General features: G+C 67.8%; 53 protein-coding genes and 1 pseudogene (1 of these 54 running past the window's edge). 33 read left to right on the top strand and 21 right to left on the bottom strand.

Translation table 11 applies throughout. From position 1 onward, the window contains the following. Both LWH48_RS10755 and LWH48_RS10760 read left to right on the top strand, forming a co-directional pair. Positions 1–748 (top strand): annotated as a pseudogene (locus LWH48_RS10755) (M48 family metallopeptidase); the annotation flags it as partial. Positions 749–811: 63 nt separating this feature from the next. After that, positions 812–1,468 (top strand): hypothetical protein, encoded by a 657-nt coding sequence (locus LWH48_RS10760; protein WP_232912561.1) that lies wholly within the window; start codon positions 812–814, stop codon positions 1,466–1,468. Between the two features lie 127 nt (positions 1,469–1,595). Here the strand turns inward: LWH48_RS10760 and LWH48_RS10765 are convergent, their stop codons facing one another. Further along, positions 1,596–1,802, bottom strand: a complete 207-nt coding sequence (locus tag LWH48_RS10765; RefSeq protein WP_023005630.1) for a cold-shock protein — start codon at positions 1,800–1,802, stop codon at positions 1,596–1,598. Between the two features lie 263 nt (positions 1,803–2,065). On the opposite strand from LWH48_RS10765, the gene LWH48_RS10770 reads away from it, so the two are divergent. Together LWH48_RS10770 and LWH48_RS10775 are read left to right on the top strand one after the other, a co-directional pair. Beyond that, complete coding sequence (locus LWH48_RS10770; protein ID WP_161431482.1) at positions 2,066–2,482, top strand: NINE protein; 417 nt, start codon at positions 2,066–2,068, stop codon at positions 2,480–2,482. A 6-nt stretch (positions 2,483–2,488) separates the two neighbouring features. Next, positions 2,489–3,133: a LysE family translocator gene (locus tag LWH48_RS10775; RefSeq protein ID WP_232912562.1), complete on the top strand. Its 645-nt coding sequence runs from the start codon at positions 2,489–2,491 to the stop codon at positions 3,131–3,133. Between the two features lie 111 nt (positions 3,134–3,244). Here LWH48_RS10775 and LWH48_RS10780 read toward each other — a convergent pair whose 3' ends face one another. Beyond that, positions 3,245–5,191, bottom strand: coding sequence for a transglycosylase SLT domain-containing protein (locus LWH48_RS10780; RefSeq protein WP_232912563.1), 1,947 nt, complete (start codon positions 5,189–5,191; stop codon positions 3,245–3,247). A gap of 161 nt (positions 5,192–5,352) precedes the next feature. Between LWH48_RS10780 and LWH48_RS10785 the strand changes: the two genes are divergently transcribed. From LWH48_RS10785 to sixA, 8 genes are all read left to right on the top strand, one after another. Further along, positions 5,353–5,697 carry a YkvA family protein gene (locus LWH48_RS10785; protein ID WP_232912564.1) on the top strand — a complete coding sequence of 115 codons (345 nt, stop codon included), beginning with the start codon at positions 5,353–5,355 and terminating at the stop codon, positions 5,695–5,697. 40 nt (positions 5,698–5,737) lie between these two features. Further along, the gene (locus tag LWH48_RS10790; protein ID WP_232912565.1) at positions 5,738–6,226 is read left to right on the top strand and encodes a PaaI family thioesterase; all 489 of its coding nucleotides are present in this window, start codon (positions 5,738–5,740) and stop codon (positions 6,224–6,226) included. Beyond that, entirely contained in the window at positions 6,219–6,689 is a 471-nt protein-coding gene (locus LWH48_RS10795; RefSeq protein WP_232912566.1) for a PaaI family thioesterase, read from the top strand. Before LWH48_RS10790 ends, LWH48_RS10795 begins: the two co-directional genes overlap by 8 nt. Before the next feature lie 106 nt (positions 6,690–6,795). After that, positions 6,796–8,703, top strand: coding sequence for a molecular chaperone HtpG (gene htpG / locus LWH48_RS10800; protein WP_232912567.1), 1,908 nt, complete (start codon positions 6,796–6,798; stop codon positions 8,701–8,703). A gap of 234 nt (positions 8,704–8,937) precedes the next feature. Beyond that, complete coding sequence (locus tag LWH48_RS10805) at positions 8,938–10,509, top strand: Re/Si-specific NAD(P)(+) transhydrogenase subunit alpha (protein WP_232912568.1); 1,572 nt, start codon at positions 8,938–8,940, stop codon at positions 10,507–10,509. Positions 10,510–10,525: 16 nt separating this feature from the next. Next, the gene (locus LWH48_RS10810) at positions 10,526–11,968 is read left to right on the top strand and encodes an NAD(P)(+) transhydrogenase (Re/Si-specific) subunit beta (protein WP_232912569.1); all 1,443 of its coding nucleotides are present in this window, start codon (positions 10,526–10,528) and stop codon (positions 11,966–11,968) included. Between the two features lie 128 nt (positions 11,969–12,096). Continuing rightward, a complete protein-coding gene (locus tag LWH48_RS10815) occupies positions 12,097–13,176 on the top strand; it encodes an NAD(P)H-dependent glycerol-3-phosphate dehydrogenase (protein WP_232912570.1) in 1,080 nt (359 codons plus the stop codon). Further along, positions 13,169–13,645, top strand: coding sequence for a phosphohistidine phosphatase SixA (sixA, locus tag LWH48_RS10820; RefSeq protein WP_232912571.1), 477 nt, complete (start codon positions 13,169–13,171; stop codon positions 13,643–13,645). Before LWH48_RS10815 ends, sixA begins: the two co-directional genes overlap by 8 nt. Positions 13,646–13,797: 152 nt before the next feature. Here the strand turns inward: sixA and LWH48_RS10825 are convergent, their stop codons facing one another. After that, positions 13,798–14,745, bottom strand: coding sequence for an AEC family transporter (locus LWH48_RS10825; protein WP_161431493.1), 948 nt, complete (start codon positions 14,743–14,745; stop codon positions 13,798–13,800). A gap of 208 nt (positions 14,746–14,953) precedes the next feature. On the opposite strand from LWH48_RS10825, the gene LWH48_RS10830 reads away from it, so the two are divergent. From LWH48_RS10830 to LWH48_RS10840, 3 genes are read left to right on the top strand one after another with little or no spacing between them, the layout of a single operon-like run. Beyond that, a complete protein-coding gene (locus tag LWH48_RS10830; protein WP_232912572.1) occupies positions 14,954–15,766 on the top strand; it encodes an alpha/beta fold hydrolase in 813 nt (270 codons plus the stop codon). Further along, positions 15,763–16,659, top strand: coding sequence for an alpha/beta fold hydrolase (locus LWH48_RS10835; RefSeq protein WP_232912573.1), 897 nt, complete (start codon positions 15,763–15,765; stop codon positions 16,657–16,659). Before LWH48_RS10830 ends, LWH48_RS10835 begins: the two co-directional genes overlap by 4 nt. Further along, entirely contained in the window at positions 16,656–17,729 is a 1,074-nt protein-coding gene (locus LWH48_RS10840; RefSeq protein WP_161431496.1) for a patatin-like phospholipase family protein, read from the top strand. Before LWH48_RS10835 ends, LWH48_RS10840 begins: the two co-directional genes overlap by 4 nt. Positions 17,730–17,736: 7 nt before the next feature. On the opposite strand, the gene LWH48_RS10845 is transcribed toward LWH48_RS10840, so the two are convergent. Continuing rightward, on the bottom strand, positions 17,737–18,294 hold the full coding sequence (locus LWH48_RS10845) for a Smr/MutS family protein (RefSeq protein WP_232912574.1): 558 nt from the start codon (positions 18,292–18,294) through the stop codon (positions 17,737–17,739). Between the two features lie 126 nt (positions 18,295–18,420). On the opposite strand from LWH48_RS10845, the gene prmB reads away from it, so the two are divergent. The 5 genes from prmB to phaC all read left to right on the top strand — a co-directional run bounded on the left by prmB (position 18,421) and on the right by phaC (position 23,546). Beyond that, positions 18,421–19,374: a 50S ribosomal protein L3 N(5)-glutamine methyltransferase gene (gene prmB, locus LWH48_RS10850; protein ID WP_232912575.1), complete on the top strand. Its 954-nt coding sequence runs from the start codon at positions 18,421–18,423 to the stop codon at positions 19,372–19,374. A gap of 31 nt (positions 19,375–19,405) precedes the next feature. Continuing rightward, a complete protein-coding gene (aroC, locus tag LWH48_RS10855; RefSeq protein WP_232912576.1) occupies positions 19,406–20,491 on the top strand; it encodes a chorismate synthase in 1,086 nt (361 codons plus the stop codon). Positions 20,492–20,549: 58 nt separating this feature from the next. Then, positions 20,550–21,020, top strand: a complete 471-nt coding sequence (locus tag LWH48_RS10860; protein ID WP_232912577.1) for a hypothetical protein — start codon at positions 20,550–20,552, stop codon at positions 21,018–21,020. Between the two features lie 130 nt (positions 21,021–21,150). After that, positions 21,151–21,567 carry a phasin family protein gene (locus LWH48_RS10865; RefSeq protein ID WP_161431501.1) on the top strand — a complete coding sequence of 139 codons (417 nt, stop codon included), beginning with the start codon at positions 21,151–21,153 and terminating at the stop codon, positions 21,565–21,567. Positions 21,568–21,707: 140 nt separating this feature from the next. After that, the gene (gene phaC / locus LWH48_RS10870) at positions 21,708–23,546 is read left to right on the top strand and encodes a class I poly(R)-hydroxyalkanoic acid synthase (protein WP_232912578.1); all 1,839 of its coding nucleotides are present in this window, start codon (positions 21,708–21,710) and stop codon (positions 23,544–23,546) included. A 171-nt stretch (positions 23,547–23,717) separates the two neighbouring features. On the opposite strand, the gene lnt is transcribed toward phaC, so the two are convergent. The 5 genes from lnt to miaB form a co-directional block, all read right to left on the bottom strand. Beyond that, the gene (gene lnt, locus LWH48_RS10875) at positions 23,718–25,184 is read right to left on the bottom strand and encodes an apolipoprotein N-acyltransferase (protein WP_232912579.1); all 1,467 of its coding nucleotides are present in this window, start codon (positions 25,182–25,184) and stop codon (positions 23,718–23,720) included. A gap of 23 nt (positions 25,185–25,207) precedes the next feature. Beyond that, positions 25,208–26,089, bottom strand: coding sequence for an HlyC/CorC family transporter (locus LWH48_RS10880; protein ID WP_161431504.1), 882 nt, complete (start codon positions 26,087–26,089; stop codon positions 25,208–25,210). Beyond that, positions 26,086–26,574, bottom strand: coding sequence for an rRNA maturation RNase YbeY (ybeY, locus tag LWH48_RS10885; protein WP_232912580.1), 489 nt, complete (start codon positions 26,572–26,574; stop codon positions 26,086–26,088). Before ybeY ends, LWH48_RS10880 begins: the two co-directional genes overlap by 4 nt. Beyond that, a complete protein-coding gene (locus LWH48_RS10890) occupies positions 26,571–27,692 on the bottom strand; it encodes a PhoH family protein (protein ID WP_232912581.1) in 1,122 nt (373 codons plus the stop codon). The genes ybeY and LWH48_RS10890 overlap by 4 nt, the downstream gene beginning before the upstream one ends. Before the next feature lie 164 nt (positions 27,693–27,856). Next, the gene (gene miaB, locus LWH48_RS10895) at positions 27,857–29,200 is read right to left on the bottom strand and encodes a tRNA (N6-isopentenyl adenosine(37)-C2)-methylthiotransferase MiaB (protein ID WP_232912582.1); all 1,344 of its coding nucleotides are present in this window, start codon (positions 29,198–29,200) and stop codon (positions 27,857–27,859) included. A 435-nt stretch (positions 29,201–29,635) separates the two neighbouring features. On the opposite strand from miaB, the gene LWH48_RS10900 reads away from it, so the two are divergent. After that, positions 29,636–30,274: a TIGR04211 family SH3 domain-containing protein gene (locus LWH48_RS10900; RefSeq protein ID WP_161431508.1), complete on the top strand. Its 639-nt coding sequence runs from the start codon at positions 29,636–29,638 to the stop codon at positions 30,272–30,274. A gap of 22 nt (positions 30,275–30,296) precedes the next feature. Continuing rightward, positions 30,297–30,938, top strand: a complete 642-nt coding sequence (locus tag LWH48_RS10905; protein WP_232912583.1) for a thiopurine S-methyltransferase — start codon at positions 30,297–30,299, stop codon at positions 30,936–30,938. Positions 30,939–30,941: 3 nt separating this feature from the next. Here the strand turns inward: LWH48_RS10905 and LWH48_RS10910 are convergent, their stop codons facing one another. Further along, positions 30,942–31,532, bottom strand: coding sequence for a YajG family lipoprotein (locus LWH48_RS10910; protein ID WP_161431510.1), 591 nt, complete (start codon positions 31,530–31,532; stop codon positions 30,942–30,944). Between the two features lie 115 nt (positions 31,533–31,647). Here LWH48_RS10910 and LWH48_RS10915 point away from each other — a divergent pair, with 115 nt between their 5' ends. Next, positions 31,648–32,076: a GNAT family N-acetyltransferase gene (locus LWH48_RS10915; RefSeq protein WP_232912584.1), complete on the top strand. Its 429-nt coding sequence runs from the start codon at positions 31,648–31,650 to the stop codon at positions 32,074–32,076. Positions 32,077–32,149: 73 nt separating this feature from the next. On the opposite strand, the gene msrQ is transcribed toward LWH48_RS10915, so the two are convergent. The 6 genes from msrQ to cysP all read right to left on the bottom strand — a co-directional run bounded on the left by msrQ (position 32,150) and on the right by cysP (position 37,742). Beyond that, entirely contained in the window at positions 32,150–32,770 is a 621-nt protein-coding gene (msrQ, locus tag LWH48_RS10920) for a protein-methionine-sulfoxide reductase heme-binding subunit MsrQ (RefSeq protein WP_232912585.1), read from the bottom strand. Then, complete coding sequence (gene msrP / locus LWH48_RS10925) at positions 32,770–33,786, bottom strand: protein-methionine-sulfoxide reductase catalytic subunit MsrP (protein ID WP_232912586.1); 1,017 nt, start codon at positions 33,784–33,786, stop codon at positions 32,770–32,772. Before msrP ends, msrQ begins: the two co-directional genes overlap by 1 nt. Positions 33,787–33,944: 158 nt before the next feature. After that, the gene (locus LWH48_RS10930) at positions 33,945–35,036 is read right to left on the bottom strand and encodes a sulfate/molybdate ABC transporter ATP-binding protein (RefSeq protein WP_232912587.1); all 1,092 of its coding nucleotides are present in this window, start codon (positions 35,034–35,036) and stop codon (positions 33,945–33,947) included. Further along, entirely contained in the window at positions 35,033–35,860 is an 828-nt protein-coding gene (gene cysW, locus LWH48_RS10935) for a sulfate ABC transporter permease subunit CysW (RefSeq protein ID WP_232912588.1), read from the bottom strand. The genes LWH48_RS10930 and cysW overlap by 4 nt, the downstream gene beginning before the upstream one ends. After that, complete coding sequence (cysT, locus tag LWH48_RS10940) at positions 35,860–36,714, bottom strand: sulfate ABC transporter permease subunit CysT (RefSeq protein WP_232912589.1); 855 nt, start codon at positions 36,712–36,714, stop codon at positions 35,860–35,862. Before cysT ends, cysW begins: the two co-directional genes overlap by 1 nt. Before the next feature lie 17 nt (positions 36,715–36,731). Then, positions 36,732–37,742 carry a thiosulfate ABC transporter substrate-binding protein CysP gene (gene cysP / locus LWH48_RS10945; RefSeq protein WP_232912590.1) on the bottom strand — a complete coding sequence of 337 codons (1,011 nt, stop codon included), beginning with the start codon at positions 37,740–37,742 and terminating at the stop codon, positions 36,732–36,734. A gap of 184 nt (positions 37,743–37,926) precedes the next feature. Between cysP and rpe the strand changes: the two genes are divergently transcribed. Further along, complete coding sequence (gene rpe, locus LWH48_RS10950; RefSeq protein WP_161431518.1) at positions 37,927–38,628, top strand: ribulose-phosphate 3-epimerase; 702 nt, start codon at positions 37,927–37,929, stop codon at positions 38,626–38,628. Between the two features lie 4 nt (positions 38,629–38,632). Next, positions 38,633–38,959, top strand: coding sequence for a GIY-YIG nuclease family protein (locus LWH48_RS10955; protein WP_332875622.1), 327 nt, complete (start codon positions 38,633–38,635; stop codon positions 38,957–38,959). A gap of 116 nt (positions 38,960–39,075) precedes the next feature. Here the strand turns inward: LWH48_RS10955 and LWH48_RS10960 are convergent, their stop codons facing one another. Next, entirely contained in the window at positions 39,076–40,374 is a 1,299-nt protein-coding gene (locus LWH48_RS10960; protein ID WP_232912591.1) for an NAD(P)/FAD-dependent oxidoreductase, read from the bottom strand. Between the two features lie 123 nt (positions 40,375–40,497). Here LWH48_RS10960 and LWH48_RS10965 point away from each other — a divergent pair, with 123 nt between their 5' ends. From LWH48_RS10965 to trpC, 5 genes are all read left to right on the top strand, one after another. Then, complete coding sequence (locus tag LWH48_RS10965; RefSeq protein ID WP_232912592.1) at positions 40,498–41,163, top strand: phosphoglycolate phosphatase; 666 nt, start codon at positions 40,498–40,500, stop codon at positions 41,161–41,163. A gap of 253 nt (positions 41,164–41,416) precedes the next feature. Beyond that, positions 41,417–42,913, top strand: coding sequence for an anthranilate synthase component I (gene trpE, locus LWH48_RS10970; protein WP_232912608.1), 1,497 nt, complete (start codon positions 41,417–41,419; stop codon positions 42,911–42,913). 22 nt (positions 42,914–42,935) lie between these two features. Further along, positions 42,936–43,544, top strand: a complete 609-nt coding sequence (locus LWH48_RS10975) for an anthranilate synthase component II (RefSeq protein ID WP_232912593.1) — start codon at positions 42,936–42,938, stop codon at positions 43,542–43,544. Positions 43,545–43,560: 16 nt separating this feature from the next. Continuing rightward, positions 43,561–44,580, top strand: coding sequence for an anthranilate phosphoribosyltransferase (gene trpD / locus LWH48_RS10980; RefSeq protein WP_232912594.1), 1,020 nt, complete (start codon positions 43,561–43,563; stop codon positions 44,578–44,580). Positions 44,581–44,620: 40 nt separating this feature from the next. Then, the gene (gene trpC / locus LWH48_RS10985; protein WP_232912595.1) at positions 44,621–45,424 is read left to right on the top strand and encodes an indole-3-glycerol phosphate synthase TrpC; all 804 of its coding nucleotides are present in this window, start codon (positions 44,621–44,623) and stop codon (positions 45,422–45,424) included. Positions 45,425–45,603: 179 nt separating this feature from the next. Here trpC and LWH48_RS10990 read toward each other — a convergent pair whose 3' ends face one another. Both LWH48_RS10990 and ydiJ read right to left on the bottom strand, forming a co-directional pair. Further along, positions 45,604–47,403, bottom strand: coding sequence for a cation:proton antiporter (locus tag LWH48_RS10990; protein ID WP_232912596.1), 1,800 nt, complete (start codon positions 47,401–47,403; stop codon positions 45,604–45,606). 173 nt (positions 47,404–47,576) lie between these two features. Further along, complete coding sequence (gene ydiJ, locus LWH48_RS10995; protein WP_232912597.1) at positions 47,577–50,708, bottom strand: D-2-hydroxyglutarate dehydrogenase YdiJ; 3,132 nt, start codon at positions 50,706–50,708, stop codon at positions 47,577–47,579. 180 nt (positions 50,709–50,888) lie between these two features. Here ydiJ and serS point away from each other — a divergent pair, with 180 nt between their 5' ends. Together serS and LWH48_RS11005 are read left to right on the top strand one after the other, a co-directional pair. After that, complete coding sequence (gene serS, locus LWH48_RS11000) at positions 50,889–52,166, top strand: serine--tRNA ligase (protein WP_232912598.1); 1,278 nt, start codon at positions 50,889–50,891, stop codon at positions 52,164–52,166. Positions 52,167–52,297: 131 nt separating this feature from the next. Continuing rightward, positions 52,298–53,401 (top strand): AI-2E family transporter, encoded by a 1,104-nt coding sequence (locus LWH48_RS11005; RefSeq protein ID WP_232912599.1) that lies wholly within the window; start codon positions 52,298–52,300, stop codon positions 53,399–53,401. 82 nt (positions 53,402–53,483) lie between these two features. On the opposite strand, the gene trxA is transcribed toward LWH48_RS11005, so the two are convergent. Continuing rightward, the gene (gene trxA / locus LWH48_RS11010; protein WP_161431525.1) at positions 53,484–53,807 is read right to left on the bottom strand and encodes a thioredoxin; all 324 of its coding nucleotides are present in this window, start codon (positions 53,805–53,807) and stop codon (positions 53,484–53,486) included. A gap of 243 nt (positions 53,808–54,050) precedes the next feature. On the opposite strand from trxA, the gene cysB reads away from it, so the two are divergent. Beyond that, the gene (gene cysB, locus LWH48_RS11015) at positions 54,051–55,022 is read left to right on the top strand and encodes an HTH-type transcriptional regulator CysB (protein ID WP_232912600.1); all 972 of its coding nucleotides are present in this window, start codon (positions 54,051–54,053) and stop codon (positions 55,020–55,022) included. A gap of 61 nt (positions 55,023–55,083) precedes the next feature. On the opposite strand, the gene LWH48_RS11020 is transcribed toward cysB, so the two are convergent. After that, positions 55,084–55,592 carry the 3' portion of a phosphoadenosine phosphosulfate reductase domain-containing protein gene (locus LWH48_RS11020; protein WP_232912601.1) on the bottom strand. It continues 112 nt past the right edge of the window, so the window shows 509 of its 621 coding nt (coding positions 113–621); its start codon lies off the right edge, out of view; its stop codon occupies positions 55,084–55,086.

The raw sequence follows: 55,592 nt of genomic DNA on the forward strand, positions 1-55,592 counted from the left end.
GGCCAGCGCCCGCCGGCGCCTGGCCGGGCTCGATGCGCGGCTGATCGAGGCGGCCCACGAGCCCTTCGCGGCCAGGGCGCTGGTCTATGCCATCCTGATGGGAGTCGACCCGGCCAGCCGCAACGCCCAGCGAGAGGTGCTCGAGCGCCAGGCGCTGCCCGAGGTGCTGGCCGAGCTGGAGGCCCTGACCGAGCTGCTGGCGGGCCTGTCGCCCGGCGACCGGCTGCCGCTGATCGAGCTGGCGCTTCCCGCACTGCGTGCCTTGAGCCCCGCCCAGGGGGCACGCTTTCGTGCCTGCCTGGATGGGCTGATGGCCGCCGAGGAGGCGCCGGGTGCCCTGCAGTGGGCGCTTCACCGGCTGGTCAGGTCGGGGCTCGACGGTGAGCGCCGCGCCCACCGTGACCGGCGCCTGGCCGACCTGCCCGGTCCGCTCTCCCGCCTGCTCTCGACCCTGGCCGTGGCGGGGCAGCCCGAGCGGGATGCGGCACAGGCAGCGCTGGAGCGGATCGCCTCGGTGCTGGGCGTGTCGCTGGACCTGGTCGTCGAGCCGGCCACTCCCCGCGAGCTGGACTGGGCGCTGGAGCGCCTGGCGCGGCTGCGCAACGAGGAGCGGGCACCGCTGCTTGCCGCCATGGTCTGCTGCGTGGAACAGGATGGGCGGGTCGAGCCCCGGGAGGCCGAACTGCTGCGAGCGGTGGCCTGGACCCTGGGGGTCCCGCTGCCGCTGGGCGCACTCGATGAGGCATAAGTCGGCTTGCGAGGGATGGGCCGCTCTGCTGCAATGAGCCCTTTTCGTGACGGAGACGCTTGGATGATGACTACATTCTGGAAGCCGACCCTGCTGGCCACGCTGCTGGCCCTGGGGCTGGCCGGCTGCGGCAACGGCGATGAATCGGCCGGCGGTGGCGATGCGTCACAGTCGGCGGAACAGGTGCCGGAGGAGCAGGCGGCGGAGGAGCAGGCGCCGGCCGTCGCGGAGTCGGATGACTCGAGTGCGGATGGGCAGGCCGCGGAAGAGGCGCCTCCCGCCGATGTCGACTCCCTGGGAGAGTCCCCCGAGGACGCCCTGGAGGAAGAGGGCGCCCTGCCCGGCGAGGCCACTCGCGAGGATGTCGATGCCATCATCGAGGAGACCGAGCGGCGCTTCGAGGAGGCCCAGCAGCGCATCGACGAGCAGTTCGAGCAGGCCGAGCAGGAAACTTCGGTGCCCGAACCCATGGAGGGCGATGACTTCGAGAGCAGCATCGACATCGACTCTTCCCTCGGTGAGGATCCGCTGGCCGGTGAGGGTGCGGGCGAATCGGATATCGACGCCATCATCGAGGAGCAGGAGCGTCGCTTCGAGGAGGCCCAGCGTGAGCTGGAGCAGCAGTTCGAGGAGATGGAGCGGGAAGTGCCGGAATTCGAGGACTTCGACGTCGAACCCATGGAGGGGGATGCGACCGCCGATGAGGCCGTCGCAGAGTAACGCCCCGCCGGCCCGGGCCTCGCACGCCGAGGGTTCGTCTCAGGATGTCGTCACCAGAAGCAAGAAGGCCCACCGTCTGGTGGGCCTTGCTCGTTGGTTCGGCGGCGCCGTTCCGTCGAGTTGACGCTCAGTCGGCGGGCCGGATGTTGGAGGCCTGAAGGCCCTTCTTGCCCTGGGTCACCTCGAAGGTGACCTTCTGGCCATCCTGCAGGGACTTGAAGCCTTCAGCCTGAATCTCGGAGAAGTGCGCGAACAGGTCATCGCCGCCGTCGTCCGGGGAGATGAAGCCGTAGCCCTTGGTGTCGTTGAACCACTTGACAGTGCCAGTTGCCATTTGTCGATTTCCTTAACATACGGATGGTGTTGCCGGCGCCAGCGCGTCGATCGCGCCATTGCCGCGGTGCCTGGCAGGCGAGAAGGCAGCGTTCACTGCCCCCATTTTCGCCGACCAGTGCATCGATCGCGGTGCCTCGGCCAGACTTGCGCACGCTGCGTGTCGCAGGGAGACTATGCCGAGCCCGCAAGGTCACTCTAGTTGGAAAGCCCGGGGGCGTCCAGCGCGCCCGGGCGACTGTTTCCACCACCCTCGAGATCGCCATGACTGCAACCCCACTCGCCTCGCGTGACACCCACAGCATGCTGCTCGGCTACCTGCTGTGGCTGTTCGGCTTCCTCGGTGCCCACCGCTTCTACTACGGCAAGCCGGTGACCGGCACCATCTGGTTCTTTACCCTCGGCCTGCTGGGGATCGGCTGGCTGATCGACCTCTTCCTGATTCCGTCCATGGATCGCCAGGCGGACCTGCGCTTCACCTCGGGGCCGATCAACTACTCACTGGCCTGGCTGTTGCTGACTTTCCTCGGGGTGTTCGGCCTGCACCGCTTCTATCAGGGCAAGTGGTTGACCGGGATCCTCTATCTGCTGACCTTCGGTCTGCTGGGACTGGGCGTGCTCTACGATTTCTGGACCCTCAACGACCAGATCTCGATGCGCCACGCACGCCGCGCGGGATAGGGCAGCATGCTGGTCGATGCCCAGTTCTGGCCCTTCCTGGTGGCCATCACTCTGCTCTCGGTCACCCCGGGGGTCGATACCCTGCTGGTGATCCGCAACACCGCCCGGGGCGGGGTGCGAGATGGGGTGCTGACCAGCCTGGCGATCTGCTGCGGGCTCTTCGTGCATGCTGCCGTCTCGGCCCTGGGCATCTCGCTGATCCTGCTGCAGTCGGCCTGGGCCTTCGGGTTGCTCAAGCTGGCCGGCGCCGCCTACCTGATCTGGTTGGGGGTTCAGGCCCTGTTGGCGGCCCGCCGCGGCCGGGGCCTGCCGGTGGCCGGGGTGAGCAGCAAGCGTCGTGCGGTGCCCGCCTGGAAGCCCCTGCGCGAGGGGCTGCTCTCCAACGTGCTCAACCCCAAGACCGTGGTCTTCTACATGGCCTTCCTGCCGCAGTTCATCGCGCCCGGGGATCCGGCGCTGGCCAAGTCGCTGTTTCTGGCCGGGGTGCACTTCGTGATCGCCAATATCTGGCAGGTGGGGGTGGCGCTGATGGTGGGCGGGGCTGGGCGGCTGCTGGCCAGCCCCGCCTTCGCGCGCTGGCTCAACGGGCTGACCGGCGCGGTGCTGATTGCCTTCGGCGTCAGGCTGGCGCTCGAGCGCTCCCCCGGCTGACGCCGGGAGCTGGAAGAACGCCTGCTCCGCAGGCTTTAGCTTGAAGCTGGAAGAAAAACCTCGCCCCCAAAACGGCCAAGTCAAGCTGCCTTCCAGCTTCCAGCTTCCAGCTCAGTTCCTGGCCAGCAACGAGTCGTCGTAGCGCACTGTCTTCTCCGCGGGAGTGAGCATCGAGACCCCCTCGCTGTTGCCGCCGTTGGCCAGGCTCTCGAAGATCGCTCGATAGGTGAGCACCGCCTGCACGTAGTTGCGTGTCTCGCGGAAGGGGATGCTCTCCACGAAGAGGTCGAACTCCCGGGGGGCGCCCTCCGCGAGCCAGCGGTCCACCCGGCCGGGGCCGGCGTTGTAGGCCGCCGTGGCGGCCAGGCGGTTGCCGCTATAGCGCTCGAGCATGTCGCGAATATAGGTGCTGCCCAGGCGGATGTTGGTCTGCGGGTCGAGCACGCCGTAGGCGCCGGGGTCGGCGATGCCCAGCTGACGGGCCAGCTGGGTGGCGGTGCCGGGCATGACCTGCATCAGCCCGCGGGCGCCGGCCGGGGATACTGCCTCGGGGTTGTAGGCGCTCTCGCGACGGGCGATACCCATCAGCAGGTAGGGGTCGACCCCCGTCCTGCGGCCCCATTCCATGAAGTGCTCGCGATAGGCCTCGGGAAAGCGCCATTCGAGGGCGTCCCACAGCTGGCCGGCGATGGTGGTCTGCACCAGCTTGGCGTGCCACCCGCGGCGCTGGGCGTAGTCGCCCAGGGCGCGGGCATCCCGTGGACCGGCCCGCCGCACGGCCGCATACCACTCGCTGGCTGCCAGCCCCGGCTCGTCGATCCGCAGCAGGGCCTCGGTGCGCCTTACCACGGGCAAGCGGGACACCTGTTCGCGGTAGGCGGCGTCGAAGGTATTGCGCTCCATGTTGAGGGCGTAGGGACGGCCCAGCCTGTCGGCGGCAGAGAAACCGTAGAAGCTGCGTCCCGCGGCGGCGGCCGCATAGGCACGCCCGGCGCTGGCCTCGTCGCCGAGCTGTTCGTAGGCGCGCCCCAGCCAGTACTGCCAGCGTTCGTCGCGACGCGTCTCCTCCGGCATGCGCTGGACCCAGTCGATGACGCCTCGCCAGTCACGATCGGCCAGGGCGGTGCGTACCCGCAGCTCGAGCAGTTCAGGATCTGGCAGGTCGGGGAGAGCGGCGTCGACCCAGGCGCGATTGGCGTCTATCTCGCGCACCAGTGAATAGAAGATCAGATCGCGCTGGATCGCCTGGCGGTGCTCGACCGTGAGCTGCAGCCGCGGGGCGATCTGGCGCCAGGCCCTCAGTGCCTCCTCGGTATCGGCGCGCACATAGCCATGCATGGCGGCGACGAAGAACGGGCCGCTGCCGCGGCAGTCGGGGCCGAGGCACTCCGGAAGTCGGGTGATCGCGGAATAATCGCTTTGGACGCGGGCCACGGCGTCCTGGGCGGACTGCCAGCGGCTGCCCAGCTGGCGCCCCAGATAGCTCGCCAGGCCACTCTCGCCGGCCTGCCAGGCGAGCATCTGACGCTCCCAGACCTGCTGTTCGCCGATCTCGCCGCGGCTGCGCAGGGTGTCGAAGAGGCTGTCGCAGGCCTCGGGCTGGGAGCGGCCGACGCGCCACAGCTCGCGGCCTCCCTCGGCGGCCGTGGCGGGGTCGCGGCCGAGCAGGGCGGTGTAGTAGTGGCAGCGCCGGGCGGTGCCTTCAGGCTCCCCGTCGGCGACTTCCAGCAGGTAGGCGTGGCGTTCGGCCAGGCCATACTTGTCGATGGCCTGGCCGCGCATCCAGTCGGCGAGGGGGGAGTCGTCGTGGTCGGCGATGAATGCCAGTACCCGCTGCGGCTCGACATCCGGCAGGCGGTCACGCAGGCGGTGATATGCCACGTAGCCGGCCAGCTCATGGTCGCAAATGGCTGTCTCGTCGACCTTGTGCCAGTCGCCGGCCCGGGCCGCCTGCAGTGCCTCGCGCATGCTGCGGTCATCGGCCTGGGCCAGCAGTGGCAGGCAGGCCAGGGTGGCGGCGGCCAGGGCACGCCAGGAAACGGGGAAGCGCAGGGACATGGGAACCCTCCAGCGTCGATTCTCGTGCAAACCACCATCCTCGCCGATGGGGGAACTCGGGGATAGTGTCGCCCGCTCACGACAGCGCGTCGAGACTGTCGCCGCGACCGGGAATCGCCTATCGTGAAGTCCTGTTAGGCAGGAGTGGCAAGGAGGAGCCCATGGCAGGCAAGGGCGGCAAGCTGATGACGCGGCTGCGCGGGCGTTCCCGGGTGATCGGCCAGATCACCCGGGCCTTGCGGCTGTTTGTGCCGATGCTCGGCGACGTGCTGCGCGGGCGCTATCGCCCCGTGCCCTGGGCGGCGATCCTGTGGATGCTCGCCGCGCTGGTCTATCTGGTCTCTCCCCTGGACCTGATCCCCGACTTCCTGGTGCTGGTGGGTGTGCTCGATGACGCGGTGATCGTGGGCTGGCTGCTGACCCGGGTGGACGCCGCCCTTGGGCCCTATCGCGCCTGGCGCGAGGGCGGGGTGGACGCGAACGAGGACGATGCTTCCACGACCTGATACGATCGTTTGATCGACCAGCAAGGCGAGCCCGACCCGCATGACTTCCCCCACCGATGCCGACTGGCGGCGCGCCCTGAGCCGCTTCGTCAACGTGATCCCGCATACCCGTGAGCTGGGCCTCGAGGTGCTCGAGGCGTCGCCACGGCTGACCCGCATGCGCCTGCCTTGGCACGAGGACTTGCTGGGCGACAGCGCTCGCGGCCTGGTCCACGGCGGGGTGCTGACCATGCTGCTGGATACCGCCTGCGGCTCGGCGGTGCTGCCTGCGCTGCCGGCGCCGGAGGTGTGTCCGACCCTGGACCTGCGTGTCGACCACTTCCGTCCGGCGGTGGCCGGCCTCGACCTGCTGGTGGAGGCGCGCGCGCTGCGTGTCACCGCCTCGGTGGTGTTCACCGAGGGACGGGTCTGGCAGTCGGGGCAGGGTGACGTGGCCCGGGCCGTCGGCAACTTCGTGCGGCTGGGGCCGCGCAACACGCCGCCGGAGTTCGCTCAGGCGCTGTTTGCCGAGGAGGATGACCATGCCTGAGGGTATTCATGGTGTGGAGTGGCTGGCCAGGACCCGTGACGATCGCGATCTGGCGGCATGGCTCGAGCTGATGCCCTATGCGCGGCGCATCGGGGTATCGGCGCAACTGGAGCCGCAGGGCGAGGGGCTGCTGTTCCGCCTCGACCCCCAGTCGGGCAACGTCGGCAACGTGATGCTGCCGGCACTGCATGGCGGGGTGGTAGCGGCCTTCATGGAGACCGCGGCGACGCTCGACCTGATGCTGGCTTCCCGGGAGCCGCGCCTGCCGCGCATCGTCGATGTCTCCATCGACTACCTGCGTACCGCTCGCCTGGTGCCTACCTATGCCCGCTGTTCGCTGCTGCGCGAGGGGCGGCGCCTGGCCAATGTCACGGTCACCGCCTGGCAGAAGGATGCCGCCGCGCCGGTGGCCACCGCGCGGCTGCATTTCGTGCTGGGTGACCCCGCGAACCATCACGAATGACTCGCCTCGAGGCTTGAAAAGCGCCATCGCAACCCCATATCGACTGCCAGTTCCGAGTCGGTGGCCCGTCCACCGTCGTCATGTCGAAAGAAGGGGTTCACGCTACATGACTACCGCCACGCAACATGAAGAGACCCTCGGCTTCCAGACCGAGGTGAAGCAACTGCTGCACCTGATGATCCACTCCCTGTACTCCAACCGGGAGATCTTCCTGCGCGAGCTGATCTCCAACGCCGCCGACGCCTGCGACAAGCTGCGCTATGCGGCGCTGGACAACGATGCCCTCTATGAAGGCGACAGCGAGCTGCGTATCGAGATCGAGCACGATGCCGAGGCGGGCACCGTCACCGTGCGCGACAACGGCATCGGCATGAGCCGCGACGAGGTGATCTCCAACCTCGGCACCATCGCCCGCTCCGGTACCGCCGAGTTCCTCAAGCAGCTCTCCGGTGAGCAGCAGAAGGACGCCCGCCTGATCGGCCAGTTCGGCGTGGGCTTCTACTCCGGCTTCATCGTTGCCGACGAGGTCTCGGTGCGCACCCGCAAGGCGGGCAGCGACCACGCCGAGGGCGTCGAGTGGCGCTCGAAGGGCGAAGGGGAGTTCACCGTCGCCGACATCGAGCGCGAGGCCCACGGTACCGAGATCGTGCTGCACCTCAAGGCCGACGCCCAGGAGTTCGCCGACGACTTCCGCCTGCAGAGCCTGGTGCGCAAGTACTCCGACCATATCGAGGTGCCGGTGCGCATGCCGAAGGTCGAGGCCGCCCGCGACGAGGAGGGCAACGAGATCGAGGGTAGCGAGACCGTCACCTGGGAGACCGTCAACGAGGCCACCGCGCTCTGGGTGCGTCCCAAGAGCGAGATCACCGACGACGAGTACCAGGCCTTCTACAAGCACGTCGCCCACGACTTCAGCGATCCGCTGGCCTGGAGTCACAACAAGGTCGAGGGCAAGCTCGAGTACACCAGTCTGCTCTATGTGCCGGGCCGGGCACCCTTCGACCTCTACGAGCGCGACGGCGCCCGGGGCGTGAAGCTCTACGTGCAGCGCGTCTTCATCATGGACGACGCCGAGCAGTTCCTGCCGCTCTACCTGCGCTTCATCAAGGGCGTGCTGGACACCCGGGACCTGTCGCTCAACGTCTCCCGGGAGCTGCTGCAGCAGGATCCCCAGGTCGAGAAGATCAAGTCCGCGCTGACCAAGCGCGCGCTGGACATGCTCAAGAAGCTGGCCAAGGACAAGGAGGCCTACCAGACCTTCTGGAACACCTTCGGCAGCGTGCTCAAGGAGGGTCCGGCGGAGGACTTCGCCAACCGCGAGAAGATCGCCGGCCTGTTGCGCTTCTCCACCACGCATACCGACAGCGCCACCCAGGACCAGTCGCTGGCCGACTACATCGAGCGCATGCAGGAGGGGCAGCAGAAGATCTACTACATCGTCGCCGACGGCTTCAACGCGGCCAAGTCCAGCCCGCACCTGGAGATCTTCCGCAAGAAGGGCATCGAGGTGCTGCTGCTGCATGACCGCATCGACGAGTGGCTGATGAGCCACCTCACCGAGTTCGACGGCAAGAGCTTCGTCGACGTGGCCAAGGGTGAGCTCGACCTCGGCGAGATCGAGGGCGAGGAGGAGAAGAAGGCCCAGGAGGAGACCGCCAAGGCCAAGCAGGACCTGGTCAAGCGGGTCAAGGAAGCGTTGGGCGAGACCGTCCAGGAGGTCAAGGTGACCCATCGCCTCACCGACTCGCCGGCCTGCGTGGTGCTGCCCGAGCACGAGATGGGCTTCCAGATGCGCCGCCTCATGGAGGCCGCCGGCCAGCCACTGCCCGAGGTCAAGCCGATCCTCGAGCTCAACCCCGAGCATGCGCTGGTGGCTCGCCTCGAGGGCACCGAGGGCGAGGGCTTCGCCGACCTGGCCCATATCCTGCTCGACCAGGCGATCATCGCCGAGGGTGGCCATCTCGATGACCCGGCCGCCTACGTCAAGCGCCTCAACGCCATGTTGAGCGCCTGACCCCGCCAGCTTTACTCGCCCTTGCAGGCCGCCTTCGGGCGGCCTGCGCGCTTCTGTCACTTGCCTTTTTCCCGGTTTCCCGTCAGCGTCGGTTTATGCCTCTTTTTCAGAGTGATGACGTGGCATTGCACGAGCCTTCGACGGAGATTCGACGGTTGTGCAATGCGGCATTGTCAGGTATGAATAAAAAGACTGCCCTATGCATGATTTCAATAACCAACCGGGAGATCCAACGTGAAGATTGGTGCACCCAGGGAGCTCGCCAAGGGCGAGGCGCGCGTCGCGCTGACCCCTGACAGCGCGAAGTTCATCCAGAAGCTTGGACATGACTGCCTGATCGAGAGCGGTGCCGGCGTGGCCGCCGGCTTCGACGACCAGGCCTACCGTGACGCCGGCGTCAGCGTCGTCGACGGCGCCGAGGCGCTGTGGTCCGACGCCGAGGTGGTGATCAAGGTCCGCGAGCCCGAGGAGGCGGAAGTCAAGCACCTGCGCCAGGGCCAGACCCTGATCAGCTTCTTCTGGCCGGCCCAGAACGAGGAAATGCTCGAGAAGTGCCGTGCCCAGGGCGCCACCGTGGTGGCCATGGACATGGTGCCGCGCATCTCGCGTGCCCAGAAGATGGATGCCCTGTCATCCATGGCCAACATCGCCGGCTATCGCGCGGTGATCGAGGCGGGCAACAACTTCGGACGCTTCTTCACCGGCCAGGTGACCGCCGCCGGCAAGGTGCCGCCGGCCAAGGTGCTGGTGGTCGGCGCCGGCGTGGCGGGTCTCGCCGCCATCGGTACCGCCACCAGCCTGGGTGCCGTGGTGCGCGCCTTCGACGTGCGTCCCGAGGTGGCCGAGCAGATCGAATCCATGGGCGCCGAGTTCCTGTTCCTCGACTTCGAGGAGAGCCAGGACGGTGCCGAGACCGGCGGTTATGCGGCCCCCTCCAGCCCGGAGTTCCGCGAGAAGCAGATGGAGTGTTTCCGCGAGCAGGCCCCGGAGGTCGACATCGTCATCACCACGGCGCTGATCCCTGGCCGCCCCGCGCCCAAGCTGTGGCTCGAGGACATGGTCAAGGCCATGAAGCCGGGCTCGGTGATTATCGACCTGGCAGCCGAGAAGGGCGGCAACTGTGACCTCACGGTGCCCGACGAGAAGGTGGTGACCGACAACGGCGTGACGGTGGTCGGCTACACCGACTTCCCGTCGCGCATGGCGACCCAGTCGTCGCTGCTCTACTCCACCAACATTCGCCACATGCTCACCGACCTGACGCCGGAGAAGGATGGCCAGATCGTCCACGACATGGAGGACGACGTCATCCGTGGTGCCACGGTGACCCACGCCGGCGAGGTCACCTTCCCTCCGCCGCCGCCCAAGGTCAAGGCGATTGCCGCGGCCAAGCCCAAGCCCAAGGAGAAGGAGCCGACGCCCGAGGAGAAGAAGGCCGCCGAACTGGCTACCTTCAAGGCCCAGACCAAGCGCCAGGTGACCCTGCTCGGGGTGGGCGGCGCACTGATGCTGCTGCTCGGCCAGGTGGCCCCGGCCTCCTTCATGCAGCACTTCATCGTCTTCGCGCTGGCCTGCTTCGTCGGCTTCCAGGTGATCTGGGGCGTCAGCCACTCGCTGCATACGCCGCTGATGGCGGTGACCAATGCCATCTCCGGGATCATCATCCTGGGGGCGATACTGCAGATCGGTTCGGGCAGCGGGCTGGTAACGCTGATGGCGGCCATCTCGGTGCTGGTGGCGACCATCAATATCGTGGGCGGCTTCCTGGTGACACGCCGGATGCTGGCCATGTTCCAGAAATCGTGAACCGCGGAGACAACCCATGCTGAGTCAAGGATTCGTGTCTGCCGCGGCGATCGCGGCGAGTGTACTGTTCATCCTCTCCCTGGGGGGATTGAGCAATCAGGAGAAGGCCAAGCGGGCGGTGTGGTACGGCATCGTCGGCATGGCGGTGGCGGTGTTCTTTACCGCCTTTGGCCCGGGTATCGGCGCTTACGGCTGGATGATCCCGATGATGGTCATCGGCGCCGCTGTCGGCGTCTATGTGGCCAAGAAGGTCGACATGACCGAGATGCCGCAGTTGGTGGCGGCGTTGCACAGCTTCGTCGGCCTGGCCGCGGTGTTTGTCGGCTGGAGCGCCGACCTGGAGCGGCGGCGCGTACTGGCGGCCCGCGCCATCGAGGCGGGCACCGACCAGTTCTCGGCCTTCGCCGGCCTGGTGGCTACCAAGGCCCCGGACGAGCTGATGTTCCTGCAGATCGAGGTGGTGCTGGGCGTGTTCATCGGCGCGGTGACCTTTACCGGCTCGATCATCGCCTTCGGCAAGCTGGCCGGCAAGATCGACGGCAAGCCCCGCCAGCTGCCCGGCGGCCACATGCTCAATGCCGGCGCCGCGGTGCTCTCGCTGCTGCTGGCCATCCTCTATCTCAATGGTGCGGGCTTCTGGACCCTGCTGCTGATCGCCGCCCTGGCGTTCTTCATCGGCTATCACCTGATCATGGGCATCGGCGGCGCCGATATGCCGGTGGTGGTGTCGATGCTCAACAGCTATTCCGGCTGGGCCGCGGCGGCTATCGGCTTCACGCTCTCCAACGACCTGCTGATCGTCACCGGTGCCCTGGTGGGCTCCTCCGGTGCCATCCTGTCGTACATCATGTGCAAGGCGATGAACCGCAACTTCCTCAACGTCATCCTCGGTGGCTTCGGCGGCACCCAGGGGCCGGCGGCTGAGATCGAAGGCGAGCAGGTCGCCATCGACGCGGGCGGTGTGGCCAGCGCCCTCAACGATGCCGACAGCGTGATCATCGTGCCGGGTTACGGCATGGCGGTGGCCCAGGCGCAGAACGCGGTCAGCGAGCTGACCCGCAAGCTGCGCGCCGCGGGCAAGAACGTGCGTTTCGGTATCCATCCGGTGGCGGGACGCCTGCCCGGGCACATGAACGTGCTGCTGGCGGAGGCCAAGGTGCCCTACGACATCGTGCTGGAGATGGACGAGATCAACGATGACTTCTCCTCCACCGACGTGGTGATCGTCATCGGCTCCAACGACATCGTCAATCCGGCCGCCGAGGAGGATCCCAACAGCCCCATCGCCGGCATGCCGGTGCTGAAGGTGTGGGAGGCCAAGCAGGTGTTCGTCAGCAAACGCGGCCAGGGTACCGGCTACTCCGGTATCGAGAACCCGCTGTTCTTCAAGGAGAACACCCGGATGTTCTATGGTGACGCACGCAAGAGCATCGACGACCTGCTGCCGCTCGTCGACTGACGTTCTCGTCAATCTCGATCACGGTCCCGTCAGGGGCCGCACTCCGGGACGCCCGGGCCGGTCACGGTCCGGGCGTCTTTTTCGCTACAATCCCCACATTCATCCATCCATCTCCTGCGGGGTTCATCATGGCAGAGGAACGCATGCGGGTGGCGGTGCTGGGCGGTGGCAGCTTCGGCACTGCCCTGGCCAGCATCGCCGCCGACAACGGTGCCGAGGTGCGCCAGTGGCTGCGCGACCCGGCGCTGACCGAGCAGATCAACCGCGAGCACATCAACGGTCGCTACCTGCCTGACTATGCCATCAACCCGGCGGTGGTGGCCTCCACCGAGATGGCCGAGGTGCTGCCCGGTGCCGGCCTGGTGCTGGTGGCCATTCCCTCCAAGGCATTTGGCGATGTGGTGCGCCAGGCGCGCCCCCACCTGACCCCCGACCAGATACTCGTCAGCACCACCAAGGGTATCCAGGAGGAGGGTTTCAAGCTGATGAGCCAGATCCTCGAGGAGGAGACCGGCTTCCCGCACATCGGGGTGATCTCGGGGCCCAACCTCGCCTCCGAGGTGGCCGACAAGCAACTCACCGCCACGGTGATCGCCAGTGATGACCCCGAGACCCGTACCCGGGTGCAGACGGCACTCGGCTGTGACTACTTCCGGGTCTATGCCAGCAACGACCGTTTCGGTGTCGAGCTCGGCGGAGCGCTGAAGAACATCTACGCCATTGCCGCCGGCATGGCCGCGGCCCTGGGCATGGGCGAGAACACCCGCAGTATGCTGATGACCCGGGCGCTGGCCGAGATGAGCCGCTTCGCCGTCTCCCAGGGCGCCAATCCCATGACCTTCCTGGGGCTGGCCGGGGTGGGGGACCTGATCGTGACCTGCTCCTCGAGGCTCTCGCGCAACTACCGGGTCGGTTATGCCCTGGGCGAGGGCAAGTCCCTCGACGAGGCGGTGGAGGCCCTGGGTCAGGTGGCCGAGGGGGTCAACACCGTGCGCCTGGTGCGCGACAAGGCCCGCGCCGAGGGCATCTACATGCCGCTGGCCGAGGGGCTCTACCAGGTGTTGTTCAAGGGCGTGCCGGCCAAGGAGATGGCGAAGATGCTGATGCTGGGCGAGCAGAGCAGCGACGTGGAGTTCGTGCTGGCCCGGGAAGACGTGCAGCGCGCCCACCGCGAGCAGGATGTCGAGAAGGGCGGCGGGCATGGCTGAGCGGCTGCTGATCATGCGCCACGGCGAGGCGGGGCCCGGCCGTCCCGACGCCGGGCGCGAGCTCACCGATCGTGGCCAGCAGGAGGCCAGGCGCATGGCGGCCTGGCTGGCGACACGCGATGAGCTGGCGGGGTTGCGCCTGCTGGCGAGCCCCTATCGTCGTGCCCGGCAGACCGCCGCCATCGTTGGCGAGGCGCTTGAGGTCGAACCCGAGATGCTCTCGATCATCACGCCGGACGACTCGCCCCGGGCGGTGGCCGACTGGCTGCTCGAACAGTCGCCCGGCCGGCCGCTGCTGCTGGTCAGCCATATGCCGCTGGTGGGGGCGCTCGCCGGGCTGCTGGTGGAGGGGCGGGCGGATCGTGGCCCCGGTTTCCCTACCGCTGGGGTGGCGGAACTCGAGGCCGAGGTGTGGGCGGCGGGCTGCGCCCGCCTGGCGCGCTTTATGACCCCGGCCGATCTGGGCTGAGCCGGGCCTTGCAATACGCGAGGGGCGCTGGGGGCAAGCCGAAGAGGAGGTCCTACGCCAGGGATGGCGTCGGTAGCGCCCAGGGAGGGGTTCACAGCGCCTCCTCGCAGGCTTGCCGCCAGACCAGCCCCGGGAGCTAAGAACCGCCGCCGCTAGATCAGCCCGGCCATCTGCAGGCCGAAGGCGCCCAGGGTGATGGTGACGCTGGCCATCAGGGTGGTCAGGGCGATGATATTGGCGGTGAGCACGGCATTGCCGCCCATGGCCCTGGCCATCACGAAGGCCGCCGCCGCGGTAGGACTGGCGAAGAACAGGAACATCACGCCCAGCTCGCGCCCCTCGAAGCCGGCCAGCCAGGCCGCGCCGGTGGCCAGTATCGGAATCACCACCATCTTCATCAGGCTGGCGCTGAGCGCCACCGCGCCGGACGCCTGCAGGGCGCCGAAGGAGAGGGTGGCGCCGATGCAGATCAGCGCCAGCGGCAGGGTCAGGGAGGCGAAGTACTCGCCCGAGGTCAGCAGCCAGCCGGGTAGCGGTGGTGCGAGCAGGGCCACCGGCAGCGCCGCCACCACGGCGAGGATCAGCGGATTGCGCACGATATGCGCGAGGATGTCGCGCCAGTCGACCCGGGCCTCGTCGCGGTAGGTGGCCAGGGCCACCACCGAGAAGGCGTTGTAGGTGAGGATCACCACGCCGAGCAGCAGGCCACCGGCGGAGAGGCCGTAGTCGCCATACATGCTGGCCGCCAGTGCCAGGCCGACGATGCCGCAGTTGCCGCGGAAGGCGCCCTGGATGTAGCTGCCGCGGTCGGCCCGGGCCACGCGCAGCGCCGCCCAGCCCCACACCGCCAGGAAGCTGCCCAGGGTGGCCAGGGCGAAGACGCCAAGCAGCCGCGGGTTGAGGGTCGCCTCGAGGTCGGCACGGATGATGCTCAGGAAGATCAGCGTCGGCAGGGTGGCCTTGAACACCAGCTGGGAGGCGGTGGTGACGAAGGCCGCATCGATCCAGCGGGCGCGCTTGAGTCCCAGGCCAATGAAGACCATGGCGAAGACCGGCAGGGTGATCTCCAGGGTCGCCTGGAAGATCGCCAGGGCCTCCATCAGCGCACCAGCCAGAAGCCGACCACCACGGCGGCGAGGACGGTGGCGAAGAAGAGTCGATTGCGGATCCGGGTATCGCGGGGCTTGCGGGCGGTCACGGGGGCTCCTGGTTGCGGGGGACGGCTTGGCTAAACATGGTAATCCCGTTAGCCTGCTACCACCAGGCGCCCTACCCGCGCCGCGCTTCTCCCCGGATCAGGAAACGCCGATGACGCCCGCCGAGACCGACCGCTCCACGCTGCTGTTCGCCCACGCCAATGGTTTCCCCGGGGTCTGCTATCGCAGCTTCCTGGCGCCGCTGGGCGAGCGTTTCGTGCTCCATCCGCTGGATCGGCTCGGCCACCACCCCGATTTCCCGGTGGGCCACAACTGGCTGGCGCTGCGCGACGAGCTGCTCCACGCCCTGGAGGATCTCGATACACCGGTGATCGGCGTGGGCCACTCCATGGGCGGCGTGCTGATGGCCATGGCCGCCGAGGCGGCGCCGGCACATTTCCGCTGCGTGGTGATGCTCGACCCGCCGCTGATGCTGGGCATGGATGCCTGGGGGATGAAGGTCGCCAAGCAACTGGGCCTGGCGGATCGCGTCACCCCCGCCGGCAAGAGCCTGGGGCGGCGCACCACCTGGCCGGATCGCCAGGCGATGCGCCACTACCTGCGCCGGCGCGGGCTGTTTCGCCGCTTCACCGAGCAGGCCATGGACGACTACGTCGAGGGCGGCACCCGGCTGCTCGACGACGGTCAGGCGGTGCTGGTCTATGACCCGGATATCGAGGTGGAGATCTTCCGCCACCTGCCGGATCACCTGGGAGACCTGCCGCGCCGGCTGCGGGTGCCCCACGCGGTACTGGCCGGCGAGGATTCCGACCTGCTGACGCCGCGTCGCTGTCGCCGCCTGCGACGCCACGGGGTGCCGGTGCACCCGGTGCCCGGTACCCACATGTTTCCCATGGAGCATCCCGACGAGGCGCGGCAGGGCCTGCTGGCCGTGCTGGATGAGCTGCTCGGGGAGGCAGCATGAGCGCGCCACAGGCCCTGCGTCTGGCTGGAGGGCGCCTGGCGGGGCTGGCCTGGGGGGAGGTGGGCGCCCCGCCGTGGCTGGCGCTGCACGGCTGGCTGGACAATGCCGCCAGTTTCTCGCGCCTGGCGCCGCTGCTGGCCGAGCGGCTGGGCGTGCGGGTGGTGGCCATCGATTTCGCCGGCCATGGCCAGTCGCACCACTCGCCCGGCGACTATGCCATCTGGGACTACTGCGATGACGTGCTCGACGCCGCCGATGAGCTGGGACTCGAAACGGTCACCCTGCTGGCCCACTCCATGGGGGCCGGGGTCGCCTGCCTGACCGCCGCGGCCCTTCCCGAGCGGGTGGCGCGGCTGGCGCTGATCGATGGCCTGGGCTCGGTGACCACGCCTGCCGGCGAGGCCCCCCGGCAGCTGCGCCGGGGGCTGTTGGGCCATCGCCGCCCGCCCTCCGGCGGGGCGAGCTATGCTGATCAGGAGGAGGCCGTGGCGGCGCGAGTCAAGGGGGGAGCGACCCCGGTGGATGCCGGCACGATCCGCCCGGTGGTGGCTCGTAACCTGGGGGCGCTTCCGGACGGGCGCCTGGGCTGGCGTACCGACCCCCACCTGGTGCGCCCCTCGCCGGTGCGCTTGACGCCCGAACAGGTGGTGGCCTGCCTGGCAGAAATCGAATGCGCGGTGCTGCTGGTTGAAGGCGAGACGGGCATCCTCGGCGAGAAGGAGGCGGCACGGGTAGCGCGCAGTGCGCTATCGGGGCTCGAGCGCCGGGTGCTGCCGGGCGGCCACCATCTGCATCTGGAGCCCGACGCGGTGGCGGCAGTGGCCGACGCCATCGGCGCCTGGGCGTCACGCGACGCCGGACGGTCAGAGAAGCGAGGAGAAGCAGGCGAATGAGCGACAGGACGGCAGCCTTCGCCGCGGGCAAGCGAGTGGCACTGGTGCTGGGCAGCGGCGGGGCGCGCGGCTATGCCCATATCGGCGTGATCGAGGAGATCGAGCGACGCGGCTACCAGGTCGTGGCGGTCTCGGGCTGCTCCATGGGGGCCCTGATCGGGGGGGTCTATGCCGCCGGCCAGCTGCCGGCCTATCGCGACTGGGTGTGTCGACTCGACTACTTCGACGTGCTGCGCCTGGTGGATGTGACCTGGAGCCCCATGGGCGCCATGAAGGCCAACAAGGTGATGGGCAAGCTGGAGACCCTGGTGGGAGACGCGCGCATCGAGGATCTGGCGATTCCGGTGACCACCGTGGCCACCGACATGACCCGCCAGCGTGAGGTATGGTTCCAGAGCGGTTCGCTGCTCGAGGCGATCCGCGCCTCCATCGCCGTGCCCGGGGTGATCACCCCGGTGCACCGCGGCCAGCAGGTGCTGGTCGACGGGGGGCTGCTCAACCCGCTGCCGATCATTCCCTCCGTCTCCGCCGATGCCGACCTGGTGATGGCGGTCAATGTCACCGCCCATAGTCCGCATCCGGTGACCCTGGAAGAGCTGCTGCCTCCCGAGGCAGCCCGTCTGGAGCGTGAGCGCGAGGCCGCTCGCGAAGCCTCGGGCAACGAGTTCACCGCCTGGATCGCGGAGGTGAAGAGCGCCGCCAGCCGCTGGTTCGATGGCCTTGGCGGCGTCGGCGGCAGTGCCGAAGGGGAGTCGGACGAGACGAGTGAAGTGAGCAGCCGTCGTCGTGAGTGGGGGCGCCTGGACATGGTACTCGCCTCCTTCGATATCACCCAGGCGGCGCTGGCCAAGTACAAGGTGGCGGGCTATCCACCGGACGTGCTGATCGAGGTGCCCAAGACGGTGTGTGGTGCCTACGAGTTCCATCGCGCCGAGGCGTTGATCACCCTGGGTCGCCAGCTGGCGGTGGAGGCGCTGGATCGCTACGAGGGGCGCAACCATCCGGGGTGGGGTGGGCGAGGTATCATCGTCGGCCCCAGCCTGCCGGGCGACACGTTGCCGGGGGAGTAGGCGAGTCTCAGCGCTCGCCACGGCGGCGCAGCAGCACGTAGACGGCGCCGGTACCGCCCTCGGCCTCCACGGCCGAGCAGAAGGCCAGCACACCGGGCCACTCGCGCAGCCAGGCGTTGACGTGGCTCTTGAGTACCGGGTAGTTGCCATCCACGCCCCAGGCCTTGCCATGCACCACCAGCAGGCAGCGGCGCCGCTCTGCGGCGGCATCGCGCAGGAAGCCCTCCAACTCCTCGCGCGCCTCCTCCAGGGTGTAGCCGTGCAGGTCGAGCCCCGCCTCCCAGGCCATCTCGCCGCGCTTGAGACGGCTGCGGGTACGCCACGGCAGGTCGGGCAGGGCGAAGTCGAGGTACTCCGAGGGGCGTACCGCCTCCACGCGGCCGTCGGAGGTGCGTCCCCTGGCGCTGTCGTCGCCCGCCGCCTGGGCAGCGGCGCGAGGACCCGTCTGCCGCGGGCGGCCCGGATCGGCGCGGTTGCGCTTGATCTGCCTTACCCCGGCCTGGTGCAGGGCCTGGCGGAAGGCGCTGATCTCGTCGTCGTCCGGGCGGTGGCGATTTTTGCTCATGGGGCAGGGCTCATGGGGCGCTGTCGGTTGGCGTGGGGGAGGCCAGTATACCCGGCGTGGCGTGGCTGTGAACCGGCGGGGCGGGTTACAATCAATCCCCCTTTCTCTCGACCCTCAGGTGCTCCCTTGGCCGATCAGCACGACCTGCGCCCGACCTCAACGCTTACCCTTGCCGACGAGCAGCTCGCCGCGGAGCTCGTCACCCTCCGCGACTACCTGCGCTGGGCGGCCAGCGAGTTTCACCTTGCCGGCCTGTTTCACGGGCATGGCAGCGACTCGCCCTGGGATGAAGCGGTGGCCCTGACCCTGGGCGCGCTGCACCTGCCCTGGAACGTCGATCCCGCGGTGCTCGACGCCCGCCTGCTGCCCATGGAGCGCAGCCGCATCGTTGCCCTGGTGCGGGAGCGCATCACCGGTCGGCGTCCGCTGCCCTACCTGCTCGGCGAGGCGTGGTTCGCCGGCTTGCCCTTCGATGTCGACGAGCGGGTGCTGATCCCGCGCTCGCCCATCGCCGAGCTGGTGGAAACAGGCTTCGCCGCCTGGTTTCCCGAGGAGCCGCCGGAGGGGGTGCTCGACCTGTGTGCCGGCTCCGGCTGCATCGGCATCGCCACGGCGCTGCACCTGCCCACCTGCGCGGTGGATCTCGCGGATATCAGCCAGGAGGCGCTGGCGGTGGCCCGCCAGAACATCAGCCGCCACGATGTCGGAGCGCGGGTGCGCGCGGTGCAATCGGACCTCTTCGAGGCGCTGCCGGGCCGCTATGATCTGATCGTCTCCAACCCGCCCTATGTGGATGCCCGCGACCTGGCCACCATGCCCGCGGAGTTCCGCCACGAGCCTGCCCTGGCGCTGGGCGCCGGCGAGGATGGCCTGGATATCGTGCGGCGCATCCTGCGCGAGGCGCGCGATCACCTGACCGACCGCGGCGTACTGGTCGTCGAGGTGGGCAACTCCGATCACCACCTGGAGGCCGCCTTCCCGGAGGTACCCTTCCTGTGGCTCGACTTCGAGCGCGGCGGCCAGGGGGTGTTCGCCCTCACCGCCGATGAACTCGACGCCCATGCGGCGTCCTTCGCCTGATTCACCGACCCCGATCACTCGAGGAGCGCCCATGTCCGGCAATACCTTCGGCAAGCTGTTTACCGTCACCACCTTCGGCGAGAGCCACGGCCCGGCGCTGGGCGCCATCGTCGATGGCTGTCCGCCGGGACTGCCGCTCAGCGAGGAGGACCTGCAGCACGACCTGGATCGGCGTCGTCCGGGGACCTCGCGCCATACCACCCAGCGTCGGGAGCCCGACCGGGTGCGGATCCTCTCCGGTGTCTTCGAGGGGGTGACCACCGGCACCTCGATTGGCCTGCTGATCGAGAACACCGACCAGCGCTCCAAGGACTACTCGAAGATCAAGGACCAGTTCCGTCCCGCCCACGCCGACTACAGCTACCACCACAAGTACGGCATCCGCGACTACCGCGGTGGTGGTCGCTCCAGCGCCCGGGAGACCGCCATGCGGGTGGCCGCCGGGGCGATCGCCAAGAAGTACCTGGCGGCCCGGGGCATCATGGTGCGCGGCTACATGAGCCAGCTTGGCCCCATCGAGATCGCCTTCAAGAGCTGGGAGACGGTGGATGCCAACCCCTTCTTCTGCCCGGACCCGGATCGTGTGCCGGAGCTCGAGGCCTACATGGACCAGCTGCGCCGCGACCAGGATTCGGTGGGCGCGAAGATCACCGTGGTGGCCGAGGGCGTGCCGCCGGGGCTCGGCGAGCCGGTGTTCGACCGCCTGGACGCCGAGCTGGCCCATGGCCTGATGAGCATCAATGCGGTAAAGGGCGTGGAGATCGGTGACGGTTTCGCCGCCGTGGCCAGCCGCGGCAGCGAACACCGTGACGAGATGACCCCCGAGGGGTTCCTCTCCAACCACGCCGGCGGGGTGCTCGGCGGCATCTCCAGCGGCCAGGCGATCATCGCCCATCTGGCCCTCAAGCCGACATCGAGCATCACCACCCCGGGGCGCAGCATCGACGTCCACGGCAACCCGGTGGAGGTGGTCACCAAAGGGCGTCATGACCCCTGTGTGGGCATCCGCGCCACCCCCATCGCCGAGGCGATGATGGCGCTGACCTTGATGGATCACCTGCTGCGCCATCGCGGTCAGAATGCCGAAGTAATGGTGGACACCCCCGTGCTGCGTTGAGGTTGGCCCTTTAGGGGCTGCTACACTGCCAGACATTCCCAACGGACAGGGCAATGCCATGAAGATCAATGTCGAGTTCGACCTTACCCCCGATGAGTTTCGTCACGCGCTGGGCCTGCCCAACGTGGAGGCCTTCCAGAAGGACCTGCTGGACCGGATCCAGAAGCAGATGGAGTCCGGGGTCGAAGGGTATGACCCGATGAGCCTGATGCAGCCCTTCCTGCAGCAGACCGGCATGGGACAGGGCATGACTCAGGGGCTCTCCCAGGGCCTGTCCCAGGGGCTCTCCAGCTTCGGTACCTACCAGCAGATGATGCTCGACATGCTCAAGCAGGCCGGCCAGTCCGCCGGCCAGGCCCGGTCTTCGGAAGCCGAGGACAAGAGCGGCGAGTCCGGTTCGAAGGCTGGCAGCGCTTCCCCCTCGGGTAGCGCCAAGGCCTCCAGCCGTGCCAAGGCCTCCAGCCGTGCCAAGGCCAGCAAGGGGACCTCGACCTCCAGCACCCGTTCGCGGACCAAGCGCGAGAGCTGACGCCGGCAATTCGCCTTTCATCGTCTTGCCGCCATAATCTTGCAACTAGGCCGGTGTCAGACTACGCTTTGTGCAGTGCAACATCGTGGGCGGGCCGCCCACTACTGACCACCGTTCGGGAGGACGTCCCATGCAAGACAAGATGATCGAGAGCTTCAACGAGCAGACCCGCAAGTTCTTCGAGCCGATGCGCAAGCTCAACTCCCTGATGCTGGACAACATGGAGAAGCTGTCCCAGTACCAGATGGAGTCCATGAAGCGCTACAGCCAGATGGGCACCGAGCGCATGCGCGACGCCAGCGAGGTTCAGGATGCTGACAGTCTGCGCGACTTCGGTACCCGCCAGGCCGAAATGATGAACCAGCTCTCTGAGCAGATGATGGAGGACGCCAAGGCGCTCTCCGAGATGAGCGTGGAGTTCAAGGCCGAGATGGAGAAGCTCTTCACCGAACAGGCCAAGGCCATGGGTGAGGCCGCCAAGCCGCAGGCCGACAAGGCCGAGCCGGCCAAGGCGCAGTCCTCGCGGGGCGGCAGCAGCAAGAGCTGAGCGCGCGTCATGAGCACTGCGGGCGCAGTGCAATCTGGTCCTCGACAGGACCGCTGATCAGGCCGCCGTCCTCCACGTGAGGGCGGCGGATCGTGCTATCTGACGTCGGCATGGCGTGGCCGACGCACCGGGAGGGTTCAATGCAGCCAGGGGTTCAAGCACCGACACAGGCCGAGCTGGAGGCGTGGAATGCACAGCTCCAGCAGATCGGCGAGGAGTATCGTCACCTGATGGGTGACCTGCTGGAGCGCATGGTGCCCAGCGACGCCGCCGATTCGGTCTATGAGGATATGCGGAAGAGCTTCCAAACGGCGGCCGAGTCGCTGATGGGCAATCCGCCCCAGCTGTGGCAGACCCAGGCGCGCCTGATGCAGGATCAGTTCCAGCTGTGGCAGAACGGCCTGCGTGCCATGGCGGGCGAGCAGGTCGAGCCGCTGGTGACGCCGAACAAGGGGGATCGCCGCTTCAAGGACGAGGCCTGGACCAGCGACCCCTACTACCTGTCGATCATGCAGCAGTACCTGCTCTTCTCGCGCCTGGTCGAGGAGCTGATCGACGGCCTGGACCTGCCCGTGGACCAGAAGCATCGGCTGGCGTTCTACGCCCGTCAGATGGTCAACGCCATGTCGCCCACCAACTTCGTCACTACCAATCCCGAAGTGATGCGCAAGACCATGGAGACCCGTGGCCAGAACCTGGTCGATGGACTGGCCCGGCTGCGCCACGACCTGGCCAACTCCGCCGAGGGCCTGAACGTCACCATGACCGACCGCAGCGCCTTCGAGGTGGGCAGGAACATCGCCGTGACCCCGGGCTCGGTGGTCTACGAGAACGAACTGATCCAGCTGATCCAGTACACGCCCACCACCGAGCAGGCCTACAAGACGCCGCTGCTGGTGATTCCCCCCTGGATCAACAAGTACTACATCCTCGACCTGCGCGAGGACAACTCCTTCGTCAAGTGGCTGGTCGACCAGGGCCATACGGTATTCCTGATCTCCTGGCGCAACCCCGGTCCCGAGCAGCGCGACCTGACCTGGGCCGACTACATGCAGCTCGGCCCCATCGCCGGCATGGAGGCGATCGAGCAGGCCACCGGAGAGAAGTCGGTGAACCTGCTCAGCTACTGCGTGGGCGGCACCCTGGCGGCCTCCACGGTGGCCTACCTGACCAGTACCCGTCGCGGGCGCAAGGTGAAGTCGGTCACCTACATGACCACCCTGCAGGACTTCCGCGATCCGGGCGAGATCGGCGTCTTCCTCAACGAGCCGGTGCTGCAGGGCATCGAGGCCAAGATGGAGCGCGACGGCTATCTCGACGGCCGGGCCATGGCCTTCAGCTTCAACCTGCTGCGCGAGAACGACCTCTTCTGGTCCTTCTATATCAGCAACTACCTGAAGGGAGACGTGCCGGCCCCCTTCGACCTGCTCTACTGGAACACCGACGGTACCAACCTGCCGGCGGCGACCCACGGCTGGTACCTGCGCAACATGTACATGGAAAACCGCCTGGTCCAGCCCGGTGGCATCGAGCTCGATGGGGTCAAGATCGATCTGCGCAAGATCTCCACCCCGAGCTACTTCCTCTCCACCCGCGAGGACCATATCGCCCGCTGGAACAGCACCTACTACGGCGCGCTGCTGCCCAAGGGGCCGGTCAAGTTCGTGCTCGGTGGCTCGGGACACATCGCCGGGGTGGTCAACCCGCCGCACAAGAACAAGTACGGCTACTGGACCAACGACGCGCTGCCCGAGAGCCACGAGGAGTGGCTGGCCGGCGCCGAGCAGCACGAGGGCTCCTGGTGGCCGCACTGGCAGGCGTGGATGACCGAGAACGGCTACGCCGACCCCGAGAAGATGGTGCCGGCACGCCAGCCCGGCGACGGTGAACTCGATATCCTCGAGTCGGCCCCGGGGCGCTATGTCAAGACGACCATTCCCGAGGTGGTGGGCGAAACCCCGGCTTCGCCGGGAGCTTAAAGCTGTAAGCTATAAGCTGTAAGTAGAAGCGCCCAGCCGACTCATCGGCTGGGCGCTTCTTGTTTCTTCCCCAATGTCTCTCGAAAGATCTGGCTTACGGCTTACGGCTTACGGCTTACGGCTTACGGCTTACGGCTTACGGCTTACGGCTTACGGCTTACGGCTTACGGCTTACGGCTTGCGGCGCAGTCGCAGCCCCGGCAGCAGCAGCAGTGCGGCGAGCAGCCAGGTGGGCCAGCTGCCGGTGCGGGTAAAGGGGGTGAGGCCCTGCATCGGGGTCACCTCGCCGGCGAGGCTGGCGGTCTCGAACTGGGGCGCCCGGGCGGTGATGTGGCCGCGCTCGTCGATGATGGCGGTGACCCCGTTGCTGGTGGCGCGGATCACCTGGCGGCCGTTCTCCAGGGCGCGCAGGCGGGCCATCTGCAGGTGCTGCAGGGGGCCGATGGAGCGTCCGAACCAGGTGTCGTTGGACACCGTCAGCAGCAGCGCCGCGTGGCGCGCCTGTGCCGCGACCCGATCGGCATAGATGATCTCGTAGCAGATGGCGTTGCCGATGGTGGTGCCGGCGGCACGCAGCGGCGCCTGGCCCTCCGGGCCCGGCGTCATCGCCGGCATCGGCAGGTCGAAGAAGGCGATGGTGCCGGCGAGCAGGCTCTCCAGGGGCAGGTATTCACCGAAAGGCACCAGGTGTGTCTTGCGGTACTCGCCCTCCACATCGCCCAGCCCGATCACACTGTTGTAGTAGAGCCCCTCGCCGTCGCGCTGCAGGATGCCGGTGAGCAGGGCGGTGTCGGGGGCGAGGTTGGACTGCACCCGCTCGAGGATCGGTCGCGCCTCGCGCTCGAACATCGGCAGCGCCGCCTCGGGCCAGACGATCAGGTCGGGATCATCGTCCTGCGCGCGGGTCAGCTCGCTGTAGCGGTTGGCGGCCTCGCGCTGGCCCTCGGCGGTCCACTTGATCGCCTGGTCGAGGTTGCCCTGCAGCAGTGCCACCCGCAGCGGCTCGCCGGCGGGGCTCGTCCACTGGGCGGGCAGCGCCAGGGGCACCAGCCACAGGGCGGCGACGGGGAGGGCGGCCCACCAACGGCGACGCAGCAGCTCGACCCCCAGGCTGCCGGTCAGTGCGGTGATCAGCGAGAGCAGGTAGACCCCGCCCACCGGGGCCCAGGGGGCCAGCGGGGAGTCGACCTGGGAGGTGCCCAGCAGCAGCCAGGGGAAGCCGGTGAACAACCAGGTGCGCAGCCACTCGCCGAGGACCCAGGCGCCGGCGAAGCTGAGCCAGGCCAGCCGTGGGCCGGTGAGACGGCGGTAGAGCCACAGGGTTACGGCGGGGAAGAGGGCCAGGCCGGCCACGAACAGCACGGTGAGGAGCAGCGCCAGGGGCACGCCGGTATAGCCGTAGTCGTGGATCGACACATAGACCCAGGAGGCGCCGGAACCGAACAGCCCGAGCCCGTAGCTCCAGCCGCGCAGGGCGGCCTGGCCGGGCGTCAGTGTGTGGATGCCGAGGTAGATCAGCCCCGCTGCCACCGGGCCCAGCCACCAGAGCTCGAAGGGCGAGGCGGTAAGCGTGGTGAGGATACCCGCCGCGACTGCCAACAGGCAGCCGACGGCGGGGGAGAGGCGAAACGCTGGCATCTTGGCCCTCCGTGGCAGGCGCGTCAGTCGTTGTCGTCGAGGCCGTCGTCCTCGTCGCAGGGCTCGGCCTCGAGCAGTCGGATGCGGCGGTTGTCGGCGTTGAGCACCGTGAAGCGCCAGCCGCCGATGACGGCGTGTTCGCCACGGGCGGGCAGGTGGCCGAAGCGCTGCATCACCAGTCCGCCGAGGGTGTCGAACTCCTCGTCGGAGAAGTGGGTCTGGAAACGCTCGTTGAAGTCCTCGATGGGCGTCAGGGCGCGGATGGCATAGCGCCCGTCGCCCAACTCGCGAATATCCTCCTCCTCGTCGGCGTCATGCTCGTCCTCGATCTCGCCGACGATCTCCTCGAGGATATCCTCGATGGTGACGATGCCGGCGGTACCGCCGTACTCGTCGACCACGATCGCCATATGGTTGTGGGTGCTCTGGAACTCCTTTAGAAGGCTGTTGAGGCGCTTGGACTCGGGCACGAAGAGCGCCGGGCGCACCACCTCCTCGAGGCGGAAGGGCCTGCCGTTCTCCTGGCCACTGCGCAGCAACGGCAGCAGGTCCTTGGCCAGCAGGATGCCGTTCACCTCGTCGAGATTCTCGCCGATCACCGGATAGCGGGAGTGACCGGTCTCCAGTATCACCGGCAGGTACTCCTCCAGGGGCTGGTCCATGGCGATGGCGGTGACCTGGGAGCGCGGGATCAGCACCTCGCGAACCTGCTGGTCGCTGATCTTGAGGGCGCCTTCGATGATCATCATGGCGTCCTGCTCGAGCTTCAGGCGGCCCCCCGCCTGGCGCAGGAACTCCAGCAGCTCGTCCCGGGAGCTGGGCTCGTCGCTGTCGCTGGAGAGCGCCCCCAGCAGTTTCTCGAGCCAGGAGCGGTTGCCCTGGCTACTCGATCGGTCTTCGCTCATGAGTCGGTTCTCTCGTCCTCGGGTGCGGTCCGGTAAGGGTCGGCGATGCCCAGTTCGGCCAGGATCTCGCGCTCCAGCGCCTCCATGGCCTCGGCCTCGTCATCCTCGAGATGGTCATAGCCGAGCAGGTGAAGGGTACCGTGAACCACCATGTGAGCGTAGTGATCGTGCAGCGACTTGTCCTGCTCGGCGGCCTCGGCGACCACCACCGGGTGACAGATCACCAGGTCGCCGAGCAGCGGCAGACTGACGCCGGGCGGGTTCTCGAAGGGGAAGGAGAGCACGTTGGTGGGGCGGTCCTTGCCGCGGTAGTCGCGGTTCAGCGTCTGGCTCTCCTCGGCGTCGACCAGGCGCACGCTGAGCTCGCTGTTGGCATCGACCTCATGCCGGCAGAGCACCGCGCCGACCCAGGCCTCCAGCTGCGCCTGGCTCGGCAGCCCTTCGGCCTCGATGGCCACCTGACGGTCAACCCGGGGCTGGTTCATGACTCGCCTCGCTCGCGGTCGAGACGCTCCTGGCGTTCCTGACCCATTTGCCTTTCCTGACCCATTTGCCTTTCCCGACGTAGTGCCTCGCGTTCCTGCTCCCTGGCCGCCTTGCGGGCGCGCTCGGCGGCCTCCTGCTCGGCCTCGAAGCTGTCGTAGGCCTCGATGATGCGCTGGACCAGCGGGTGGCGTACCACGTCCTTGGCGGCGAAGTGGGTCACGCCGATGCCGGGGGTGCCCTTGAGTACCTCGAGGACCTGGATCAGCCCCGAGCTCTGGCCCTTGGGCAGGTCGACCTGGGTGACGTCGCCGGTGATCACCGCGGTGGAGCCGAAGCCGATGCGGGTCAGGAACATCTTCATCTGTTCGCGGGTGGTGTTCTGGCTCTCGTCGAGGATGATGAAGGCGTTGTTGAGGGTGCGCCCGCGCATGTAGGCCAGCGGGGCGATCTCGATCACCTGGCGCTCGATCAGCTTGGCCACCTGCTCGAAGCCGATCATCTCGTAGAGGGCGTCATAGAGCGGGCGCAGGTAGGGGTCGATCTTCTGGGCCAGGTCCCCGGGCAGGAAGCCGAGCTTCTCGCCGGCCTCCACCGCCGGTCGCACCAGCAGGATGCGACGCACCTCCTGCTGGTTGAGGGCCTCCACCGCCGCGGCCACCGCCAGGTAGGTCTTGCCGGTACCCGCCGGGCCGATGCCGAAGTTGATGTCGTGGGCGCGGATGCTCTGCACATAGCCCTGCTGGTTGAGGCCGCGGGGCTTGATCAGGGTGCGCGGGGTGCGCAGCAGCACCTCGCCGCCCTCCTCGTTGCCTTCGTCCTCCTCCAGGGCCTCGAGGCCCGACTCCTGCAGGAAGAGGTGCACGGTATCCGGCTCCAGGTCGCTGGCCTCGGTCTCGCGGTAGAGGTGCTCGAGCAGGTTGGCGGCGGCCTTGACCCGGTGGATGGGGCCCGCCAGCTGGAAGATATTGCCGCGGTTGCGCAGGGTGATGCCCAGGCGCGACTCCACCAGCTTGAGGTGCTCGTCACGCTGGCCGCAGAGATTGGCCAGGCGGCGCGGGTCGTTGGGTTCGAGGTTCAGGGTGATGATGCGGTTGGCCTGGGAGGCTGGTTGGCTCAAGGCGGGCGAGTCCCCTGGATGGTGAATGTGTAGGCTCAGCTTACTGCCCCGGCGTTTGCCGGGGCAATGTGTGAAGGGCTATTGCGTCCGGAATGTGGTGCTCGAGCCCAGGGGCGCCGGGGCCTGCCGCCGGATCAGCCCCGGCAGTAATACTCCTGCCTGTGTCAGTAGATCGCCGGCGAGGCGAGCTCGCCGCGCAGCGAGTTGGGCAGCGCCTCGCTGATCTCGACGTCGACGAAGTAGCCGATCAGCTCGGTGGGGTTGGGGGCGCGGAAGTTGACCACCCGGTTGTTCTCGGTGCGCCCGGAGAGCTGCCCCGGATCCCGCGGCGCGAAGCCGGTGACCAGGATGCGCTGGGTGGTGCCCACCATGCGCCGGCTGATCTGCATGGTCTGCTGGTTGATGCGCTCCTGGAGGATCGCCAGACGCTGCTTCTTGACGCTCTCAGGGGTGTCGTCCTCGAGGGAGGCCGCCGGGGTGCCGGGGCGCGCCGAGTAGACGAAGCTGAAGGAGTGGTCGAAGCCGATGCGATGGATCAGGTCCATGGTCGCCTCGAAGTCCGCCTCCTTCTCGCCCGGGAAGCCGATGATGAAGTCCGAGGAGAAGCTGATATCTGGGCGCAGCGCGCGGATGCGCTCGAGCTTATCGACATACTCCTCCACGCCGTGGCCGCGCTTCATGGCGGCAAGCACCCGATCCGAGCCGGCCTGTACCGGCAGGTGCAGGTGGCTGACCAGTTCGGGGATCTCGCCATAGGCCTCGATCAGACTGTCGGAGAACTCCACGGGGTGGGAGGTAGTGAAGCGGATGCGATCGATGCCCTCCACCGCCGCCACGCAGCTGATCAGCTCGGCCAGGTCGATCTCGTCGCCCAGCTGGTTGAGGCCGCGGTAGGCGTTGACGTTCTGGCCGAGCAGGTTGATCTCGCGCACGCCCTGGTCGGCCAGGTGGATGACCTCGTCCATCACCGCCTCGAAGGGCCGCGATACCTCCTCGCCGCGGGTGTAGGGCACCACGCAGAAGGTGCAGTACTTGGAGCAGCCCTCCATGACCGAGACGAAGGCGGTGGCGCCGTCGGAGCTCGGCTTGGGCAGGTGATCGAACTTCTCGATCTCCGGGAAGGTCACGTCGACCACCGAGATCTGCTCCTGCTGTCGCGAGTCGAGCATGGAGGGTACCCGGTGCAGGGTCTGGGGGCCGAACACCATGTCGACATGGGGGGCGCGCTTGCGCAGTGCCTCGCCCTCCTGGCTGGCCACGCAGCCACCCACGCCGATCACCAGGTCGGGATTGGCCTCCTTGAGCTTCTTCCAGCGCCCCAGCTGGTGGAACACCTTCTCCTGGGCCTTCTCGCGGATGGAGCAGGTATTGAGCAGGATGACGTCGGCATCGCGCTCGTCGTCGGTGAGCTCGAGCTGGTGAGATTCGCCGAGCAGATCCGCCATGCGCGCGGAATCGTACTCGTTCATCTGGCAGCCGTGCGTCTTGATGAAGAGTTTCTTCGCCATAAGGATTGGGTCGTGGCGCCAGGCGCCCGACGTCTGTCACCGGTGGGTTCAGGGATGCGCGACACTCACGGCGGCGGACCGCCGGCGGCGCGGCAATGGATGGCGGTGGCCGTCCGGCCATCGTTGAAAACAGGCGCCCATTATACGTGCCGTGCCCGTGTGGAACCAGCCCGCCGCCTGGCCAGGACGAGTATGCTAACCTAGCGTACCCGGTCGTTGGGGCGAGCCCCTGGTCAGGTAATGACCAGCAATCCGAAAGCGGCGATGTGGCGCTGCCAGCGGACGACTTTCCCCGGGTTGTCCCGTCGGTTGTCCACAGAAGCTGTGAATAACCATTGCGGCGTCGTTGCCGGGCATCCGGGATGCGACCGCCCCAGGGCCAGGCTGTTTTCCGGCACGCCGCTCCAGTCAGTACGCTTCAGTCAGGATCATGGCATGACGACACACCACAGCACACGCACCGGCCTGGGCATCTGCCTGGGTACGCTACTCGGCCTGCTGGCCCTGCCGCTGGCGGCCCAGGAACAGAACGATACCGTCTGGGTCTCCGACTCCCTGACCACCTATGTGCGCAGCGGTCCCACCGATGGCTACCGCATCGTCGGCACCCTCACCGCCGGCGAGCCGGTCGTGCGGCTGGAGACCAGCGGCGACTATACCCGCGTCCGCGGCCCCGGTGGCGACGATGTCTGGGTGCTCAGTCGCGAGATTCAGGAGGCCCCCAGCGCCCAGGTACGCCTGCCCGAGCTGGAGCAGCGGGTGGCCGAGCTGGATGCCGAACTCGACGGCATCGATGAGGAGTGGGAGCAGCGCACCGCCGCACTGCGTGAGACCCTGGAGGTTCGCGAGGCCCGGGTCGCCGAGCTGGAGTCACGCAATCACGAGCTGGATGCCGAGGCGGAACGCTCCCGGCAGGCCGTGCGTGAGCTCGAGGCGCGCCTCAACACCCAGGAGCAGGATCTGCTGATGCGCTACTTCATGTATGGCGGTGGGGTGGCCGGTGCCGGCCTGCTGGTTGGCCTGATTGTCCCCCACCTGCCGCGTCGCCGCCGCAAGCGCGATCGCTGGTTCTGAGTGCATGGAGGAAAAGGGAGACATGGAGAACGAGTGGCTGGCGCGCTGGCGCGAGGGGCGCATCGGCTTCCATCGTGACGCGCCGCATCCCGCGCTGCGCCATCACTGGCCGCTGCTGGGCGTGCGGCCCGGCGTCAAGGTGCTGGTGCCGCTATGCGGGAAGAGCCACGACATGCGCTGGCTGGGTCGTCACGACCACCCGGTGCTGGGCATCGAGCTGGCCCCCCAGGCGGTCGAGCAGTTTCTCGACGAGGGGGGCGAGCCCGTCTCTCGCTATCGCCAGGCGGGGTTCGAGATATGCCGCCAGGGCAATGTCGAACTCTGGTGTGGCGACTTCTTTCATTTTCATATCGCCCAGGCGGCCGAGATCGGCGCCTTCTACGATCGCGCCGCCCTGATCGCCCTGCCGCCCGCCACCCGCCAACGCTACGCCTTCCATCTGGCCCAGCTGATTCCGCCCGGGGCCAGGGGGCTGTTCATCAGCCTCAACCGGGCCGCCGGCGAGGAACTGGCCGGTCCGCCGTATCACGTGCCGGAAGCGGAGGTGCGCGAGCTGTTCGAGCCCAACTTCCAGATCACCCTGCTGGAGCGGGGTGATCCGGAGCCGGGCAGCGGTTTCCAGGAACATGTCTGGGCCATGGTGCGCCGCGGCCCCATCGACTGACCCTCAGCGGGCCAGCAGGCGGCCCAGTTCGGGATCCCGGAAGGCACGGTCCAGGCCGTCGGAGAGCAGCTCGTTGACCATCCGGCTATTGGCTTCCTGGTCCGGGCGCACGGCAAAGCTCTGGGTGCGCCGAGAGGTGTAGGTGCCGGTATAGGTCGTGCCGCCATTGACTGCCTCGGCGACGAATACCGCCTCCATGCGAGCCTCGCCGATCACCGGGCGGCTCTGGCCGCGAGCATAGCCCAGATGGTCGAGTGTCAGGGTCAGGCTGGGGCGTCCTTCGGCGCGCTGGGTGGTGGGCTCGAAGCCCATCTCGCGCACCGCCCGCTCGGCCTCGCGCTGCAGTCGCGGCATCAGTTCGTGGGCGTAGACGGTAATGGTGGCGGTGGACATGGCGCTGCCGGTGCGGGTTCCGATCACCTCGCTGTCGCGACCGTCCGCGGCGATCACCGTGATCGCCTGGCCGCTGCCGGTCACCGGTACCTCGGCGCTGCGTTTCGGGTCAAGCTGCAGGGTCTGGGGAGCGGCGCAGCCGGCCAGCCAGCCGGTGGCGACCAGGGCCAGGGAAAGACGAAGAAAGCGTCGACGCAGCATGGGAAGCTCCCGTATCGAGGGTGAGTTCGGGGCGCAGTATAGCGCCGGGTACTCGCTCAGGGTACGACGTCGCCCCCTCGCTTACACTGTTGTCATACGTCGAAGGAGCCGAGACATGATCCGTCCCGCTACTGCCGAGGAGATTCCCGGGCTGGTCGATATCTGGCTGCGTGCCTCGATCCGTGCCCATCCCTTCATTCCCGAGGCGTTCTGGTCGTCCCGCGCCGAGGCCATGGCGCGGGAGCACCTGCCCCAGGCCGAGGAGGTCGCGGTGCTGGAAGTCGAGGGCAGGGTGATCGGTTTCGCCGCCCTCAATGGCGACCACCTCGAGGCGCTGTTCATCGACCCGGAAGTGCAGAGCTACGGCCACGGTTCGCGGCTGATGGCCCACGCCATGGCCGGCCACGAGCGCCTGACCCTGTGTGTCTACTCACGCAACGTGCGTGCGGTCTCCTTCTACCATCGGCTGGGCTTTCGCGCCGTGGAGGAGCGTGTCGAACCGCTCAGCGGCGAGAGCGAGACACTGATGGTCTGGGAGCGCTGAACCGGCGCTCCCCTGTCGCCGCGTCAGTCGTGCGGGGCCGGCGTAGCCCCCTGGAGTGCCAAGACGGCAGGCGCTACGTGCCAGCGAGACGATAACGTATCCTGGGTAGTGTGCGAGCCACCGGCGGCAGGCGGGTCGCCATGACCAGCGCCGCGATGGCGGCATACATCACCCACTCCCCGAGATCGGCGCGTACCACCCACAAGAAGTGCAGCAGTACCAGCCCCAGGATGGGGTAGGCGAGCCGGTGCAGGGTCTTCCAGCGCTTGCCCAGGCGACGCATCGACCAGCGGTTGGAGGTGGCTCCCAGCACGGCAAGGCCGATCAGCGCCAGCATGCCGACGATGATGTAGGGCCGTTTGACCAGCTCGCTGCCCAGCATGGCCCAGTCGAGCCCCAGGATGAACAGCGCGTAGCTGAGCATGTGCAGGGTGGCGTAGGCCAGTGTCCACAGGCCAAGCTGCCGGCGGATCAGGGTGAAACCCTTCCAGCGAGTGAGTCGGGTCAACGGCGTGAGGCTCAGGGTCAGCAGCAGCATCCACAGGGCGCCGGTGCCGATATTCAGCAGCAGGTAGCGCCCCGGCTCGGGTCCGGCGGCGTTATTGGCCACCTGCCAGCCCCATACCACCAGCGGGGTCAGGGCCGCCAGGAATACCCCTGCGCGCCACGTTCGCCATGTGTTCCGGGTTGCCATCAGTAGTTCACCCGCAGATCCAGCCCCGCGTACAGCTCGGCGACGTCGTCGGCGTAGCCATTGAACATCAGGGTATCGATGGTATTGGGGCTGAACAGGCTGTTGGGCAGGCGACGCTCGGTGGCCTGGCTCCAGCGGGGGTGGTCGACCTGCGGGTTGACGTTGGCGTAGAAGCCGTACTCGTCGGGTGCGATCTGCTGCCAGGAGTTGACCGGCTGCTCTTCTACCAGCGAGATGCGCACGATCGACTTGATGCTCTTGAAGCCATACTTCCAGGGCACCACCAGGCGCAGCGGCGCGCCGTTCTGGTTTGGCAGTTCGCGGCCATACATGCCCAGGGCGAGCAGCGTCAGCGGGTGCATGGCTTCATCCAGGCGCAGCCCCTCCACGTAGGGCCAGTCGATCAGCGAGAAGGAGGAGCGCTGTCCCGGCATCTGCTCGGGGTCGACCAGGGTCTCGAAGCGCACGTAGCGGGCCTTGCTGGTGGGCTCGGCCCGCTTGATCACCTCGGCGAGGGGAATGCCCAGCCAGGGAATCACCATCGACCAGGCCTCGACGCAGCGCAGGCGATAGATGCGCTCCTCGAACTGCGAGGGCCTGGCGAGATCCTCAAGGGCGAGGCGTCCGCCGTTGTTGACCTCGCCATCCACCACCACGCTCCACGGCTGGGTTTCCAGGCTGCCTGCATGGCGAGCCGGATCGGACTTGCCGGAGCCGAACTCGTAGAAGTTGTTGTAGCCACTGGCGTCGTCGAAGGGGGCAAGCTTGTCCTTTTCGGGATCGCTCGGCGTGACGGCCTGCCAGCGGGTGGCGTCGATCTTCTCTTGCAGCCACCCCGGCGCATCGCCCGCGGGTACATCCGAGTAGTCGGCGCTGGCGTGGGCCTGGCCGGCAAGGGCAAGCCCCGCGCCGAGGCCCGCCATGCCGCCCATGAAGCGTCGTCGGGAGAGGTAGATGGATTCCGGTGTCACATCGGATTCGTGCAGATCACCGGGCCTGGCAATCTTGATCAGCATGGGGGACCTCCGCTGGCGGTGAGTACTGAGTCGTGATGAGTGTGACAACACGACAGCAGAATTATCACCGCCAACCACCGCGTTATCGCCGGCTCGCCGGCCACGGGGCCGGCATTAGTCAGAGATAGCGGTGGCTGAGGGGCGAGTCGAGCGGTGTTTCAGGCGGCAGCGGGCTGGCGCTGCTGGGTGGCGTCAGCGCTGAAACGGTGCCAGCGGCGTGGAATCACGAACAACCTCTGGCCGCGCCGCAGCTCGAGGCGCTCGTAGTCGGCATGACGCAGGGTGGCAAGCCAGGGCTCGACCAGCCAGTCCGCGGCGATCTCTACCCGCACCTCGGCACCCACCGGGGAGATGGCGGTGACGGTCACCGGTAGCCGGGCCTCCGGCGTGGGGGCCTGCGCCAGGCGTACTTCGTGGGGCCGCAGCAGCAACTCCTCGGGGCCATCGGGGAGCGCCACTGCCAGGTGTGCCTCGCCGCAGGTCAGGACCCCGTTGCGCACTTCACCCTCGAGATGGTTCACGTCGCCCAGAAACTCGAAGACGAAGCGATTGGCGGGTGTCCGGTAGAGGGCGTCCGGGGTGTCGATCTGCTCGATGCGCCCCTGGCTCATCACCGCGACCCGGTCGGAGACCTCCAGGGCCTCCTCCTGGTCGTGTGTCACGAACAGGCTGGTGAAGCCCAGCTCGTCATGCAGCTGGCGCAGCCAGCGGCGCAGCTCCTGGCGAACCTTGGCGTCCAGCGCCCCGAAGGGCTCGTCGAGGAGCAGCACGTCGGGGCGCAGGGCCAGCGCCCGGGCCAGGGAGACCCGTTGCTGCTGGCCGCCGGAGAGCTGGGCCGGGTAGCGGCTGGCGAAGTGTTCGAGCTGCACCATCTCCAGCAGGCGGTGGACCCGGGCGCGGATCTCGCCGCTTGAGGGGCGCTCGCGGCGCGGCAGCACGGTCAGGCCAAAGGCGACGTTGTCGAACACCGTCATATGGCGAAACAGCGCATAGTGCTGGAAGACGAAGCCGATGCGCCGGTCGCGTACATGCACGTCGGTGACGTCGCGGTCGCCGAACAGGATACGTCCGGCGGGGGCTCGGTCCGGTGCCTCCAGGCCGGCGATGATGCGCAGCAGGGTGGTCTTGCCCGAGCCCGAGGGCCCCAGCAGGCCCACCAGCTCGCCCTCGGCGATCTCCAGACTCACCGGCTCCAGGGCACGCCCGGCACGGCCATAGTGCTTGGCGATATCAGTCAGGCGGATGCTCATGGGGAAACCTCCTGGCGCGCGATGCGCCATTCCAGGCCGGCCTTGGCGGCCAGGGTGAACAAAGCGATCAGTGCCAGCAGGGCGGCGCTCGAGAAGGCGCCCACGGCGTTGTAGTCCTGGTAGAGCTGCTCCAGGTGCAGGGGCAGGGTCATGGTCTCGCCGCGGATGGCGCCGGAGACCACCGAGACCGCGCCGAACTCGCCGACCGCCCTGGCATTGGTGAGGATCACCCCGTAGAGCAGGGCCCAGCGGATATTGGGCAGGGTGACCCGGCGGAAGATGGTCCAGCCAGGCGCCCCCAACGTCACGGCGGCCTCCTCCTCGCGGGAACCCTGGGCCTGCATCAGCGGGATCAGCTCGCGGGCCACGAAGGGGCTGGTCACGAACACCGTCACCATCAGGATGCCCGGCCAGGCGAACATCAGCTGGATATCCTGGGCATCGAGCCAGCCGCCGACCCAGCCGTTGCGGCCATAGAGCAGCAGATAGACGAGCCCTGCCACCACCGGCGACACCGCGAAGGGGATATCGATCAGGGTCTGCAGCAGGCGTCGGCCGGGAAACTGGAAGCGGGTCACCAGCCAGGCCAGAGCCACCCCGAACACCAGGCAGACGGGGATGGTCATGGCGGCGATGAACAGCGTCAGGCCGATGGCCGCCAGGGTGTAGTTGTCGCTGACGTTGGCCCAGAACACGCCGATGCCCTGGGAGAAGGCCTGGGCGAAGATCGCCACCAGCGGCAGCAGCAGGAACAGTGCCGCCAGCAGAACGGCGGCGGCGACCAGGACGCGGCGTACCGCCGGGGAATCACCGACTCGTTGCATCAGCCTCGTCCTCCATGCAGTCGCTTGATGAAATGGCCCTGCCAGACGTTGATGGCCAGCAGCAGCGCAAGGGAGACGGCCAGCACTACCGAGGCGATGGCTGAAGCGCCGGCATAGTCGTACTCCTGCAGCTTGACGAAGATCATCAGCGCGGTGATCTCGGTCTCGAAGGGGGCGTTGCCGGCGATGAAGATGATGGCCCCGAACTCGCCCAGCGAACGCACGAAGGCCAGCCCGGTGCCGGTGACCAGTGCCGGCCACAGGTAGGGCAGGATCACCCGGCGGAAGGCGGTGACATCCGAGGCGCCAAGGGTCATGGCCGCCTCGTCGACTTCGGGTGGCAGGTCCTCGAGCACCGGCTGCACCGTGCGCACCACGAAAGGAATGCTGGTGAAGGCCATGGCCAGGGCGATGCCCACCCAGGTATAGGCCACTTCCAGGCCCAGTGGTTCGAGCAGCCGGCCGATCCAGCCGTTGCCGGCATAGAGGGTCGCCAGGGTGATGCCGGCCACCGCGGTGGGCAGCGCGAAGGGCAGGTCCATCAGGGCGTCGAGCAGGCGCTTGCCCGGGAAGTCGTAGCGCACCAGTACCCAGGCGAGCAGCAGGCCGAAGGCGGCATTGGCCAGCGCCGCCACGGCGGCGGCGCCGATCGTCACCGTGTAGCTGGCCACCACCCGGCCGTCGCTGACGATCGCCCAGTACTCAGCCAGACTGAGCCCTTTTAGCTGGCCCACCAGGCCGGTCATCGGCAGCAGCAGCACCAGCGACACGAAGGTGAGGCTGATGCCCAGCGACAAGCCGAAGCCGGGCAGCACGCGGCGACGACGGGGCAGGGCGAAGGCCAGGGCGCTCATCGATCGACTCCCGGCGCTCAGCGGCGCTGCAGCTGGTCGAGCTGACCGCCGCTGCCGAAGTGGGTTTCCATGGCCTGATCCCAGCCGCCGAAGACCTCCTCGACACGTAGCAGCTGGGTCTCGGGGAACTGCCCGGCGAACTCCTCGGCCACCGCCTCGTGATTCACCCGGTAGTTGAAGCCGGCCAGCTGGCGCTGGGCCTCCTCGCTGTAGAGGTACTCCAGATAGGCGCGGGCCAGCTCCTCGGTGCCGTTGCGCTCGGTATTGGGTTCCACTACCGCTACCGGGAACTCGGCCAGGATGCTCACCGGCGGCACGATCACCTCGTAGTCGTCGCTGCCATACTCGCCGCGGATGTTGTTGACCTCGGACTCGAAGCTGATCAGGACGTCGCCGATGCCGCGCTCGATGAAGCTGGTGGTGGCGCCGCGGCCACCGGTGTCGAAGACCTTCACGTTGCCCAGGAAGTCGCGCATGAACTCCTGGATCTGCGCTTCATCCCCGTCGAACTGGTAATCCGCGAAGCCCCAGGCAGCCAGATAGGTGTAGCGGCCGTTGCCCGAGGTCTTGGGGTTGGGAAAGACAATCTCCACGCCCGCGTCATCCAGGTCGTCCCATCCCTCGATGCCCTTGGGGTTGCCCTTGCGCACGAGGAAGGCGGTGGTGGAGTAGTAGGGCGAGGCATTGTTGGGCAGCGCCTGCTGCCAATCCTCGGCCACCAGGCCGTCATCGGCCAGCACCTGGACATCGGTGACCTGGTTGTAGGTCACCACGTCGGCGCGCAGCCCCTGGAGAATGGCGCGGGCCTGGGCCGAGGAGCCACCATGGGATTGCTGGATGGCGATCTCCTCGCCCTGGGTCTGCTGCCAGTGGGCGATGAACTCGGGGTTGATGGCGGAGAACAGCTCCCGGGCGATGTCATAGGAGGAGTTGAGCAGCTCGCGCTCGGCGGCCGCGACCGGTGAGGCCAGGCCGGCACCCAGGGCGATGGCGAGCAGCGAGCGCGGAAAGCGTAGATCGAGGGTCATGGCGAGACTCCGGAAGAGGGGTGGGTAGCGTTGTGAGAAGGTTATGAGTCATCAAAGGTAATTACAATGGTATTTTTTATTCAATTATAGAATATACCCCTGCGCTCTGGTCATCCTGTCGCCTGCCGGTGGCGGGGCGGTCTGGTAGAATGTGCCCTCTCGTCATCGACCCGGGATCCCTGCCATGACCGACGCGACCCGCGATTTCCAGATCGCGCCTTCGATTCTCTCCGCCGATTTTGCCCGGCTGGGTGAGGAGGTGGACGATGTCCTCGCCTCCGGCGCCGATATCGTCCACTTCGATGTGATGGACAATCACTATGTGCCCAACCTGACCATCGGGCCCATGGTCTGCGCGGCACTGCGCAAGCACGGCGTGACCGCGCCCATCGACGTGCACCTGATGGTGCGTCCCGTGGACCAGCTTATCGGTGACTTCATCGCTGCCGGGGCCAGCATCATCACCTTCCATCCCGAGGCCTCCGACCATATCGACCGATCCCTGCAGCTGATTCGCGACGGTGGCTGCCGGGCCGGCCTGGTGTTCAACCCGGCCACGCCGCTCTCCTATCTCGACTATGTGATGGACAAGGTCGACATGGTGCTGCTGATGAGCGTCAATCCCGGCTTCGGCGGCCAGTCGTTCATTCCCGCCACCCTGGACAAGCTGCGCGAGGCGCGCCGGCGCATCGATGCCTCCGGCCGCGATATCCGCCTGGAGGTGGATGGCGGGGTGAAGGTCGACAATATCGCCGAGATCGCTCGGGCGGGCGCCGACACCTTCGTGGCCGGTTCGGCGGTGTTCAAGGCGAGGAACGAGTCAGACCCGCACCGCTATGACGGCGTGATCCGCGAGTTTCGCGAGCAGCTGGCCGGCGTGCGCTGAGCCGGTGAGCGGGACCCGTTCCAGGCCCGGCGAGTGCCCCACGGAGAAGGTGGCGGTGTGGTACCTCTACCTGCTGGAGACCGCCGGCGGTGCGCTCTACACCGGTATCACCACCGATGTGGCGCGACGTTTCGCCGAGCACGTCGCCGGGCGTGGCGCCAAGGCGCTGCGCGGCAAGGGGCCGCTGCATCTGGTATATCACGAATGTATCGGAGCGCACGGTGAGGCACTACGCCGGGAGGCGGCGATGAAGCGCCTCACCGCCGCGGCCAAGCGTCGCTGGCTGGCCGAGCGGCGAGCCATTCAGGCGGACGGGGAATCCTTCCCCTAGACGGTGTCGATAGCGTCGGGCGGGCGCGGCGAGCGCTGAGCGCCACGCCGCCCATCCTGATGCGGGCCGCCGGAGAGAGCCGGCGGCCCGCGTCGTTCGGGGAAGAGGGGGGCGCCTCAGTGTAGCTTCAGGCGCGGCTTCAGGAAGCGGTTGAGCCCGTCCACCACGATCATCAGGCCGGTCTTGACGGTGCCGTGGATGGCGCGCTGGTGCAGGCGATAGAGCGAGGCGTAGAAGAGCTTCGCCAGGTGCCCCTCGATGAACAGGCTGCGCGCCGAGGCGCCGCGCATCAGGCTGCCGATGGCGTCGAAGTGCGCCAGCGAGATCAGCGAGCCGCGGTCCCGATAGGCGAAGGGCTTGAGCGGCTTGCCGGCGCGCTGGGCCTGAAGGTTGTGGTAGAGGGTGGCGACCTGCTGATGGGCGGCCTGAGCCCGCGGCGGTACCGTGCCGCCGTCCGGCTGCGGACAGCTGGCGCAGTCGCCCATGGCGAAGATCCGCGGATCCTCCGTGCTCTGCAGGGTGTCGCGGACCTTGAGGCGGTGGTTTTTCTCCGTCTGCAGGCCCAGCGTCGAGAGCAGCGCCGGCGCCTTGATGCCCGCCGCCCAGACCCCGAGGTCGATCGCGATGCGCTGGCCGTCGGCGGTGTGGATCGCCGTGGCCTCCACCCGGGTCACCCGGGTCTCGGCATGGATCCTCACCCCCAGCCGCTCGAGCTCCCGGTGCACCGCCGCACTGATCCGTTCCGGCAGCGCCGGCAGTACCCGCGGGGCGGCCTCGATCAGGTGCACCTCGAGCCGGTCGCTGTCCAGTGCGGTGACGCCGTAGCTGTGCAGCATCCGCGAGGCCTCGTGGAGCTCCGCGGCGAGCTCGACCCCGGTGGCGCCGGCGCCGACGATGCCCACCGCCATGCGCGCCGGCTGCTCGAGGCGCGGGTCGTTGTGGCGCAGGAAGGTGTTGAGCATCTGCTGGCGGAAGGCCTCGGCCTGCTGGGGGCTGTCGAGGAAGTGGCAGTGCTCGCCGACCCCGGGGGTGTCAAAGTCGTTGCTGACGCTGCCCAGGGCCAGCACCAACTGGTCGTAGGCGAGCTCGCGGGCGGGCAGCACCTCGTCGCCGGCGGCGTCGAGCACCGGGGCGAGGGTCAGGGTGCGGGCCTCGCGATCGATGCCGCTCAGGGTGCCGTGCTGGAAGCGGTAGCCGTGCTGGCTCGAGTGCGCCTGGTAGGAGATCTCGTCGAGCCCCGAGTCCAGCGCGCCGGTGGCGACCTCGTGCAGCAGCGGCTTCCAGATGTGGGTGGCGTTGCGGTCGACCAGCACGATCTCGGCGCGACCGCGTCGCCCCAGTCTGTGGCCGAGCCGGGTGACCAGCTCGAGGCCGCCGGCGCCTCCGCCGACCACGACGATGCTTGGCAGGTTCATGTCATTCTCCCCAAAGGTTGGAGGCTCCAGCATAAGCGACCGGCGATTTCCTGCCCATGGCCGCTTGGGCATAATGGATATCCGACTCATCCGACTCATCCGACTCATCCGACGAGAGGCGTCATGCATCCCATCCTCCACGACATCCGGCTGGTGGCCTTCGACCTGGACGGCACCTTGATCGACTCCGTGCCCGAGCTGGCAGTCGCCGTCGACATGACCCTGAGCGAGCTTGGCCTGCCCGAGGCGGGCGAGCGGAAGGCCAGGCTCTGGGTCGGCAATGGCGCGCTCAAGCTCGTCGAGCGTGCGCTGGCCGATGCCCTGGGCGAGGCGCCGTCGCCGCAGCGGCTGGAGCCGGCACATCAGCGCTTCCTGTATCACTACGGTCGGGACGTGGGGGCGCGCACGCGCCTCTATCCCGGCGTGCGCGAGTGCCTCGATGCCCTGCGTGAGCGTGGCCTGTCCCTCGCGCTGGTGACCAACAAGCCCCATGCCTTTATCGCGCCACTGCTGGAGGGCGTGGGGCTCGACGCGCACTTTGCCCTATGCCTGGGCGGCGACAGCCTCCCCGACAAGAAGCCGCATCCGGCACCGCTGCTGCATGTCGCGGCCCACTTCGATGTCTCGCCCGCGGCCTGCCTGATGGTGGGAGACTCACGCCACGATGTCGCCGCCGGCAAGGCCGCGGGTTTCCGCACCCTGGCGGTCCCCTACGGTTACAATCACGGCGAGCCGGTGCGCGACAGCGGCCCGGATGGCGTGGTTGAATCGCTGGCGGAACTCGTTTAACGTGAGCTTGGCTATTGCTATAAGGTAGAGCCTTTTCAATATGTTATTGATATAAGACGCGGACACCCCCTCGATGACCACCCGCATGTTCATGGACAACACCCGCTCCAGCGGTGCCCCCCTTGCCGCCTTCCTGTCTGCCCGGCCGCCCGCCCGGGGCGGCTGGCGATGGTGACGCTCACTCCACTCGCTTGAGCCGCGGCGCCTGGGCGCCTGCCATTGCCAACCCGTCTTATCGAGGATACCGGGCATGATGACCCCCGAACGCTTTCATGAGCTGGCCGATGCCGGCTATAACCGCATCCCGGTCACCCGCGACGTGCTGGCCGATCTCGACACCCCGCTCTCCACCTACATGAAGCTCGCCAATGCGCCCTGGACCTTCCTGCTGGAGTCCGTGCAGGGCGGCGAGAAGTGGGGGCGCTACTCGATCATCGGCCTGCCCTGCCGCGAGCGCATCGAGGTGCGTGGCTTCAGCATCAGCCATATCGTCGATGGCGAGCTCCACGGCGCCGCCGAGGTGAAGGACCCGCTGGCGTGGATCGAACAGTTCCAGGCGCGCTTCAAGGTGCCGCGCCTGGACGACCAGCCGCGCTTCGACGGTGGCCTGGTGGGCTACTTCGGTTACGACACCATTCGCTATATCGAGCCGCGCCTGCGCAGCGAGGTCGCCGCCGCCAAGCCCGACCCGCTGGGCGTGCCGGATATCCTGCTGATGGTGTGCGATGAACTGGTGGTGTTCGACAACCTCTCCGGTCGCCTGACGCTGTGGACCCATGCCGATCCGGCCGAGCCCGGCGCCTATGCCAGCGCCGTGGAGCGACTGGAAGCGCTGGAGATCCGCCTGCGCAGCGCCACCCTCAACACCGTGAGTCCCGGCACCGGCAGCGCCGCAGTGGAGGAGGGGGACTTCACCTCCGGCTTCACCGAGGCGGGCTTCAAGGCCGCGGTGGAGAACATCAAGGAGTATGTGCTGGCCGGCGACGTCATGCAGTGCGTGCCCTCCCAACGCATGTCGATCCCCTATCGTGCCGCGCCGCTGGACCTCTACCGGGCGCTGCGCAGCCTCAACCCCTCGCCCTACATGTTCTTCCTCGACCTGGGCGACCACCAGGTGGCCGGCTCCTCGCCGGAGATCCTTACCCGGCTGGAGGAGGGCGAGGTGACCGTGCGCCCGATTGCCGGTACCCGCAAGCGTGGCCGCAGCGAGGCCGAGGACCGGGAACTCGAGGAGGAGCTGCTGGCCGATCCCAAGGAGCGCGCCGAGCACCTGATGCTGATCGATCTCGGCCGCAACGACGTCGGCCGCATCAGCGAGACCGGCTCGGTGAAGGTCACCGAGGAGATGGTGGTGGAGCGCTACTCCCACGTCATGCATATCGTCTCCAACGTTACCGGGCGCCTCAAGCCGGGGCTCACCGCCATGGACGCGCTGCGCGCCACCTTCCCGGCGGGCACCGTCTCCGGCGCGCCCAAGATCCGCGCGCTGGAGATCATCGACGAGCTGGAGCCGGTCAAGCGCGGGATCTACTCCGGTGCGGTGGGCTATCTCTCCTGGCACGGCAACCTGGATACCGCCATCGCGATCCGCACCGCGGTGATCAAGGATGGCGAGCTTCACGTCCAGGCCGGGGCCGGCATCGTCGCCGACTCGGTGCCCGAGATGGAGTGGCAGGAGACCCTCAACAAGGGGCGGGCGTTGTTCCGCGCCGTGGCCATGGCCGAACGCGGCCTGGACAACCTCGAATAGCCCGGTGGTGGAGAGACGAGCCATGACAGTCTGCATGATCGACAACTACGACAGCTTCACCTTCAACGTGGTGCAGTACCTGGGTGAGCTGGGCGCCGAGGTGGAGACCCACCGCAATGACGCCATCACCCTCGCCGAGATCGAGGCCATGGCACCGACCCACCTGGTGATCTCGCCGGGGCCTTGCACCCCCGACCAGGCCGGCATCTCCATGGATGCCATCCGCCACTTCGCCGGCCGACTGCCGATACTGGGCGTTTGCCTTGGCCACCAGGCCATCGGCCAGGTCTATGGCGGCGCGGTGGTGCGCGCGCCCCAGGTGATGCACGGCAAGACCTCGGCCATCCGCCACACCGGCCAGGGGGTGTTCGCGGGCCTCGAGGATCCGCTGGAGGTGACCCGCTACCACTCCCTGGTGGTGGCCCGGGACACCTTGCCCGACTGCCTGGAGATCACCGCCTGGACCGATGACGACGACGTCACCCCGGGGCTGATCATGGGGCTGCGCCACCGTGAGCTCGACGTGGAGGGCGTGCAGTTCCATCCCGAGTCGATCCTGACCCGCCAGGGCCACGAGCTGCTGGCCAACTTCCTGAAGCGTCGCCCCCAGGCGCCGCTGGGCCGTGCCTGATTCGAGGAGAACCATGATGCAGATGCGAGATGCCCTCGGGGCCCTGATGCGCCGCGAGAACCTCAGCTTCGCCGAGACCCATGAGGTGATGCGCCAGATCATGACCGGGGAGGTCAGCGACCCGCAGATCGCCGCCTTCCTGATGGGCATGGCCATGAAGGGCGAGACCGCCGAGGAGATCAGCGCCGCCGCCCAGGTGATGCGCGAATTGATGAAGCCGGTTCACCTCCAGGCGGACAACGTGGTGGACATCGTCGGCACCGGTGGCGATGGCGCCAACCTGTTCAACGTCTCCACCGCGGCGAGCTTCGTGGTCGCCGCCGCCGGCGGCCACGTGGCCAAGCACGGCAACCGCGGCGTCTCCTCCTCGTCCGGCAGTGCCGACCTCTTCGCCGTGGCGGGTATCCACCTCGACCTCGATGCCGAGCAGGTGGCGCGCTGCATCGAGCAGGTGGGCGTGGGCTTCATGTTTGCCCCCAACCACCACCCGGCGATGCGCTACGCGGTCGCGCCGCGCCGTGAGATGGGCGTGCGCACCCTGTTCAACATCCTTGGGCCCCTGACCAACCCCGCCGGCGCCCCCAACCAGGTGCTTGGCGTCTACGCCCCGGAACTGGTACCGCTGATGGCCGATGTGCTGCGTCGCCTGGGCAGCCGCCATGTACTGGTAGTGCACGCCGAGGATGGCCTTGACGAGATCTCTCTGGCCCAGCCGACCCTGGTGGCCGAGCTCAGGGAGGGCGAGATCCAAGAGTACGTGATCACTCCCGATGAGCTCGGCATCAAGCGCCAGTCCCTGGATCCGCTGCGGGTCGCCTCCGCCGAGGAGAGCCTGCGCCTGGTGGAACAGGCCCTGGTGGGCGAGGGGCCGGCGGCGGACATCGTGTCGCTGAACGCCGGCGCGGCCCTCTATGCCGCCGACGTGGCCGACAGTCTCAAGGAGGGGGTGGCACTGGCCCAGGATGCCCAGGCCTCGAAGCTGCCCCTGGAGAAGCTCAAGGAACTGGCCAATTTCACCCGCGTCTTCCTGCAGTGAGCGCCCTTCGCTCTCTCAGCGCACCCAGAGGAGTCACCCCATGAGCGGTTCCAGTACCCCGACCATCCTGACCCGCATCCTCCAGCGCAAGGAGGAGGAGGTCGCCGAGCGCGCCCGCGCCGTGTCCGAGGCCGAGCTGCTGCGCCTGGCCGCCGAGCAGGGGGCACCGCGGGGGTTCAATGCGGCGCTGGCGCGGCGCATCGCCCAGGGCGACCCGGCGGTGATCGCCGAGGTCAAGAAGGCCTCCCCCTCCCGGGGGGTGATCCGCGAGGAGTTCCGCCCCGGCGAGATCGCCGCCAGCTACGCCGAGGGCGGCGCCGCCTGCCTCTCGGTGCTCACCGACGCCGACTTCTTCCAGGGCCATGAGGACTTCCTGATCGAGGCCCGCGACGCCTGCAAGCTGCCGGTGATCCGCAAGGACTTCTTCACCCACGGCTATCAGGTCAGCGAGGCTCGCGCCATCGGCGCCGACTGCATCCTGCTGATCGTCGCGGCCCTGGACGACGTCCAGCTGGCCGACCTGCACCGCCAGGCGCTGGAACTGGGCATGGACGTGCTGGTGGAGGTCCATGACGCCCTGGAGCTGGAGCGGGCACTCAAACTGGACCTCGACCTGGTGGGCATCAACAACCGCGACCTGCACACCTTCGACACCACCCTGGACACCACCCTGGAGCTGCTGCCGCGCATACCCGCCGGTGTCACCGTGGTCACCGAGTCCGGCATCCACACCCCCGGCGACGTGCTGCGCATGCGCGAGCACGACGTCAACGCCTTCCTCGTCGGCGAGGCCTTCATGCGCGAGGCCGACCCCGGCCAGGCGCTTAGGCGGCTGTTCTTCTGAGTCATCCTGGCAAGCAACCCAGGGGCCGGCATCTGCCGGCCCCTGCTGTTTTGGTGCCTCAGGATGTCGCAGGAGATTGTCTCGGCGCTGCCGAGACAATCTCCTTCGCCGCCGCCAGGGCATGGCGTCAGGTAGGCTCGGGCGCGCCGAGCAATCGAACCGCTTGAGTCACTCGGGCGTCAGAACGCCGGCGATGTCGGGTCGATCAGGCAGATGACCGTCTCGCCCGGCTGGGGGTCGAGTTCGCTTCGATCGCTGGCTACCCGCACATGCCCCTTGGCGTCGAGGCAGAAGAGTGCCAGCAGCCGGTCGTCGTGGTCGCGGCGATAGGCGGCGAAGTCGTGATCCTCATGCAGGCGTGCCACGCGCACCTCGGCGCCGCGGGCGACCCGGCTGGCCAGGTCGGCCCAGCTGACCTTCTCCCCGAACAGCCGCGGCAGTTCGGCCAGGTCTCGAGGACGCTGGCGCTCGGCCTGGTCATCCCTGCTGGCCTCGATGCGAAATACCTTGCCGGGAGCGAACTGCTCGGCGAAATGCAGCGCCGCCAGGTCGTTAGCCTCGCGATAGGGCGAGAGGGGCAGGAAGTGGCCCAGCCCGGTGAGCTCCAGATGGGTCTCGGCATGCTCGGAGTGGGGCTTGCCGTAGTAGACCGGCAGTCCCGCCATGCGCGCCGCTTCCAGCGCCTCACGGTCGGTATCGGTCAGGCGAACCGCGAAGCCGGCCTGCTGCAGCGCAAGGCCGATGGCGCGTGCCACCGGGTTGGCACCGAGGATCAAAAAGCCGCTGGGCGGTGGCGTCATCACTCCCAGTGCCCTGGCGATGGGGCGTGACAGCAGGCTCTGGATCACCACGGTGGCGATGATCACCAGGAAGGTGACCGGCACCAGCATCTCGGCGCCCTCCACGCCCTGCTCCTCCAGCTTCAGCGCGAACAGCGAGGCCACCGCGGCGGCCACGATGCCGCGGGGGGAGATCCACGCCAGCAGCGCTTTCTCCCTGAACTCGAGGCCGCTGCCCAGGGTGCACAACCATACCGCCACGGGGCGGGCCACCAGCATCAGCACGGCGAGATACGCCCATGCCGGCCAGCCGAGCAGGGCGAGCTGGTCCAGCCGCAATCGGGCGGCCAGCAGGATGAAGAGCCCGGAGATCAGCAGGACCGTCAGGGTCTCCTTGAACTCGATGATCGGCTCGGTGGGTACCCGCTTCATGTTGGCCAGCCAGGCGCCCATCACGGTCACGGTAAGCAGCCCCGATTCATGGAACAGCTGGTTGGAGAGGGTGAAGAGCGCCAGCATCACCATCAGGGTGCCGAAGCTGTGCAGCTGGCGTGGCAGCCAGTGGTGGCGCAGCACACAGCCCCACAGGTAGCCGCCGGCACCCCCCAGGCCGAAGCCGATCACCAGGGTGAAGCCGAACAGCGCCAGGGTGTGGGTGAAAGGGTCGCCTGCCGAGCCGATGACCACGAACTCGTAGACCAGTACGGCGCCGATGGCACCCACCGGGTCGATGAGGATGCCTTCCCAGCGCAGGATCCGGGAGAGTGACTCCCTGGCGCGCAGCGTCTTGAGCAGTGGCAGCACCACCGTGGGCCCGGTGACCACCAGCAGGGCGCCGAGCACGCTGGCCATGCCCCAGGGCAGGTCGAGCAGCCAGTGGGCGGCCAGGGCGCTGATCACGGCGGTGATCAGCGCGCCCCAGGTGACCAGGCGGCGTACCGTATGGCTGTGGCCGCGCAGCTCGCCGAGGTTGAGGGTCAGGCTGCCCTCGAAGAGGATCACTGCGACGGCCAGCGAGACCAGCGGGAAGAGCAGGTCGCCGAGCAGGGCATCCGGGTCGAGCAGGCCGCTTACCGGCCCCACCAGGATGCCGGTGATCAGCAGCGGCAGGATGGCGGGCACCTTCAGGCGCCAGGCGAGCCACTGGCAAGCCAGCGAGAGCAGGCCGATGCCGGTGAGGAGTACGGCGGGGCTGTCCATGGCGAGGCTCCAGGCGGGGTCCACTCTGCAGATTAGCCACTACCGATGGGTAGCGCTATACGCGTGATGCCGCAGTTGCCGGAGCGTCTCGTCCGCAGACGCGGGGGCGCGCACCGCGAGGCGCCCGTTCCTGGCGCCTCGTGTCGTGCAGTGCAGTGCAGTGCAGTGCGGCCCTAACCCTGCCGCTTGAGCTCGGCCAGCAGCGCCTGCAGCGGATGCGGCAGCGCGGTCTCCGACAGGCGCTTCACCTGGCTGCGGCAGGAGTAGCCGGTGGCCAGCAGGCGACCGGCGCTTGCCTCGTCCTCGACTACCGGCTGCCACGACTGGGCGTAGATGGTCTTCGAGGTCTCGAGGTTGCGCGCTTCATGGCCGTAGGTGCCGGACATGCCGCAGCAGCCGGTCGCGACCAGTTCGAGCTCCAGGCCGAAGGCGGCGAACAGCTGCTGCCAGGCCCTGGGGCTGCCCGGGGCGTTGGTCTTCTCGGTACAGTGTGAGAGCAGCCGGTACCCGGGCCCCGTCACCGCCAGTCGGCGGGGGGAAAGGGTCGGCAGGAGGGCGGCCAGCCACTCCTGCAGCATCAGTACCTCGGGTACGGCGTCGGCCCCCAGCGCCTTCACGTACTCCTGGCGATAGGTGAGGGTCATGGCCGGGTCGATGCCCACCAGCGGTACCCCGGACTCGGCCAGCATCCCGAGTCGTTCGGCCTGTTTCGCGGCGGTGTGCTCGAAGGCGCCCAGGAAGCCCTGCACGTTGAGCGGCTTGCCGTTGGGAGAGTAGGGAGCCACGAAGACCCGGAACTCCAGCCGACTCAACAGCTCGACGATATCCATGACCAGCCGGGCCTCGAAGTAGCTGGTGAAGGCGTCCTGGACGATCACCACGCTGCGCGCCTTCTGGGCATCGGTGAGCAGGCCCAGCGAGGTCGGGGTCGCCTCCGCCACGCCCCAGGCCGCCAGCTGCTTCCTCAGGCTGGCGCGGGAGAGCCGGGGGCTGTCCACCATGCCGACGGGGCCGGCCAGCAGGCGCTCCACCAGCCGGTTGCCCAGGGCGGCATTGTAGAGCGGGGCGATGCGCGACAGGGTCGGGACCATGAACTCCAGGCCGCCGATCAGGTAGTCGCGCACCGGGCGCAGGTAGCGGCCGTGGTAGACCTCGAGGAATTGCGCGCGGGAGTCCGGCACGTTGACCTTGATCGGGCACTGGCCGGCACAGGACTTGCAGGCCAGGCATCCGGCCATGGCGTCGTAGACCTCGTGGGAGAAGTCCTCCTCGCCGCGTCGCCTGGCCAGGGTGTTACCGAGCCGCTTCGGGAAGTCCCTGACGAAGCCCCAGGCACCCTCGGCCTTCTTCTTTCGCGACTCCTCGACCAGGTCGACACCGGCCTCGCCCTGCAGGCGCAGCCACTCGCGGACCAGGCTGGCGCGCCCCTTGGGGGAGTGGATGCGGTCGCGGGTGGCCTTCCACGACGGGCACATGGCATCGTCGGGATCGTAGTTGTAGCAGGCACCGTTGCCGTTGCAGTAGACGGTGGCGGCGTGGGCCTGCCACGCCCGCTCGTCGATGGTGCGGTCGAGCTGGCCCCGGGTCGGCACACCATCGATGGTCAGCAGTCCCGGGTCGACCAGGTTCACTGCCTCATCTTGAGAGGCTTCTCCTGTCGCCAGTGGGGTAGCGATCTTGCCGGGGTTCAACTGGTTGTGGGGATCGAAGGCCGCCTTGATCCGCTGCAGGCTGGGGTAGAGCTCGCCGAAGAACCTCGGCGCGTACTCCGAGCGCACGCCCTTGCCGTGCTCCCCCCACAGCAGGCCGCCGTACTTGCGGGTCAGCTCGGCCACCTCGTCGGAGACCTCGCGGATCAGCCGCTCCTGGGCCGGGTCCTTCATGTCGATGGCGGGGCGCACGTGCAGCACCCCGGCATCCACGTGGCCGAACATGCCGTACTCGAGGCCCCGGGCGTCGAGGGCGGCCCGGAATTCGGCGATGAAGTCGGCCAGATGCTCCGGGGGCACCGCGGTGTCCTCGACGAAGGGGATGGGGCGCTTCTCGCCCTTGGCATCGACCCTGGCGTTGCCCAGCAGGCCCACGGCGCGTTTGCGCATCCCGTAGACCTTCTGGATCTGCCCGCGCCCCTCGGCCAGGGTGAAGCCCAGGCGCTCGACGCTGTGGTCACTCTCCAGGTGGCGACAGAAGGCTTCGACGCGCTTACTCAGGCGCTCGGGGTCATCGTCGTTGAACTCCACCAGGTTGATGCCGCGCACCGGCCTCTCACCGGCGGGGAAGAACTCCGCCACGCTGTCCCAGACGAAGTCCTCCATGGCCAGGGTCAGCACCCGGTCGTCCACCGTCTCGATGGAGGTGGGGCCGGCGGAACTGGCCTTGAGCGCCTTGGCGTCGCGCAGGGCATCCATGAAGCCGGCGTAGCGCACATTGACCAGGGTCGAGTGCCTGGGGATCGGCAGCACGTTGAGCACGGCCTCGTCGAGCAAGCCCAGCGACCCCTCGGATCCGCACAGCAGGCTGTTCATGTCGAGCCGGCCCCGGTCGTCTCTCAGGTGCGCCAGGTCGTAGCCGGTCAGGCAGCGGTTGAGGGGCGGAAACTTGGCCCGGATCAGCTCGCCCTGGGTATCGATGACTTCCCGGGCGGTACGGTAGGCACGGCCGCTGGTGGTCTCGGGGGCACACAGCGTCTGAAGCTCGCTCTCCGCCACCGGCCGGCTGACCAGCCTCTCGCCGCCCAGCAGGAGTGCCTCGAGCTCGAGCACGTGGTCACGGGTCTTGCCGTACTCGCAGCTGCCCTGACCGCTGGCGTCGGTGGAGATCATGCCGCCGATGGTGGCGCGATTGGAGGTCGAGAGGTCGGGGGCGAAGAACAGCCCGTGGGGCTTGAGCGCCGCGTTGAGCTGGTCCTTGACCACCCCGGCCTGGACCCGCACCCGGCGGTTCTCCACGTCGATCTCGAGAATCCGGTTCATGTGCCGAGAGACGTCTACCACCAGGCCATCGGTCAGCGACTGACCGTTGGTGCCGGTGCCACCGCCGCGCGGGGTGAGGACCACCTGCCGATGCTCCACCTGACCCGCCAGGTGGGCGATGCGCTGCAGGTCCTCGCCGTGGCGGGGATAGAGCACCGCCTGGGGCAGGCGCTGGTAGATGGAGTTATCGGTGGCGAGCACCGTGCGATCGGCGTAGTCCGGGGCGACCTCGCCCTCGAAACCGGCGGCCTTCAGGGCCTCGAGAAAACGCAGGTAGGGTGCGGCAAGCCCGGGGGCGGTGCCGGCATCGGTGGTGTCCAGTCGAGCGATCATGGGCATCTTCGTGAGGAAGCGTGGATGGAGCTACTTTACCGCGCGGGGCCCGAGGGCGCATCCCGGCGGCCGGTTCGCGTGGCGCCACTTTCGCCTTTTGCCTACAATGGTCGGCCTGTTTCCTGCCGCCGCCACCCCGCGGCCGACACCTCCAATCACCGACTGCAACGGACCGATTCCATGCTCGATCCCAAACTGCTGCGCAGCGACCTCGAGACGGTCGCCCAACGACTCGCCAAGCGGGGCTTTGCCCTGGACACCGAACGCCTTTCGGCGCTGGAGTCCCGGCGCCGGGAGCTGCAGGCCGAGACCGAGTCGCTGCAGGCCGAGCGCAACACCCGCTCCAAGGCGATCGGTAAGGCCAAGGCAGCGGGCGAGGATATCCAGCCGCTGCTCGACGAGGTGAGTGACCTGGGCGAGCGCCTGGATGGCGCCAAGACGCGTCTGGCCGAGGTCCAGGCCGAGTGGGACGATGCGGTGAGCGGCATTCCCAACCTGCCCCACGAGAGCGTGCCCAAGGGGGCCGACGAGAGCGACAACGTCGAGCTGCACCGCTGGGGCACCCCCCGCGAGTTCGACTTCACGGTTCGCGACCACGTCGACCTGGGCGAACTGAAGGGGGACCTCGACTTCGACCTGGCCGCCAAGCTGACCGGGGCGCGTTTCGCGGTGATGCGCGGACCCATCGCGCGGCTGCACCGGGCGCTGACCCAGTTCATGCTCGACAAGCAGACCCAGGAGCATGGCTACGAGGAGTGCTACGTGCCCTACATGGTCAACGAGGCCTCGCTGCGCGGCACCGGCCAGCTGCCCAAGTTTGGCGAGGACCTGTTCAGGCTGGACGATGAGCGCGGCTACCACCTGATCCCCACCGCCGAGGTGCCGCTGACCAACTTTGCCCGTGACGAGATCCTCGACGCCAAGGCGTTGCCGGTGAAGCTCACTGCCCATACGCCCTGCTTCCGCAGCGAGGCGGGCTCCCATGGCCGCGATACGCGCGGCATGATCCGTCAGCACCAGTTCGACAAGGTGGAGATGGTGCAGATGGTCGAGCCGGAGCAAAGCTACTCGGCGCTGGAGGAGATGCGCGGCCACGCCGAGGCGATTCTCCAAGCCCTCGAGCTGCCCTACCGGGTGGTGACCCTGTGCAGCGGCGACATGGGATTCGGCGCCGCCAAGACCTACGACCTGGAGGTATGGATCCCCAGCCAGGAGACCTACCGCGAGATCTCCTCGGTCTCCAATTGCGAGGAGTTCCAGGCGCGGCGCATGCAGGCGCGCTTCCGTCACCCCGAGCAGAAGAAGCCGCAGCTGCTGCATACCCTCAACGGCTCCGGCCTGGCGGTGGGGCGCTGCCTGGTGGCAGTGCTGGAGAACTACCAGCAGGCCGACGGTTCGGTGACCGTGCCCGAGGTACTGCGACCCTACATGGGCGGCCAGGAGAGCATCAATCGATAGGATGGCCGGTACCCACGCCCCTCGAACCCCCGCAGCCAGCGGGGGTTTGTCGTTATATCGCGGGAGTTGCCGATTGTTGAGGCGTCGCCCAGGGGGCATGATAGAAGCCATCAACGGCTTGGGAGATGAGGATGCGAGACGCTAACGACGAACCATCAGGCATCATACCGCTGAATCTGGTATTGGCCCTGGCGGCACTGGTGGTGATCGTGGCCGGGATGCGGGCCGGGGCCAGCCTGCTGGTGCCCATGCTGCTGGCGGCCTTTGTCGCGGTGATCTGCACGGCGCCGGTGCTGTGGCTCAACCGTCACGGTCTGGGGCTGCGCCTGTCGGTGTGGCTTACCCTGGTGGTGATCGGTGTCGTGTTCCTGCTACTGGGAGGGTTGCTGGTCAACAGCTTCGGCACCTTCGTCGATGCCCTCCCGGGCATCGAGCAGAAGCTCTATGACTACTACCTGGGGCTGCTGGATGGCCTGTCGCGCCTGGGTCTGGCCATCGATACCGAACAGCTGGCCGAGCTGCTGCATGCCGAACAGCTGGGCGGCTGGATCCCGGCCCTGATCGGGGAGGTGGGCAACCTGCTGATGCAGAGTGTCGTGGTCGGGCTGCTGGCGGTGTTCATGCTCTTCGAGACCCTGAATTTCCGCGACAAGCTCTCCCGTGCCCTGGCCAACCCGGCCCCCAGCCTGGATCGCTTCAGCGAATTCAGCCTGACCCTCAAGCGCTACCTGGCGGTGAAGACGGTGGTCAGCCTGGTGACCGGCGCCCTGGTCTGGGTCGCCTGCCTGCTGGTGGGGGTGGATTTCCCGCTGCTATGGGCGGTGCTCGCCTTTGCCCTCAACTATATTCCCAATATCGGGTCGGCCATCGCCGCGGTGCCGCCGGTGATGCTTCTGCTGGTCTCGCCCCAGGGTGGCCTGATCGATGCGTTGCTGCTGGCGTCGGCCTATCTGGGCATCAACTTTTTGATCGGCAATATCGTCGAGCCACGGATGATGGGCAAGGCGCTGGGGCTCTCCTCCTTCGTGGCCTTCCTGTCGCTGGTGGTGTGGGGTTGGGTCTTCGGCACGGTGGGGATGCTGCTGTCGGTGGTGCTGACCATGACTCTGAAGATCGCCCTGGACAGCCACCCCCAGACCCGTTGGATCTCCCATCTCTTGGGGCCGGGCGACGAGCCGGCAGTGGCCGAGGCGGATCGCCGGCCTTCCGAGCGTGACGACGAAGAGGGGGGCTGACAGGGGGGCTTAAACGACATCGCCCCGACCGAGGCCGGGGCGATGTCGACGGTGTACTGCCGTCGGCCTACTACAGTGTCGCTCAGGCGTTCTGTTCGATGAACTGGCTGAGCTGGGACTTGGACTGGGCGCCGACCAGCGAGGCGACCTTGGTGCCGGACTTGAACAGCATCACGGTGGGGACGCCGCGGACGCCCTGCTCGGCGGCGATCTCGGGTGCATCGTCGACATTGATGCTGACGACCTTGAGGTTGCCGCTGCGCTCCTCGGCGACCTCGTCGACCACCGGTGCCATCACCTTGCAGGGACCGCACCAGGGTGCCCAGAACTTGAGCAGCACCGGCGTGTCGGCCTTGAGGACTTCCTGCTCGAAGTTGGCGTTGGTGACATCGACGTTATTGGCCATGGGGTTCTCCAGTTGCGTTGCGCTGCATCGAGCGGATCGGGTAGGCAGGCGACAGCTCGGGTCGCCTGTCCGGTCGGACGATGTTAGCGGTCGTCCGGAGTGCTGGCAAATCGGGAATGTCTATCGGCGCTATGTGCGGCGCCCAGCATTATATGCTATAAAGGCATTAGTATTTCATTTGATATTCCATTTTCCATCGCTTCGACGCCCTTCAGCCGGATGGGGCGGCATGGGAGAGTCGCCATGAAACTGCAGCAGCTGCGCTACGTCTGGGAAGTCACTCGCCACAACCTCAATGTCTCGGCCACCGCCCAGAGCCTGTTCACCTCGCAGCCCGGGATCTCCAAGCAGATCCGCCTGCTCGAGGATGAGCTGGGCGTCGAGATCTTCGCCCGCAGCGGAAAGCACCTGACACGGGTCACTCCGGCGGGGCAGGCGATCGTCGAGCTGGCCGGCGAGGTACTGCGGCTGACCGACAACATCAAGGAGGTCGCTCAGGAGTTCAGCGATGAGCGCCGTGGCAGCCTGTCGGTGGCCACGACCCACACCCAGGCGCGCTACGCACTGCCGCCGGTGATCCGCGAGTTCACGCGCCAGTACCCCGACGTGGCCCTGCATATGCAGCAGGGTACGCCCAAGCAGATCGCCCAGATGGTCAGCGATGGCCAGGCAGACTTCGCCATCGCCACCGAATCGCTGGAGCTGTTCAACGACCTGGTGCTGCTGCCTTGCTACCGCTGGAACCGCTGCATCCTGGTGCCCCAGGGGCACCCCCTGGCCGAGGAGGGCGAGCTGACCCTGGAGGCCATCGCACGGCATCCTCTGGTCACCTACGTGTTCGGCTTCACCGGCCGTTCCCAGCTCGACGATGCCTTCCGTGACAGGGGGCTTACCCCCAACGTGGTGCTGACCGCAGCCGATGCGGACGTGATCAAGACCTATGTGCGTCTGGGCCTCGGGGTAGGGATCGTCGCCCATATGGCGGTGGATCCGGAGCACGACACCGACCTGGTGGCGCTGGACGCCGGCCACCTGTTTGCGAGTTCCACTACCAAGATCGGCATCCGCCGCGGCACCTTCATGCGCGGCTATATGTACGACTTCCTCAAGGGGTTTGCGCCCCACCTGGAGCGTGACGTGGTGGATGCCGCCCTGGCCGCCGGGCCGCGCCACGAGCGGGCACTGTTCGAGGGCATCGAGCTGCCGTTGCGCTAGAGGTGCCGATCATGAAGACGGCCGCCCGGAAGTTCGGGCGGCCGTCCTGCGTTCGACTGGATCAGTGCTGCAGGTGCAGTCCGCACTCGCGCTTGGCCTCGACCTTGGTCGGGTCGAAGTAGTCGAACTCGTTGGGCAGGTCGTGGCGCTGAAGGTAGGTGTGAAGGTCCTTCGCCGTCCAGTTCAACAACGGCGCTATCTTGAGCAGGCCATCGGCGTTGCGGCTGGCTGGGGTCATGCGTGAGCGCTCCGGGGTGTCCTCGGCGCGCAGGGCGGTGAACCAGACGTCCGGCGCCATCTCGCCGAGGGCCCGCTCGAAGGGTTCGATCTTCACTTCCCGGGTAAAGGCGTCGTGGCGCGGGTCGTCGATGCCGGGGAAGGGGCCCTCCAGCGCCTCGCGATGAGCGCGGGTGCGCCGTGGCAGGTAGCTGATCAGGTTGAGGTCGAGGCGGCGCACCAGGGCGTCGGCGAAGCGATAGGTGGCCTCGGTGTTGTAGCCGTGATCCATCCACACCACCGGGATATCCGGCCGCTGGCGGGAGACCAGGTGCAGGATGACAGCCTCGAAGG

This window comes from Halomonas sp. G15 (assembly GCF_021282295.1).
In the GTDB taxonomy this organism is placed as follows: Bacteria; Pseudomonadota; Gammaproteobacteria; order Pseudomonadales; family Halomonadaceae; genus Halomonas; species Halomonas alimentaria.

Coding starts and splice junctions, on each gene's coding strand:
- trpD (WP_232912594.1), top strand. CDS start 43,561: ATGCAGATGCGAGATGCCCTCGGGGCCCTGATGCGCCGCGAGAACCTC.
- LWH48_RS10830 (WP_232912572.1), top strand. CDS start 14,954: ATGACGCCCGCCGAGACCGACCGCTCCACGCTGCTGTTCGCCCACGCC.
- trpE (WP_232912608.1), top strand. CDS start 41,417: ATGACCCCCGAACGCTTTCATGAGCTGGCCGATGCCGGCTATAACCGC.
- msrQ (WP_232912585.1), bottom strand. CDS start 32,770: ATGGCAACCCGGAACACATGGCGAACGTGGCGCGCAGGGGTATTCCTG.
- htpG (WP_232912567.1), top strand. CDS start 6,796: ATGACTACCGCCACGCAACATGAAGAGACCCTCGGCTTCCAGACCGAG.
- cysB (WP_232912600.1), top strand. CDS start 54,051: ATGAAACTGCAGCAGCTGCGCTACGTCTGGGAAGTCACTCGCCACAAC.
- trxA (WP_161431525.1), bottom strand. CDS start 53,807: ATGGCCAATAACGTCGATGTCACCAACGCCAACTTCGAGCAGGAAGTC.
- LWH48_RS10775 (WP_232912562.1), top strand. CDS start 2,489: ATGCTGGTCGATGCCCAGTTCTGGCCCTTCCTGGTGGCCATCACTCTG.
- LWH48_RS10840 (WP_161431496.1), top strand. CDS start 16,656: ATGAGCGACAGGACGGCAGCCTTCGCCGCGGGCAAGCGAGTGGCACTG.
- LWH48_RS10865 (WP_161431501.1), top strand. CDS start 21,151: ATGCAAGACAAGATGATCGAGAGCTTCAACGAGCAGACCCGCAAGTTC.
- LWH48_RS10845 (WP_232912574.1), bottom strand. CDS start 18,294: ATGAGCAAAAATCGCCACCGCCCGGACGACGACGAGATCAGCGCCTTC.
- LWH48_RS10785 (WP_232912564.1), top strand. CDS start 5,353: ATGGCAGGCAAGGGCGGCAAGCTGATGACGCGGCTGCGCGGGCGTTCC.
- LWH48_RS10990 (WP_232912596.1), bottom strand. CDS start 47,403: ATGGACAGCCCCGCCGTACTCCTCACCGGCATCGGCCTGCTCTCGCTG.
- LWH48_RS10910 (WP_161431510.1), bottom strand. CDS start 31,532: ATGCTGCGTCGACGCTTTCTTCGTCTTTCCCTGGCCCTGGTCGCCACC.
- trpC (WP_232912595.1), top strand. CDS start 44,621: ATGAGCGGTTCCAGTACCCCGACCATCCTGACCCGCATCCTCCAGCGC.
- cysW (WP_232912588.1), bottom strand. CDS start 35,860: ATGCAACGAGTCGGTGATTCCCCGGCGGTACGCCGCGTCCTGGTCGCC.
- LWH48_RS10765 (WP_023005630.1), bottom strand. CDS start 1,802: ATGGCAACTGGCACTGTCAAGTGGTTCAACGACACCAAGGGCTACGGC.
- phaC (WP_232912578.1), top strand. CDS start 21,708: ATGCAGCCAGGGGTTCAAGCACCGACACAGGCCGAGCTGGAGGCGTGG.
- LWH48_RS10900 (WP_161431508.1), top strand. CDS start 29,636: ATGACGACACACCACAGCACACGCACCGGCCTGGGCATCTGCCTGGGT.
- aroC (WP_232912576.1), top strand. CDS start 19,406: ATGTCCGGCAATACCTTCGGCAAGCTGTTTACCGTCACCACCTTCGGC.
- rpe (WP_161431518.1), top strand. CDS start 37,927: ATGACCGACGCGACCCGCGATTTCCAGATCGCGCCTTCGATTCTCTCC.
- LWH48_RS10780 (WP_232912563.1), bottom strand. CDS start 5,191: ATGTCCCTGCGCTTCCCCGTTTCCTGGCGTGCCCTGGCCGCCGCCACC.
- LWH48_RS10815 (WP_232912570.1), top strand. CDS start 12,097: ATGGCAGAGGAACGCATGCGGGTGGCGGTGCTGGGCGGTGGCAGCTTC.
- cysP (WP_232912590.1), bottom strand. CDS start 37,742: ATGACCCTCGATCTACGCTTTCCGCGCTCGCTGCTCGCCATCGCCCTG.
- LWH48_RS11005 (WP_232912599.1), top strand. CDS start 52,298: ATGCGAGACGCTAACGACGAACCATCAGGCATCATACCGCTGAATCTG.
- lnt (WP_232912579.1), bottom strand. CDS start 25,184: ATGCCAGCGTTTCGCCTCTCCCCCGCCGTCGGCTGCCTGTTGGCAGTC.
- LWH48_RS10790 (WP_232912565.1), top strand. CDS start 5,738: ATGACTTCCCCCACCGATGCCGACTGGCGGCGCGCCCTGAGCCGCTTC.
- cysT (WP_232912589.1), bottom strand. CDS start 36,714: ATGAGCGCCCTGGCCTTCGCCCTGCCCCGTCGTCGCCGCGTGCTGCCC.
- LWH48_RS10825 (WP_161431493.1), bottom strand. CDS start 14,745: ATGGAGGCCCTGGCGATCTTCCAGGCGACCCTGGAGATCACCCTGCCG.
- LWH48_RS10965 (WP_232912592.1), top strand. CDS start 40,498: ATGCATCCCATCCTCCACGACATCCGGCTGGTGGCCTTCGACCTGGAC.
- LWH48_RS10770 (WP_161431482.1), top strand. CDS start 2,066: ATGACTGCAACCCCACTCGCCTCGCGTGACACCCACAGCATGCTGCTC.
- msrP (WP_232912586.1), bottom strand. CDS start 33,786: ATGCTGATCAAGATTGCCAGGCCCGGTGATCTGCACGAATCCGATGTG.
- LWH48_RS10795 (WP_232912566.1), top strand. CDS start 6,219: ATGCCTGAGGGTATTCATGGTGTGGAGTGGCTGGCCAGGACCCGTGAC.
- sixA (WP_232912571.1), top strand. CDS start 13,169: ATGGCTGAGCGGCTGCTGATCATGCGCCACGGCGAGGCGGGGCCCGGC.
- LWH48_RS10835 (WP_232912573.1), top strand. CDS start 15,763: ATGAGCGCGCCACAGGCCCTGCGTCTGGCTGGAGGGCGCCTGGCGGGG.
- LWH48_RS10760 (WP_232912561.1), top strand. CDS start 812: ATGATGACTACATTCTGGAAGCCGACCCTGCTGGCCACGCTGCTGGCC.
- LWH48_RS10810 (WP_232912569.1), top strand. CDS start 10,526: ATGCTGAGTCAAGGATTCGTGTCTGCCGCGGCGATCGCGGCGAGTGTA.
- LWH48_RS10930 (WP_232912587.1), bottom strand. CDS start 35,036: ATGAGCATCCGCCTGACTGATATCGCCAAGCACTATGGCCGTGCCGGG.
- miaB (WP_232912582.1), bottom strand. CDS start 29,200: ATGGCGAAGAAACTCTTCATCAAGACGCACGGCTGCCAGATGAACGAG.
- LWH48_RS10905 (WP_232912583.1), top strand. CDS start 30,297: ATGGAGAACGAGTGGCTGGCGCGCTGGCGCGAGGGGCGCATCGGCTTC.
- ybeY (WP_232912580.1), bottom strand. CDS start 26,574: ATGAACCAGCCCCGGGTTGACCGTCAGGTGGCCATCGAGGCCGAAGGG.
- LWH48_RS10975 (WP_232912593.1), top strand. CDS start 42,936: ATGACAGTCTGCATGATCGACAACTACGACAGCTTCACCTTCAACGTG.
- LWH48_RS10880 (WP_161431504.1), bottom strand. CDS start 26,089: ATGAGCGAAGACCGATCGAGTAGCCAGGGCAACCGCTCCTGGCTCGAG.
- ydiJ (WP_232912597.1), bottom strand. CDS start 50,708: ATGATCGCTCGACTGGACACCACCGATGCCGGCACCGCCCCCGGGCTT.
- LWH48_RS10915 (WP_232912584.1), top strand. CDS start 31,648: ATGATCCGTCCCGCTACTGCCGAGGAGATTCCCGGGCTGGTCGATATC.
- serS (WP_232912598.1), top strand. CDS start 50,889: ATGCTCGATCCCAAACTGCTGCGCAGCGACCTCGAGACGGTCGCCCAA.
- LWH48_RS10960 (WP_232912591.1), bottom strand. CDS start 40,374: ATGAACCTGCCAAGCATCGTCGTGGTCGGCGGAGGCGCCGGCGGCCTC.
- LWH48_RS10860 (WP_232912577.1), top strand. CDS start 20,550: ATGAAGATCAATGTCGAGTTCGACCTTACCCCCGATGAGTTTCGTCAC.